The following is a 57,671-nucleotide window of genomic DNA, read 5'->3' as shown; positions in this document are numbered from 1 at the left end:
GGCCAGGAAACCCAGCACCACGCTGGGAAGGCTGGCCATGGTTTCGACCACCGTCTTGAGCCGCGGCCGCAGCGCGGGCGAGATGAACTCGCTGGTATAGATGGCCGCCAGCAGCGCCAGCGGCACGCCGAACAGCATCGAGTAGAAAGTCGCCTTGAGCGTGCCGAATACCAGCGGCCACATCCCGAACTTGGGTTCGAAGTCGTCGGTGCCCGCCGAGGACTGCCACACGTGCGCCGCGCCGGGATAGCCTTCGTACCACACCGGCCGGAACATCGCGCGCAGCGTTGCCGCCGGGTGGCCCAGGTCGACGTCGAAGTGATGCAACGCACCGCCCGCGAGCACCAGCAGCCCGTCGTTCTTGGGCGAGAACGCCACCGCATCCACCGGCCCGTCACCGATGTCGATGCCGATGACGCGCTTGCCGCTGGTGGCCTGCAACACGTTCACGCTCCCATCGGCGAAACCCGCAATGAACACCCGCTCGCGCGCCGACGCGGCCAGCGCCGTCGCCGCGCTCCCCTCACCCGCGAAGTGGCGCGGACTGCCTAACGCGATGGTGGCGGGGGTGGTGTCGCTGGCCGCTTCCTCGTAGGTAAACCACGCGTCGATGGCCCCGCCGCCATCGCCGGTGAGAACCGTCTGCCGGCCCAGCAGCGCCGTCACCGCCGTCAGCCGCGCGCCCTGCGCGGCCAGTCCACCCGCCACGCGCAGTTCCGGCGAATTCACGTCGCGCGTGTTCCACACCGTGGCGCGTCCGGCCCCGTCGATCACCCACACCGCCGCACCCGCCGCGGTGACGAGCAGGTGCGCGGGGGTACCGCCTGGCGGGGGCGGCAGCACACCGCGCGTGAGTTCCAGGGTTTCTTCGCCGGTGAACGCGTTCTCGCGCCGGTCCACGCGCAACACGGCGGTCGTGTCCAAAGCACCCACTGCCGCCACGACGTACGCACTCCCGGACGCGACATGATCGATCACGCGCACCGCCCCCGGCACCGCGTCATCCAGGTCCGCGTCGGTTTCCACCACCAGGGTCTGCCGCCGCAGCGAACCGTCCGCCAGCACCTCCACCAGCGCGCCGCCGACGGCAAACACCGAATCCGGCCGCAAGGTGGATGCGCCGGCGCCGACGTCCTCCGCGGACGGAAAGTCGGTGCGGAAGCGCATGCGCCCCAGCCGCAGCGATCCGTCGATCAGCCCGATCGCAAACGAACCGCTCTCGGTGTCGAAGGAAACCGCGGAAAGTGAATCGGGCCCGGTGAGAACGCGCGTCGTCACCGTGTCGCCGTTGTCCAGGCGGAACACGCGCAACGCGCCATCCGATGACAGCGCCCAGGCGGCAACCCGGTATTCGTCCGTACCCACGCGCAGCACGCGCGCGGCGGCGGGAACGGTCAGGCCGGATTCGCGCGTGGCGTGTCCCGACTTGAGGAGGGGAATGGCGACGCTGAGCAGAAACAGGAACACCCCGGACACCGCGAGGATCGTCCCCACGCCACCCACGGAAATGCAAGCGGCGGCGATGCGGTCCGCCGCCCTGACCGTCCACCGGGTGCCGTGGTTTCGCGTCCGAGGCCGTAGTGTCATTTAATAGAGATACCGGTGGGCGGCGCTGCCCGCCGCCCACCGGACGATAATACCAGAACGATGGTCAGGCCGCTTCAGCGGCTGCTGACGTTGAGACCCAGCCTGGCGAGCTCCTCGCCCGCGATCTTCGCGTTCACGGGGTAGTAGCCGTCCTTGATCACGCTGGACTGTCCCTCTTTGCTGAACACGAACTTCAGGAACTCACCGCGCAGCGGATCCAGTTCCGTCCCCGGCTTGAGGTTCACATAGATATAGAGGAACCGGGCCAGCGGGTAGGTGCCCGTGTAGGCAAACTCGGCCGCCGCGGGCACCGCCTCCGATGCGGCGTCTGCCTTGATGGGCACGGCGCGCACGTCGGCGGTCTTGTAGCCGATGCCGCTGTAGCCGATGCCGAAGCGGTCGCTGGCCACACCCTGCACCACCGATGAGCTGCCCGGCTGCTCCTTGACCGCGTCCTTGAAGTCGCCCTTGAACAGCGCGTGCTCCTTGAAGTAGCCGTAGGTGCCCGACGCCGAGTTGCGGCCATACAGGCTGATCGGCTTGTTGGCCCACTCGCCGGTAACGCCCAGCTGTCCCCATGTGGTGATGTCGGTCTCGTAACCACCCTTGCGCGTCTTGGAGAAGATGGCGTCGATCTGCTGCATGGACAGCGACTCGATGGGGTTGTCCTTGTGGACGTAGACCGCGAGCATGTCGATGGATGAGCGCAGGCCGGTCGGCTTGTAGCCGAACTTCGCCTCGAACTCGTCGATCTCCTGGTTCTTCATCGCGCGGCTCATGGGGCCGAAGGTGGCCGTGCCCGCGATGAGCGCCGGCGGAGCGGTCGATGAGCCCTTGCCCTCGATCTCCACCTGGACGTTGGGATAGCTCTTGCGGAAATCGCCCGCCCACAGCGCCATGAGGTTGTTCATGGTGTCGGAGCCCACACTCTTGATGGAGCCGGAAACCCCCGAGGTCAACTTGTACGCGGGTAGCTTGGGATCTACCGTGAGACTGCTGGCGATACTGATTCCCGCGAACACCAGCGCGCTCAGCGTGGCGATCGCCATGAACAGTGTGACAAACGGCTTGCGAATCATGTTGGGGAGTCCCTCCTCGTTTCGGAGCACCGAAGTTTACCTGTTTTGAGACCTTTGCACAGCCGCGTGAAGGATAAAGTCGGCAGGTAAAGAGAGTGTGAAGACCCGGTGAAGATTCCGGCCGGGCGGACATCCCGATAACTAGCTATATGACAGCTTGTTACCGGGATGAGCGCGGGCCTAACCGCCGAAGAGGACGTCGAGGATGGACCCGAGGTGCTTCTTGCCTTCCAGAACCGCGGGGTCATAGACCTCGGTGTAGCCGCAGTTGCGGCACGAGAGCAGAATGAACTGGTTGTGCTGGATATCGAGAATCTTGGACAGCCCGGTACCCGCCGCGGAGATGCGCCGGGTGTTTCCGCCCTGCCCCTTGCACTTGCCGCAGACGAAGCGTATGGCCAGTTGATCTTCGAGTGACATCGGTTCCTCCTCCTGGCAGCCGGCGCTCGCCGGCGCGCGTTTGGCAATAATGAGGCTGCTACACGACGCCCGGACCGGTATTCGAGCGGTCCGGCGCGCCCACGTGAAAATCGGTGGAAACAGCATTGAGCCAACGGATTACGAGGCCGGCTCCCACCCCCATCAGCACAAACAACGCCTCCAGCGCGAGCGGGTGCGCGGCCAGATGCCGCTGGGCGCGATGCGCGCGGCGGATCAGCGACCCCAGCTCGCGCTCGCAGCGGCGGTCGTACCCGGACAGCGATTCCCGCGAGGTGTCGTTGCGCGCCAGTGCTCCGTGGACAACATCGGCCGCGATGCTTCCCGAGACGACCGCGTTGTGAATGCCCTCGCCGGTGAGCGGGTCGACCAGCCGGGCCGCGTCGCCCGCCAGCAGCACACCGTCGAAGGAGCGCGGCGAACGCCGCGGTGTTGCGTAAGGCAGCTGCCAGGTGGCGCTGTCTCCGCGTGTCGCGCCACTTGCCACACGCTCCTTCAGGACGGGGGAGGCGAGAAGCTCGTCGAGCAACGTGTCGAGCGAAGTCCCCCTGCGCTTGAACACGTCGCTGCGCACCACCACGCCGACGTTTGCCAGCGACGGCCCCATGGGGAATACCCACGCGTAACCCGGCGCGTGGCGTGCGAGCCAGTGGAGTTCGATGGTGTGCGGGATGGTTTGGATTCCATCCACGTAGGCGCGAATGGCGACGCCGCGGTCCACGGCCGGCGCCTTGGCGCCGGGGAGCGAGCGCGCCACCTGCGAGGTGGCGCCGTCGGCGCCGATCGTCATGCGCGCCCGGACCGGCGTTTCGGTGCCGTCGATAAGCGCAACCACGCCGCGCACACGGCCGTCCTCGAACAGCAGCGATCGCACCGGCCAGCGCCGGAACTCCGCGCCGCAGGAGACGGCGTGGCGGCGGATGAGGTCGTCGAACACGAGGCGCGACGCGATGAAGAAATCGGCGTCCTCGCGCCGCGGGTGCAGACTCACGTTCCAGGAACGACCGCGCGGCGACGTCATGCGGATGCCACGAATGGATGGAAAGCTCGCGTCCCGCAGCGCCGCGGCCATGCCGAGATCGTTGAGAATAGCGACGGTTCCGGGCGGGACGCCGTCACCGCACGGTTTGTTGCGGGGGAATTCCTCGCGGTCGAGCAGGAGGACATCGTGGCCGCGGCGCGCGAGTGCGGCGGCAGCCACGCTGCCGGCGGGTCCTGCGCCCACGACCACGACGTCCCTGATCATCGGGGCCTCCGGATGCCTACTTGCGCTTCTTCTCCGCCACCCAGGCCTTCACGTTGTCGTCAAGAACCTGCAGCGGCACCGCGCCACTCCACAGGCACACGTCGTGAAACTCACGAACGTCGAACCCGGCCCCGAGTTCCTTCGAGGCGTAGTCGCGCAGTTCGCGGAACTTCAACTCACCCGTCTTGTAGGCCACCGCCTGTCCCGGCCAGGAGATGTAGCGGTCCACCTCGGTGGTCACGTTGTGAATGGAGAGGGCTCCGTTGGCGGCCATGTAGTCGATGGCCTGCTGCCGGGTCCACCCGAAGTAGTGCATGCCGGTGTCCACCACCAGGCGCATGGCGCGCCACATCTCGTAGGTGAGACGGCCGAAATCGCTGTAGGGATCCTGGTAGAAGCCCATTTCCATGCCGAGGCGTTCCGAGTACAGCCCCCAGCCCTCCACGAAGGCCGTGAACCAGTCGTAGCGGCGGAAATTGGGAACGCCGGGCAGCTCGTACTGGATGGCGATCTGCAGGTGGTGCCCCGGCACCGCTTCGTGCAGCGAAAGAGACTCGAGTTCGTACAATGGCCGGCTCTCCAGTCTGGACGTGTTGACATGGTAGAAGCCGGCCCGGGTGCCGTCGCCGGTAGGATCCTCGTAGTACGCGGTGGAGGTCTTGTCCGCGATGAAATCCGGAACGGGTTTGAGCCCGTACGGCATGCGCGGCAGCGTCTTGAACAGCGTGGGCAGCTGTCCGTCGGCCTTCTTGCAGATAAGCGCGGTCTCCTTCATGAGAGCTTCCGGCGTCGTCACGTAGAAGCGCGGATCCGTGCGCAGGAATTCCAGGAACTCGGCGAACGAACCCTCGAAACCGGTCTTGGCGATGACGCCGTCCATCTCCGCGCGAATGCGCTTCACCTCGGAGAGACCGGTCTCGTGCACCTGGCGGGGCGTGAGGTCGAGGGTGGTGTAGTTGCGCACACAGAACTCATAGTAGGCTTTGCCGTTGGGAAGGTCGGCGGCACCGATGGTCTCACGGCATGCCGGCACGTACTCCTTCTTCATGAACTCGCCAAACGCGCGGTATCCCGGCACCACCGAGTCCATGATCGCCTTCGTGCCGCGCGCGGTGAGGCGATCGCGGTCCTTCTGCGCAATCGCATCCGGGAACTTCTCGAAAGCGTCATAGAGGAGGCTGCGGGTGGGATCGTCCACCACGTGGTCTTCCACCGCCGGTTCCCAGCCGTCCAGCACGATCTTCGGGAGCACGTAGCCCTGCTTGATTCCCTCGCGCATCACGTCGACGTACTGCCCGGCGTAGGCCTTGAACGCTTCGAGGCGCGCGCAGTAGTTCTCGTAGTCCCGCACCGTCCGCAGCGGCACGCGATCCGCCAGCTGTGCGAAGGACGTGTGGAACCCTTCACGGTTGGTGATGGGCATGAGGTAAGTCTTGAACTGGTAGTCCTCGATGCGGTCGGCGAGGTTGCGGCGGAACAGGTCGTAGTTCACGCGATCCGCCCCCTGCAGCTGCGCGCGATCGATCTTGTCGAGGCGGGCGAGAAATTCCCGGTTTTGCGCGTCGCGCCGTGTGGCATCCGCGATGCTCACCGATCCGAGCTTGTCGTTGAAACGGTGGTCACCAGTCTGGGTGGCAAACAACGGGAACTCGCGCATGCGCGCGTCCCACTCGTCGTCGAGGAGCTTGTTGAATGTCTCGGCGGGGGTGGCGGCGATCGCCAGCCCCGGCAGGCTCACCAGCAGGATGGCGGCCAGAATCCACTGCGTGGGTCTCAAGAGGGTCTCCTTTCGGCACTCGGTTGGGACGGGAATCCGGCGAGGGTACACGATAGGAGACAATGCGGCAACCGCCCGTGCGCGCGGCTTTGCCGGGGTTGCCGGGGCGCAATCGACGCCGCTCCTCCGCTCATGGTCCTCGCGCGAAACATTTGAAATCGCGCTGCGGAAATCGCGTCGGAGCGGCGTCGCTTGCGCCAAAGGTGATCTAGTACTTGTACATGAACGTCACGCGGGCCACGACGTCGTTCTTGGGCGTCGGGCTGCCGTCCTCCGGGGCGTCGTAGAGCGCCACCTCGACGTTGGGCGTGAAGGTGATGTTTTCCCGCGCGACGAGTTCCACACCCGCCAGGATGAAGGTGCTGGGCACCTCCGACGTCATCGGGAAGTAGGGCGCACCTGGCTTGGAGGCTCCGGGATCCATGGCGCGGTCCACCCGCCCCAGCAGCCAGACCTTCTCGGCCACCTGGCCGGCCGCGAAGCCCGAAATCACGCCCAGGTCATAGGAGTCCGCGTTTTCCTGGTCGCGCGTCTGCTGGACGTACTCCGCGCCCGCACGGAACTTCTCCTTCTTGTACCCCAGGAAGCCGCGGAGGGTGACACGGTCGGTGTTGCCGGCACGATCCTCGTAGTCGGCATACACCTCCGCCACCAGCGCACTGGTGAAGGAGTAGCGGGCTTCACCCGAGATCTTCTTGCGTCCATCGAGTTCGTTGCGGGTTCCGGTCCCGTTGCCCACCATGACGTGATAGCCGAGCTTCTTCGACGCGCCCAGCGAACCCTGCGCGGCCAGCCCCATGTCCCGCGAGCCGTAGAAGCCCTGCAACTCGCCGGGGATCTTCTCGAGGTGGCGGTAGCCCCAGAACTCCTCGATGAAGCTGTGCGACGGGTTCTGGGTGAGCCCCAGGTAGAGCGACTGGTTGTTGTGCTTCCAGCGAATCCAGGCATCCTTCATGTACGTGATCATCACGTCCTGGTTGTCGGGCAGGAAGTCCCCCGGGCTGGCGGTTTCGATTCGCAGGCGGGCCGAGAAGGCGTCATCGAACTTCTCGTCCCAGGTGAGGTTGACGCGCCGGATCCAGAACCCGTTCTGCTCCGCGGTCGCGGAGTCGTGCTCCTCGACGAAGTAGTAGTAGTCACCGAACACCAGGGCCCCGAATTTTCCTTCCGCGGAGGCCGCCGCCGGCGCCAGCGCCGCCGCCATGACCGCGACCGTCAGAACCAGTTTCCTCAATCCCATGAGTCACTCCTCGTGTGAAGCGTTGGACCAATCGAAGTACATCAATGTGTGCGCCGAAGACTACGGCTCCCATGTGAAGACAGAGTAAACCCACGGTAAATCTTAACGGAGGCAGGCCTTGTGCATGTAGACGGATCGAGGGAAGGTGCGGGCGGGCGCCCCTGTGGGGGGGGCGCCCGGCGGCTTTCGGCGCTAATACGTGAACTCGAACGTCACCCGGTACACGACGTCGTCCTCCGGGGCCGGACCCCCGCCGTCCGGCTCGTCGTACAGGATCGCCTCGACGTTGGGGGTGAAGGCCACGTTGTCACGGGCCTTCAACTCGATTCCGGCCAGCAGGAACGTGTTCTTGACCGAAGAATCGTACGGCAGGTAGGGCCGGCCCGGGGCCGAACCCGGCGCGTAGCCGGGATCCTCGTCCATGTGGCGGTCCACGCGGCCCAAGAGCCACACCTTCTCCGCCACCCTGCCGGCAACAAAGCCCGACACCACCCGCAGGTCGTAGGAGCCGCCGTCGCTGAGATTGCGCGTCTGCTGGTCGTACTCGAGCGCCGCGCGCAAGCTCTCCCGCTGGTAGCCCGCAAAACCACGGAAGGTGGCGCGGTCGGTGTCATAGGAGCGGGGTTCGAAATCGGCGTACCCTTCCACGGAAAACGCCTTGGTGAAGCGGTAGCGCAACGAGCCCGAGATCCGCTTCTCGGCGTCCTGCTCGTTGAGCAGCCCGTTGCCATTGGCCACCATGACGTGGTAGCCAAGCTGGCTCCCGCCGAGCAGCCAGCCCGTGGCACCCAGGCCGATGTCGCGCGACCCGCCGAACCCCGCCAGCTCGAACGGGAATTTTTCGATGTAGCGATAGCCCCAGATCGCCTCCGTGTAGCTATGCGACGGCGGCGTGGTGAGCCCCAGGATGACCGCCTGGCGCCCCTGGCTCCACTTGATCCAGGCGTCCTTCATGTACACGATCATGGCCGCCGGCGTGGCGGAAAAACTCCCGGGGCTGGCGGTTTCGATTCGCAGGCGCGTGGAGAACGCTTCGTCGAGTTTCTCGTCCCAGGTGAGGTCGACGAGGCGGAACCAGAATCCGCTCTGGTCGACAGCGGTGGTGTCGTGCTCCTGGGCAAAGTAGTAGTAGTCTCCAAAAACCCATGCACTGAACTTCCCTTCCGCGGACGCCGACGCGGGCGCAAGCGCCAGCGCGGACAGACAGACGGCGAGAACGGCCCCTTTCAATCCCATCTTGGGTGCACTCCTTACTAGTGTTGCTGCGGCTTGTTTGCGTGCGGCGCCGAAACTACGCGGCCGTCAGAGAGAGGTCTTGTCCTTCGCGGCCAGCTGGTCGATGGTGACCGATGCAAAGGCGCTTCGCGCCTGCCCGTCGACCGTCCCGATGAATTCCTCCAGGCGGTCGTCGCGGCCAACGTCCTCGGGGAGACGCGCATCCGATTGCGCGGGAGAAAACACGTCCATGACGTCGAGTACCGTTATCTCGCTGGCGGGGCGCGCCAGCCGGTATCCGCCGTGGGGTCCGCGCATCCCCACCACGAGGCCGGAACGCACCAGCCGTTGAAACACCTTGGCCAGTGCGGTCTCCGGTATGCCCCGTCGTTGCGCGATGCTCGCCACGCTGATCGGATTGGACTCGTCCGATCGCGCCAGGTCGATCACCGCGTAGAGGGCGTGACGGATGCTGGTTCCCGTTGTCATGCGTCGGCACGCTCCGGGCGCGGCCCGGTGAGGTCGAGGTCCAGACACAGGCGGGCGCCGGGCCGGAATCCCTCGTGCTGGAAGAAACCGATCAATGTCAGATCGTCCCAGCCCACTTCGGTTCGCAGCGAGGTCACCCCGAGTCCGGAAAGATTCAAACGCAACTGGTCGAGCAGCGCGCTGCCCACGCCGCGGCCGCGAAAGTCCGGGTGCACGTCGATGGTGTCGAGCACGGCAACCGGCTCGGTCTGTCCGAACTCCCCGTAGTACACCCGCGCCAGCAGAAAGCCCGCGAAGGCGCCGTCGGTTTCCGCGGCCAGGGAAACCTTGATGCCCGTTTCGACCAGGTTCTGCTGCAACTTGACCCGGAAGTAGTCGTCGCGCCGGTGCCCGGTGTTCTTTGCATCCAGCGCGATAACCGCGTCCAGATCCGCGGGCCTGAGGTTTCGCACCACCACGGTTCCACTCGTTGTCTCATTCATACCTTTCTCCACTTCTGTCATGCGATCAACTGGCCCCCGTCCACGCGCAGCACCTGCCCGGTGACGTGCCGCGACAGGCCCGAGGCGAGAAACAGCGCCACGCGCGCCACGTCGTCCGGTTCGCCCAGCCGCCGCAACACGCTTTCATCCTGCGCGCGCTCCCGCACCTCATCCGTGAGCGCCTCGGTCATCGCGGTGCGGATCATTCCCGGCGCAATCATGTTCACGCGAATACCGAACGCGCCCAGCTCGCGGGCGGCGGTGCGCCCCAGCCCGATCAAACCCGCCTTGCTGGCCGCATAGTTGGCCTGCCCGAACTTGCCGCGTTCCCCGTTGATGGACGTCACCAGGATCACGCTGGCCGACTCCGCGCGCCGCAGCATGGGAACCGCGCCGTGCAACAGGTGAAAGGCCGAATCCAGGTTGACGCGCAGCACGTTCTGCCACGCGTCCGGGGTCATCTTCCACAGCACGGCGTCCTGCGTGACACCCGCGGCGTGTACCAGGATGTCGAGATTCGAGCGCGTCTTCTGCAACGTTTCGAACAGCGACGCCACCGACGCCGCATCGGCCACGTCGCAGGGCAGGAACTCCGCGTCTTCCGGTGCGGTCGTACCCGGCCGGTCCGCCACCACCACCGCCGCACCCGCCGCCTGGAACATGCGCACGATGGCCGAGCCAATGCCCCCCGCGCCGCCGGCCACCAGCGCCAGGCGCCCCTCGAGCGCGATGAAGCGCGCGGGATCCTCGCGGGCGGCGGTCATGCCGGGGCCGCCGTTCCCAGTGAGATGCCGCGCGCCGCGAGCTTGCGCGCGCGAAAAGCGCCCCACAACGCCGCACCCAGCGCGCCCGCGTACACCGAGTCTTCGTGGGCGCGGATCTCGAGTGTGCTCTTCTTCTGCTCGGCGGCGGCTTCGCGCAGCGCCTGCACCAGGCCCACGTCGTTGGCCAGGCCGCCGGTGATCAGCGTCACGCCGCTCGCCCCGGCCGACGTCAGCAGGCGCAGATAGCGCCCCGCCATGGACTGGTGGATCCCCTTGATGATGTTGGAGGTGGTGATGCCGCGCGACACCATGTTGATCACGTCGGTCTCGGCGAGCACGGCGCAGATCGACGAGCAGGCCTCCGGGTTGTCCGCCTCCAGCGACAACGGCCCGATTTCGTCCAGGGTGATCCCCAGGTAGCGGCTGATGTTTTCCAGGAACTGGCCGGAGCCGGAGGCGCACTGGCTGGTCATGCGGTAGCTCAGCACCTTGGCGCGTTCGTCGAGCAGCACGCCGCGCGTGTGCAGCGCGCCGATGTCCAGCACCGCGCGGGCCTCCGGGTCGAGAAACAGCCCGCCGCGCGCGTGCGTGGTCATGCCGTAGAAGTGCCCGGTGCGAAACGGCACCGTCTCGCCCTCGCCGGTGGTGGCGGTGTAGGTAAGATCCGTCGGCGTCAGATTTGCCTCGTCCACGCACTGCTGGAACAGGTCCGCGGTGACGATTTGCTGGTCGCGACGGCGAATGCGCTCCGTCCCCTTGGACAGAACCCGGGCACCACCGTCGCCCGAGTCCTCCATCACCACGATCTTGATGGCGGACGATCCCACGTCGATGCCGGAAACCAGCATCACATCCCGTTGCTTGCTCATGCCACTGCCCTCGCTTCTGCGGGCGAACCGCCGGCGTGCGCCGGCGGCGGGCCCTGCCGTGCGAACAGCGCCGCACCCAGCGCCCCGGTGTAGATGGAGTCGGGTGAGATGTTCATGGTGACCTTGCCGTAGTTGTCTTCGATGAGCGAGCCCAGCGCGTTCACCGCGGCCGGGTTGCGCGCGACACCGCCGGTGAAGGTGAATTCGTCGCTCACACCGCCGGAGCGCGCCAGCAGCGACATGGCGCGCAGAATGATGGCGCGGTGCAGGCCGGCCAGGATGTCCTCGCGCTTCTCGCCCAGCGAGAGGCGCTCGCGCAGCTCCGCGCCTGCGAACACGGTGCACGTCGAATTGATGCGCACCGGCCGCGTGGACTGGCACGCCATGGGTCCCAGCTCCTGCAGGCCGAGGTTCATCTCGTCGGCGATGTAACCCAGGTATCGCCCGCACCCGGCCGCGCAACGGTCGTTCATCTGGAACGAGGTGACGATGCCACGATCGTCCACCTGGATGGCCTTGGTGTCCTGGCCGCCGATGTCCAGCACCGTGCGCGTTGCCGGGAACATGGCGTGCGCGCCCAGGCCGTGGCACAGGATTTCGGAACGGATCTGTTCCTTCGGAAACGGAAGCGTGGCGCGGCCGTAGCCGGTGCCAACGCTGGTGACCACGTCCAGCGTAACCGCCGTGGCTTCGGCCACCGCGGTCTCCAGTTCCGGCGGCGCGTCGGGCAGAATGGCCAGTGCGGCACGCGCGTGCACATCGAAGTTGTCGGCCGCCGCGGGCCGGTTCTCCACGTCGAGGATGGCCTTGTCGAACAGCCCCACCAGCCGGTCGAAGGGAACGTTCTCCGAACGCGCCAGCTCCTCGGCCTGGCGCAGGTAGATGCTGCCCGCGAGGTCACGGAAGAAGTCGCTCTTGCGGGTGGCACCGGGCTGGAACATCTCGTCGGATTCCTTCTCCATGCGCCGGAAGATCTCATCCACCACCACGCCGAAGGGCTCGGTGCGTTCGCGTTTGGGGATGTACGCGTGGATCACGTCCATCAGCGTGCCCAGCTGGGCCAGGAACTGCCGCCGGCGGAACAACAGCTCGAGGTGCGGCAGGACGTCGAGCTTGGACTCCGCGCCCGCGCGCTTCATGGCACCCTCGAGCAGGGTGAAGCGCGCGTTGATGAGTGCCTCGCCCAGGGCCACGTCGCACGCCACCTTGTAGTTGCTGCGGCTGTTGGTGATGCCGCGGCCGAGGATTTCGTTGTCCTCGTTCAGGATCACAGCCTTGGTGGTGGTGGAACCAAGATCGATGCCCACGCAGATCTTCATGCCGTCCTCCCCGCGCGCTTCTGTTCGATCATCTGCAGGTACGACTCGAGTCGGTTCTTGATGTTGGCGGCGGAGAAGTAGCGCGGATCCACCAGATCGCTCTCGATGAAGCCCCCCGGCCGCCCGCTCTTCTTTTCGACTTCGCGCAGCATCATCAGCTGCCCGGCGCTGAACGAATTGCAGCTCTTGATGGAGTTGATCAGCAGGCCGTCGGCGTCGAACTCCTGCAGGTAGCGTGTGAGCATGTCCACACGCCGCGGCAGCGACAGGTTGGTGTAGCAACCCATGCAGTAGTCGGCCAGGCTCTCCAGCGGGTGCTCGGGGTCATGACGGAACCCCATGTCGTACACGCCACCCACCTTGGTATAGGTCGACGCCACCACCACCGCGCCCTCGTCGGCGAACATCTTCCAGAACTCGCGGAAGTTGGTCCAGTTGGGCGGTCCCTCCACCACCAGCCGGAAGCGCTCGCTTTGCATGGGGCCGTCCGGTGTCACCGGGCCCAGTTTCTGGCGCGCGCGCTCCTCCACCTCCTCGCGCAGCATGCGGTAGTACTCCACCGCATCCTCGGTGCCGCGGAAGGCGGTGAATATGGGGCCGATGTAGTACACGCCCCCGAAGTACGCGTCGATGGGCGAGGGGCGGTGCTTGGCCGCGTTGAGTACAGCCACCAGGTCGTCCTCGGCGCGGGCGGAACGCGCCAGCATCTGCGAGAGGCGCGCCTCGTCGTAGCGCTTCCCCGACACCTCCTCGAGCATCGGGATCACCTTGTCCTTGAGCTGGTCCACCACGTATTTGCGCATGGAGTCCGTGATCACGCCGTCGGCCTGGTAAGGCACGTGCAGCATGGCCACGGGGCAGTCGTACTCCTCGCGCAGAATCTCGAACCACTTCATGAAGGTGAAGCAGCCCGTGTAGGAGAGCAGCAGCAGGTCGGGCTTGGGAAGCCGTTCGCCGGTGGGACCGACGTTGCCCGACTTCATCATTCCCAGGTCGCACTTGACGTAGGTGCACACGTCTTCGGAGTGCCCCAGCTTTTCGGCAATCGATATGTACTCGCGCGATCTGCCACGCATGGCGGACTGCAGGGCGTTGATCTCCGGCAGCACCGGCAGCAGATCGAAGCTGCGGATCAGCTCGGTCAGGTTGCCCGGCACGAAGGTGTACACGTTCTTCTCGCCGGTATCGGGGGCGTTGGCCAGACGCGTGTAGTGTTCTGCGATCATGTTCTTCTGGCGCAGCTGACTGTCTTCCTTGTGGACCGCGGTTGCGGCTTTTTGCGGCATGGCTATACCTCGCTCCAAAGTTTGATTGAGTCGGCGAAGGTGCCCGACTGCTCGCGGATCACCTGGAACTGCCCGTTGTTCTCGGCGAACTTGAACGCCGTGTAGGGGATGCCCGCTTTGTCCAGCGCGCGCACGGTCATAGGCTGGTCGAGCAGGGCGGGGTCGCAGAAGCTGGCCGAGCAGTAGATGACGCCCTCGGCGGCGCTCTCCTTGACGCGCGCCACCAGCTCCGCACCCTTCTCGTGCTCGGCGATGTAGCGCACCGGGCTGGCCACGCCATCCTCGATGAACGCGCGCACCAGGCTGTCCATGGGATCGCCTTTCTCGCGGATCTCGCCGCGGATGAAGCGGTGCACCTGCACGAAGTCGTCCTCCACGATGTAGCAGCCCGAGCGCTCCAGCGTCTTGATGAGCCCCAGCGGCGGCTGTTCGCAGAACGACCCGGTCAGCAGCACCCGCGCCTGGTCCATGGGCTGGCGCGCGGTCTCTTCCTGGACCGCCGCGGTGTACTCGTCGAGCATGGCGGTGAAGTCCTCCACCGGAATCACCTGTCCCGCGCGCAGCAGCAGGTAGAGCTCGTGGGTGGGGATCTTCCAGGGTGTGTCGCGGCGGATCTTGACCAGCGCCTCCACGCGGCGGCGGTTTTCGTTGTAGGTCGCGATAGACGCGCGCAGCGCCTCCGGCTCCAGCGGGCGGGCGCCGCGTTCGGTGAGTTCGCGCGAGATGTCCTCCAGCTCGCGGCGGTAGAAGCTCCCGCCCACCTCGGCATCGAAGTTCTGCGGCACGTCGAAGTAGCGCGACATCTTCTCAGGGAACTGGAGCTGCCACATGCCGGACAGGTTGCGGATCACGTCGCAGGTGGCCGGAAAGATCATGCCGTCGAGGCAGTCGAGGGTGCCGTTGAGGCCCATCTCGATGGTGCTGCGCGGGATGTGGCAGATGTACGACTGGTAGTAGGCGTCGCCGCGGATGATCTCCAGGTCGTCGCCCCCACCCATGATGCCCACCGGCAGGACGCCCTGCGCGTGCAACAGTTCGCGCGGCACGTAGATGGGCATGAAACCAATGGCAAGGCCGCTGGTGCGCGACTTCCACGCGCGAACCTCGGCCAGGCCGCGATCGCGATAGATAAACTCCGCGCGCTCCACGACGGCCGCGAGGCCCGGGGACATGCGTTCGCCGGTGCTGGTGCTCACTGGTTCCTCCATGCCGGCTGGCGTTTTCCCAGAAACGCCTGCAGGCCTTCGTTGGCGTCCGCGGTGCGCATGAGTCCATGCAGGTACATGGCCTCGAGACGCGCGAGCTCCGCGGTCATTCGCTCTCCGTAGTCGCGCCTGGCCGCGCGCACCGCCCAGCGCAGGCTGGACGCCGACCGCGGAAGGAGGTGGGTGCGCGCGTACGACACGGCCGCTTCCGCGGGGTCGTCCGCGATCTCGTCCACCAGCCCGAGGGGCAGCGCCTCGCGGGCGGTCAGTGTTCTTCCCGAGAGCAGGAGATCCTCGGCCCCGCCGCGGCCCATGCGCTCGCACAGGACCACCGAGGCAACCGGGGCAAACACGCCCAGCACGATCTCCGGCTGGCCCAGGCGCGCGTCCTCGGACGCGAACACCCGGTTGCAGAACGCGGCCAGTTCGAGCCCGCCGCCCAGACACTGACCGCGCACCGCCGCCAGTGTGACCACCGACGCGTTGAGCATGGAACGAAACAGCCCGTGAAACGTGGTGAGCATGGCGCCGCATGCATCCGGCAGGTGCTCCTGTACGCTGGCGCCGAACGAAAAATGCGGCCCCTCACCCAGCAGGACGATCGCCTTCACCGCCGTGTCACCGTGCGCATCGTCGAACACACGCGTCAGCGCCTCGGTCTTGGTCTGGTCGATGATGTTGGCTTTGGGCGTGTTGAGCACGACGCGCCAGATCGCCCCTTCGTCGAGGGGCTCAACGCGTATCGCGTCGGTGTGCACCGCTTCCTTGCTCATGCGGCCTCCATTCTTCAGGCCTTGCGGCCGCTGACGGTGTCGGGTTTGGGCTGGATCTCCTCGGTCAGCGCGTCATCCCACGTGCGCCCCTCGGCGATGCGGCGGCGCAGGAGAAGGAAATCCACCTCGCGGTGATCCTTGGGTCCGTAGTGAAACGCGCGGAATCCTGCGCGCCCCTCGGTCATCATGTTGAGTCCGAGCCACGCGCGGTTGGTCTCGCGGTTCTTGTCCCAGTGAATCAGCTTGTGCTTGCGCACGCTCTCGATGGTCTTGCTCAGGCAGCCGGGCATGGTCATGGCGAGCGAATACACGAAGGCGTCCACTTCCGCGTCGAGTTGCGAAAGATCCATGGCCCCGCGCTTGAGCATTTCCTTGCCCCGCGCCAGGCCGTCCCCTTCCTTCTTCTCGCCATACACCAGGCGTCCCATGTCATCCACGTAGCGGTCGGTGACCACCAGCGGATTGGGCACGTAACTCCCGTCCACCTTCAGCGCCGGCACCAGGCGCGTGAGCAGCCCCAGCCGCATGGCCTTGTGCGCGCTCCACGGCTGGCAGACGGTGCAGCTCTCCATGGCGGCTTCCACGCCGACAAACAGCGGCAGGAAGTCCGTGCTGCCCCCGTCGGGCGCGGAACCGTGCCGCGGTCCCGCCTGTCCGAACAGCGCCATGTCCTGGGCCAGCGAGAAGTCACACGCCATGCCGATCTCCTGCCCGCCGCCAATGCGCATGCCGTTGACGCGGCACACCACCGGCTTGTCGCAGGTGAGGATGGACGTGACCATGTCGTTGAACAAACGCATGTACTGCCGGTACTCCTCGGGCCGGCCGGCGTAGTACTCGGCGTACTCGGCGGTGTTGCCGCCGGTGCAGAACGCGCGGTCGCCGGCGCCGGTGAAGATCACCGCCACGCATGCACGGTCATTGGCGGCGCGGCGCATGCCGAGGATGACGCCCTTGACCATGTCGGTGGTGTAGGAGTTGAGCTGTTTGGGGTTGTCCAGCGTGATGCGGATCGCGTGCAGACCTTCAACGGCCTTGCCACCGGGTCCGCGCACCGGGACTTCTTCATACAGGATGCCGGGGGCATCGCCGCGCGCGAGATCGTGGTTCTTGAGTTCCATGGCTATTCCTCGGGAATGAGAATGATCCGGCGACGGGTGCGCCGGTGGTGGACATCGTCAAAGGTTTCGTTGATCGACGATAGCGGGCGCCGTTCGATGAACGGTTCCAGCACGACGCGGCCGGAAAGAATCATGTCGACGACCGCCGGGTAGTGTTCCGGAAGGCACGCCCAGTTGCCCTGCGCGACGGCATCGAAGGCCATCAGGTTGGAGAGCCGGACCTCCACCTTGGCCGGTGTGAAGCCGACCACGCTCAGGTAACCGCCGTGGCCCAGCAGGCTGAAGGCGGTGGACTGTCCCGCGGGCGTCCCCGACGTCTCGAAGATCTTCTGCCGCCACGTGGGTATCCTTATATCCTTCGCAAAATCCCGGAGCGCACCGCGCAGCGACTTGAAGTCCATATCGGCGCGCAGCGTGAGCGCGGCGCCGTGTTTGCTCATCGTGGTGAGGCGCTCTTCGTCGACGTCGATCGCCACCACCGCGGCACCCATCGCGGCCGCCACCTGCACGCCGAACCCGCCCACGCCCCCCACACCCACGAACACGGCGAGGTCGCCCTTGCCGAGCCCGCTGCGAACGATGGCCTGGTAGGGCGTGGAAACGGCGTCGGCCACCACGGACAGCGCGGCGAGGTCGAGACCGGTGGGATTGATGGCACGGTCGTTGAGATCCGGAACCGGGCACAGGCCGTTGGCGGGCACGCGGACGTGCGTAGCGAATCCGCCGTGCACGTCGCAGCCCAGGAACACCTGCTTCGGGCAGATGGACCCGTGCCCGTCGCGGCACGCATCGCACTTGCCGCACGGAATCACGGCGGGGATGACGACACGCCGGTCGACCCATTCGGTCGCTCCGGGGCCGGCTTCAACCACCACGCCGCTTACTTCGTGGCCGAGTGTCAGGGGAAAGGGATGGCGCGTCGGTACGCCGTCGTAGAAGTAGCCGAGGTCGGTGTGGCACACGCCGCACCCGGCGATCTCAACGAGCACCTCGCCGTCGGCGAGAACCTCGTCGCGCGTCTCCCAGGTCATCCGTTCGCCCACGGCGTGGGCGACCCAGCTGCCGATTGTCACGCGTCACCTCCTGGCGGAGGGCATCGGTCCGGAAGGCGTCCGAACCGATCAAATAGGAAAATAGGGTCTTAATTGCCTGAATACCCCGAAAACACTTTTTTGTCAAGGGGTCACGTGAATTCAGGGGGCCGGGAAGGCTTCGCGGTAGTCGTCCAGGGCCGCCTGGATCACCGCCTCGGCGTGGGCCTTTCCGTAGGGCTCCCCCACCGAGGCCGTCAAGGGCTTGCCAGGGATCATCTTATAGGTGGCGAAGTAGTGGGTCAGCCGCTCGACGTAGGGGCCGGGGATGTGGGCGAGGTCGTCGAAGCCGTCCCAGAGGGGGTCGTTTTCCAGCACGGCGATGATTTTATCGTCGGCGTGTCCGTCGTCGAGCATGGGGATTCCGCCCACCACCCGCGTGGCCACCAGCACCTCGGATTTGGCCACCAGCCGCTCGCTCAGCACGCAGATGTCGAGCGGATCCCCGTCTCCACCCGACGCGCCGGGCATCAGACCACCCACACGCGCCCCGGCGTACGTGCGCGGAATGAACCCGTAGAGCGCGGGTGGCAGCGACGACGTGCGCTGCGGACGGTCGATGCGCAGGTAGCCCGAGTCCTTGTCGATCTCATACTTCACGAAGTCGAAGGGCGTGATCTCGATGAACGCGGTGACGCGGTGCGGTGGCTCCACCCCGGGCGACAGCCCGTGCCACGGGTGCGGCCGCCACTGTGAGAATCGATCCATGCGGGCATTGTACCACGGAACCGACGGGCGCCTGCGCGATGCCGGCCCGACGCGATTACCGCAGCGCGATTCCAAATGTTTCGCGCGAGGACCCTGAGCGGAGGAGCTGCATCGCCGGGGCGCCGCTGGGGTGGGCCGGTCAGGCCGCTTCGGCCCAGCGGGCGGGTGTGTCGGTTTCCACCGGCGCCGGGGCGTCGGCCGGGTGGGCGCGGTGGGCGGCCTGCTCTTCGAGCCAGGCTTCGCGCAGCTTGTCTTCGCGGTAGCGCTTGAGGAAGTAGCTGATCGTTTCCACGCGGATCTTGATGGAACCGGCGGGGCGGTTCTCGTCGAGGTCCTTGAACGAAAAGTACGGCGTGCCCGAGCACTCGATGATCTCCTCGACCACCGAGTAGATGGGCGCGTCGTGCCCGCACTTGAAGTTGGACATCTCCAGCGCCACCAGGTTGGGGTGACGCGCGACGAACTTGGCCGCCCACACCTTGCGGCTGGTGTTTTCGCTGTAGGCATTCTTCCACACGTCGCTGATGTCCATGGGGCTCTCGATGTCACCCGCGCGCACCTCGTCGCCAAACATGCGATCCAGCAGGTCGGCGTCGAGGGGCAGGCTGTCCTGCGTGAACACCGGGTAGCCGAGCTTCTGGAACTCCACCAGGATCTCGTGGTTGATGCCGGGGTCGTTGTGATACGGCCGGCCCAGCACCACGATGCCAAGCTTGCGGTCCGCCTCGAGCTGGTCGAGTACCTCGCGCGCCTCGCGGCGGGTTTCCGCCACCCACGCGTCCAGTGCCGCGAAACCGGCGTCCACCGCACGGTCGCTCTCCTTCTCCGTGAGACCCAGCACGTCCTTGAACGCGTGGTACATCTGGCGCGCGAACAAGCGCGGCTGCGCCACGTTCACCACCGGGCAGATGTACCGGATGCCCTTCTTCGCAAACAGGTCGCCCTCCTTGGTGAAGGCGGCCTTCACCGCTTCCGGCGTGGCCGTCACCGTGGGGCACGCGCGGCAATCCTGGGTCTTGATGAGCTCGCTCTTGAGGTCGTCGATCATCGGGAAGAAGATCACGTCGAGCGGCTTCTTCTCGTGGTGCTTGAAGATGAGGTTGTGCACGTGCGGGATGCCGAGCTTGCTGGGGAAGCACGGGTCGATGGCACCGCGCTTGGCACCCTCCTTATAGATCTCCTCGGTGGTGTAGTCCGAGTACACCAGGTTCTGGGGCCGCACGCCGAGCGCCTCGAAGTACGCCGAGAACAGCGGGTTGGTGGAGTACTGGTTCAACAGCCGCGGAATGCCGATGCGCAGGCTCTCGCGCTTGCCCATGCGCTCCACACGCGCCTTCTGCGCCGCGGTGATGGTGACCTTCGGCGGCGCATCCGCCACTGACTCGGGCCGGGTGGGCTTGAACACCTCGCGCGCGCCCTTCTCCACGAAGTTGGGCGCGGCCTTGAGGCGCGCGTCGAGGTCCTTCTTGATCTCGCGCATCGACTCCACGTCTTCCACGAGTCCCTTTTCGCACGAGTTGTTGACGATGAGACGCCGCGCGCCCGGGGTCAGCGCCACCTTGGACTTGCGCGAACCGGCCGCGGAAACGGCCGTCTCCACGTCGCCCTGCTCGTGCTTGACCTTGCCCACGGCCTCCACGTCGATGAAGGTGCGCAGGCACTCGTTCTTGCAGAAGTGGCAGCGCGTCTCCTCGGACGTGGTGGCGGTGTAGGAGATGGTCTCGACCGCATCGAGACCGATGAAGGTGGTCTTGTGCCCGTGTTTCCACAGGCGCTGCGCCTCCAGTGCCGCGCCGATGGCGCCGCTCTCGCCGCAGTGCTTGTGCACGATGATGTCGGGGTCGTCGCCGTTGCAGCGGAAGCGCGACTCGATGAAATCCACCTGCGACTTGACCGCCGCCAGGTTGCGCTGCGTGCCTCCCTGCAGCACGAAACGCTTGCCCAGCTTGGCCAGGTTGGGGATCTGCGCCACGTAGAGCCAGATGTTCTTGGGCAGCACCGCCGCGAGTCCCGCCATGATCTCCGCCGCCGTCCATCCCTGGCGCTGGAAATCGACGATGTCGGACTGCATGAACACCGCGCAGCCGTATCCGAAGGTGGGCATCTGCTCCGCGGAAAACGCCGTGTCGGCGAATTGTTCCACCGGCACGTTGAATTCCCCCGCCGTGCTCTGCAGGAAATAGCCATTGCCGGCCGAGCACTGCGTGTTGAGCTTGAAGTCCTTCACGCTGCCGCCGTTGAGCACCATGATCTTGATGTCCTGGCCGCCCACGTCGCAGATGACGTCCACGTCGTCATAGAAGTGCAGTGCGCTCTCAGCGTGCGCCACCGTTTCCACGATGGCGGCATCGGCACCGAGCACGTCGCGCAGCACGTCCTTGGCGTAGCCGGTGGTGCCCACCCCCAGAACTTCGAGCCGCGCACCGAACGACTCTACGTGGCGGCGCAGATCGCCGACCACTTCGATCGTGTCCTTGATGGGGTTGCCCTTGGAGAGCTGGTAGGACTTGGCCAGCACCTCGCGCTCGGGGTTCAAGAGAATCGCCTTGGTGGAGGTCGAACCGCCGTCGAGCCCGATGAAGGCACGCACCGTCTCCCCCGCGGAAAATGCCGCCGGCTCGAAGTGGGGCGTCTTGTAGCGCTCCTTGAACGAAGCGAGGTCTGCCTCGTCCTTGCTCAGGCCGGCGCTTGCCCTGGCGCGCGACTGCTTGCGGCCGTTGTGCAGGTAGTCTTCGAGCGCGCTCCATCCCTTGTACACGCCGACGTCGTCGTCCTCGTCCTTGCCGTACTCCACCGCGCCCACCGCGGCGTAGTACTGCGCGTTCTCCGGCACCACGATGAGTGATTTCGGATCGACACCTTCGGGCAGTGCGACCTCGCGCTCCTTCCACGTAATCGGGATGTTGTGCTGCCACGCCTCGCGCATGCCGCGGATGTACGTATTGGGTCCGCCGAGCAGGATCACCTCGGGTCGCAGGGTATGGCCGCGCGTGAGCACGGAGAGGTTCTGGCCGATGATGGCCTCGAACAGGCTGGCCATCAGTTCGTCGGTGGGAATACCCTGCTTCTGCAGGCCGTTGATGTCGGTCTCGGCAAACACGCCGCACTTGCCGGCCACGTGGTGCAGCTTCACACCGTTATAGCCCTGCTCGCACAGCTCCTCGGGCGGAATGCGCAGCTTGGCGTTGATCTTGTCGATCACGGCACCCGTGCCCCCGGCGCACTTGTCGTTCATCGAGGGGATCTTCTTCTTGCGGCTGGTCTCGGGATCTTCCTTGAAGACGATGATCTTGGCATCCTGGCCGCCCAGCTCGATTACCGAACCGGCGGCGGGATGCACCTTTTCCACCGCCAGGCACACCGCGTTGACTTCCTGCACAAACTTGGCGCCCACGCGCGGCGCGATGCCCATGCCGCCGCTGCCGGTAATGAACGCGCGGATGTCGCTCGTGGCGGCGGCCGCGGCGAAGCCGTCGACTTCGTCGTCGATGCGCTTGAGGAACTCGAGGACCTTCTCGGGCTGCTTGGTCTCGTGGCGCTGGTAGTCCTGCCAGAGGACGCGATCGGATTCGACGTCGACGACAACCGCCTTCACGGTGGTCGAGCCCACGTCGATACCGAGCACAAATCTGTTCGGGCGGGCGATCATCCTCTTGTTCAGGCAACCCTGCGGCCGTCTTCCGCCGCCATCCGCTCGGCCACGTGCAGCACGAAGTTGGCCGCCTTGCCCACCACGTCGTCGCGCTTGGGCACCACGTACAGCGCCTTCTTCATCTCGGGGTGCGCGTCCACATAGGCCTTCAGTTCATCAATTGTACGGCCAGTCCGCGCCAATGCCTCGGCGAACTCCTGCTTGGCCTTGATGCGAGCGTTGCCCAGCGCCATCTGCGTACGCGAGTGCGCGTTGATCTCACCCTCGCCGCTGGTCTCGATGGGCAGGTAGATCATGTCCTTGTACTGCTCCACCACGGCGGCCTGGGCGCCGTCGGACTGCGTACTGGGCATGCAGCCGAACGGTTTCAACGACACCACCATGTGCGCCACGCCCTTGCTCGAGTAGTAGATGTTCTTCGCCACCTCCAGGTGGCCCTCGCCACCGGCGGCTCGCGAATTGTAGTACGGGTGGCCCATGCGCTGAAGCTCATACTGACACACCAGCTCGTGGAGGATTCCGCCTCCCAGCGCCTCCTGCAGGCGGGTGTACTCGCGCATGAAGATCTTCTCGGCCACGGTCATGCGCGTATAGCGCTTGCGGTAGCGGGCCTCCACCGCCAGGCGCCGGTGGGGCCGGCGCGTCCACGCGGGCATTTCCGCCTTGTCCTCGATGCCCTTGCGGTCGCGCAGCTTCTGCTTGAACTGGTGGATCATGTACATGATCCAGGTGCCGATGGGCTCCACGATGACCTCCGCGCCCTCGCGCTCGAGGAAGCGGAACATGTTGTAGTTGCCGTCTCCCTCGGTGGTCTGCGCCCAGAACTCGCCGGTGATCTTGACCACGGGTTTGACGCGGAACCGGTCCACCTCGATATCGGCGAGCTGCTCGCGCACGGTATGCAGGGCATCGGTGTAGTACGAACTGGCGAGTTGGCGCGAAAACTTCATGGCGTAGTCGGCCTTGTTGTAGAGGCCGGTCTGGCGAAGAATCTTTTCCACGCCGTCGCCAAGCTTCGGGCGCGGCTGATTCTTCAAGACCTCCGCCAGCCGCTCGCGCGCAGCTTCGAGCACGGCATCGGTGCGTCCTTCCTCGGTCTCGTAGGGCCGCACGAGGTAGCCGATCTCGTTGAGCATGTCACCCATGTTCATGGCATTGAGCAGGCCCAGGAAGAAGTCGAGGTTCATCTCGATACCCGCCTCGAGATCCTCCTGCGACAACCCCTTGGACTGCTGGAAGAGCATGACACGGAAGTCTTCGAAGCCCGAGTTGCGCAGCGCCAGCCGGTATTCCGCCTCGTACATGCCGAAGCGGCACGGCCCGCACGCCCCCGCCGTGATGAAGACGTAGTCGTTGCAGATCTGCTCGCGCGTCATTCCCTTCGCTTCGAGCCCGTGCAGAAACTGCACCAGGTTGCCCACCGTGAAGTAGGTGGGATTGCACTGGCCGTTGTTTCCGTACTCCTTGCCCAGCTGAAACGCCTTCACGTCCGGCGTCGGGACGACGTCACACTTGTAGCCGAGTCCTTCCCATGCACCCTGGATCAACCGTTCGTGGCTCCAGGTGAGCCCGCCGAAGAGCACGGTGGTGTACGGGCGCTGATCGCGCGTGAACACCCGTTCGACCGGGCGCTTGAAATGCTTGACGGGTTTGGCGGCGTGCGGGGCACGCGCGGACGAACTGCCGGCGGTTTTGGCCGGGGCGCTTTCGAGGTTGAGGGTCATTGCGGCCTCCTCACTGCGGAATGACTCGACGACCGGCCGAGTATCCGGGAACGCAAACGCGATACGCAACTGAATAGTTGAAAAATTATCCTCTATTGTCGCCACACCAGCCAAGTTCCTGTTATTCACGAAGTTTGGCGAACAGGACCTGGTCGATGACCTGCCGGTTCTTCACCGCGCTCCGGCGCATGGTCCCCTCCCGCGTGAAGCCCGCCTTCTCCAGCACACGCATCGAGGCCACGTTCCATTCGAACACTTCTGCGTACAGCCGAATCATCCCCATTTCCTCGAAGGCATAGCGGGTTACGGCGACCACCGCCTCGGTGGTGATGCCCCGGTTCCAGAATTCCTCGCCCAGCCAGTAGCCGATCTCGCCGCTCAGCGCGTTGACATCCTCACGCGGCCGCACACCGATGGCCCCGATCACGAACCCGTCCACGTCGATGGCGAACACCTGGTTCAACCCCTCCCGGCCCGCCAGCCGCACCCACGCCCGGGCATCGGACTGCCGGTAGGGATATGGAAACGAGTCGCGGACATTGATCCATATGTTGCGGTTGTTGGCGTGGCGCACCAGCGAGGGCTCATCGCCCTTGCGGAACTCCCGCAGGAGGCAGCTGGTGAGTTGGATCCGGACCGGCTCGATCTTCATGAGCCCGGAACCTCAAGGCGCGCGCGGTGTTCAGACTGCCATACGGACATCCCGGCAGTATACTACCGTTGGCAGCACACGAGAAAGGAACCCGGTAGCCCCTATGAGAATACCGACCCACATCGCCATCGCGGCGGCCGTGCTCACCGCCGCAACCCCGTCGCTGGGCGCGGACTGGTCCGGCACCGAGACAACGAAGGACGGCGTCGTCCACGTCACCAGTCCCGCCGCGCCTTCCGGCGGCAGCACCACGCTGTCCCCGCAGGAAGCGTGGCGCGCGGGCGGCGACGACGATGAGGACGTGATCTTCGGCGTCGTGCGAGAAATTGCGGTCGACGACGCCGGCAACGTCTACCTGCTGGACGTGCAGCTCAACCAGGTGCACGTGTTCGATCGCGACGGAAACTTCCTGCGCGACATCGGCCGCGAAGGCGAGGGGCCGGGTGAGTTCCGGCGGCCCTCGTCCATGTTCATCCTGCCCGACGGACGCATCGCCATCGTGCAGACGATGCCCGGCCGGATCATCCTGTTGAATCCGGACGGAACCCCGGGCGGCGACTTCCACGCACCCGAAGCGCCGGACGGCGGCATGCAGATGTTCTTCGAAGCCGGCCGCGCGGCCGACAACGTGATTCTGGGCGTGAACGAGTTCAAGCGCGGCGAGGGCACCTTTACCAGCACGCGCACGCTGCACCTGCTGGATGGCAAGGGCAGCTCGCGCGCGGTGCTGGCCACCAGCACCACCCGCCGTGAAATGTCCAACATGACCTTCGACGAAAAGCAGGCGCGCGGACCCGAGTGGGCCGCGGGCAGTGACGGGCGCATCTACCTGAGCGACGACTTCGACGGTTACAAGATCAAGCGCTTCGATGCGTCGGGCAAGCTGGAGCGTGTGTACGAGCGCGCGTACGAGCACCGCGCGCGCAGCAAGAAGGAGATCGAGGAGAACAAGCCGCAGGTTCGCTTCCGCACCAGCAGCGGCACGCACCGCCCGGAGTCCACCGCCAGCCCCACCGATCGCGACATCGTCAAGATGTTCGCGCGCCCCGACGGCTCGCTGTGGGTGCTGTCGAGCCGCGGCGCCTTCGCCGCGCCCAAAGGCACGCTGGTGACCCTGGACGTGTTCGACCCCGCCGGACGCTTCGTGCAGCAGACCGCGATCAACACCGAGGGGAGCTACCGGGACGACGGCGTTGAGGTGGTAGGCGACTACCTGTTCGTGGTGCGGCAACTGCGCTCGGCGGAGCGCGCCATGAACGCCGACGAAACCGACGAACCGGTGGAGGACGAGAACGCGGAGCCGATGTCGATCGTGTGCTATCGGATCACCACGCAATCCACCGCGCGCAAGTGAACGCAATCACAAACCCCGCCGGTTTTCCAAGATAAAATTGCGGCGGACCCGGGCAGGTAGGTGTTGACCACCCCCCCCCGGGTCCGTACCCTTGCATACGTCCGTGTGGGGAGAACGGTCTCCCCCGCAATTCCTCACCACTAAGCGTCACGGAGGTTTCTGATGAAACATTCGCGCTGGCGTAGTATCAGCATCCTTGCTCTGGTCGTGATCATCTCCGCGATGTTCTGGGCCTGCAGCGACAACGATTCCAGCACCGTAACGTCACCCGCGCAGGAGAGCAGTTTACTCGCGGCGGTCAATGCACACAGAGCCGACTTCGATCGCGCGGTCGCGGCTCACAACCGTCACATCCCGGAGATTCTCCAGACCGAAGGGGTGGCAGGCACCGCAATCGGCGCAGACGAGAGCGGCATGCCTGTCGTCGTGATCTACACCCGCGAACAGACTCCTCCGGGACGCCTGAAGCAGGAGTACGAGGGCTTCCGCGTCGTCGAGCAGGTCTCCGGGGATATCAAGCCCTTCAAGGGACCTCCGGGCGGCGGCGGTGGCGGTGGAACGTCTGGCCAGGCGCCCCAGTCGGCTCCCGTGAAGATGGGGACCTCCGGCGGCTGGCGCTATGACCTCGCCAACGGATACTGCTGCGGCGGCACCCTGGGCTCGCTGGTGCAGAAGGGCGGCACGAAGTACGTGCTGTCGAACTACCACGTGCTGTATGCCGACATCACCAATGGCGGCAACGGCCGAACTGCCTCGGCCGGTGACCCGGTCATCCAGCCGGGCCTCATTGACGTGTCGTGCAACGCCAACAACTCACTCGACATTGCAACGCTGGTGAGCAACGGCGGCACGCTACCGGACAACAGCGGCAACGCGGTGGACGCGGGTATCGCCGCGGTGATCCCGGGTCAGGTGGACGAGAGCGGGGCCATTCTCAACGTCGGCACGATCTCGGCCAGCACGCTCAACGCATCGGTGGGCCTCGCGGTCAAGAAGATGGGTCGCACCACCGGGCTCACGCGCAGCAGCGTTTCCGCAATCAACGGCGCGTTCTCGATCACGTACGAGAACGAGTGCGCCGGCGGAACGTCGTTTACGCAGAGCTACACCAACCAGATCGTCGTCTCGAACCAGCGCTGCGGGTTCCAGAACGGTGGCGACTCGGGATCCCTGCTCCTCGAGGATGTGAGCAACAATCCGCGGGCGGTGGGTCTTTGCTTTGCGGGCAGCGTGACGTGCAACAAGCAGGCAATTGCCATCGCCAACCCGATCAACACCGTGCTGAGCAAGATCGGCGCGTCGATGGTCGGTCAGTAGATACGGAGAGTTCGAAAGTCGGGTTCTTGACTCGGACACCCGCTCCGGTTCGCCGGGGCGGGTGTTTTTTCTGGAGGGTGATGGTGAAGCCGATTGACAGCGTGATTCGCGACCGCGCCGCAGAGTTGTTGTCCATCGAAGGCGTCGTAGGTGTCTTTGAGGGGAAGCTCGAAGACGGGCGGGTGTGTATCCGCGTGGCTGTTGCCACCCGATCAAGCGAACTGGACGCCAGACTCCCCCTTGAAATAGAGGGCTACCCGGTGACGGTCGTCGAGACCGGCCCCGTCGGTCCGCTCCACTAGCGCGTCCGCCTTATCTTGCCCCGCCTAGTACGTCAGTCGGTGCCAGGCAAAGGCGCTGTGGATACCGTTCCGTGCTTCCCAGTTGATTCCCTCGGACCACAGGCTCACCGGGTTGCGGTCGTCGGTGAGCACCGGCGCGCCGCGTGTGTCGGGAACGAAGCGATTGGCCCAGGCGTGATTGCGCTCCACCACCACCCAGTGCCGGTAGGGATACGGAAGATACTCGTAGGGGCTGCCGAGCGCGTCTTCATCAATATCGAGCGGCCGGTCAGACGCCAGCAGCACCACGTTTCCCAACGTGTTGGGGGGTTCCGCGGTGGGCAATGCGACCACGTTGTCAAACTGCGTCGCGACGGTCGCCGACAATGAACGCATGAGGATGTCGGTCCACTCGCGTGTCTCCGTGTTCACCGCCAGCACGCCTCCCGGGCTGAGACGCGACTTCACAAGATTGAACATCTCCTGTGTGACCATGTGAAACGGAATCGCGCCGCTCCCGAAGGCATCAATGATAATGAGATCGTACATCCGATCCGTGTTCATGAGAAACCGGCGGCCGTCCATCACCGTGACGCGCGCGCTGTCCGGGGAAAGGGCGAAAAACTGTTCCGCGATCTCGGCTACGGCCGGATCGATTTCCACCGACTCCACCCGCCACCCCTGGCGGTAGTAGTTCTGCGCCACCGAACCACCGCCGAGCCCGATCAGGAGCATGACTCCCGGCGCGTCGAACATGTGCCGGGGAATGTCGAGTACCATGGCATAGGGAAAGACGGTGTTCCCGGTCAGCCGGTCTACAATCGTGTGCGTTCCGCCATCAATCAGCAGGTAGCGCGAATCCTCCCAGTCGAAGACGCGCAGGTCTGCATAGGGGCTCTGCTGCATCCACATGAGTTCCATGGGCTGACCCACGCGTTGCACCGGTGCCTTGGTTCCCAGCCAGCCCATGCCGACGGGAAGCAGGACAGCCCACACCATCGCCCCACGTCCACCCCGCTCGCCGCGAAACGCAATGAAGGCGGCTGCGAGCAGTGCGGCCGCGCAGCATGCAATGAGCCGGTTGATGCCGAGCACGGGGATGAGATAGAAGCCCGTGGCCAGCGCCCCCACCACGCTCGCCACCGTCCCCACCGCGTAGATGTTTCCTGCCGTCCTGCCTACCTCGCCGATGTGCTCGGCGCGCAGACGGATGGCATACGGGCTTACCATTCCCAGCAGCGCGAGCGGCGGAAAGAACAGCAGCGTGGCGGCGGCCAGAACGGCGGCGCGCAGCCCGAGAGGCTCCACCGCCGCGATGACGGGGCGCTTGATCCAGATGGTGGCCAGGATCCACAGTCCGGCCAGCCCCAGCACCATACCCAACCGGCCATACCGAGGACCCCGATCGGCCCAGCGGCCACCCACGGCATATCCAATGCTCAACGCCGCAAGCGTCACCGTGATGAGCGCCGACCACAGGAACAGGCTCACCCCGTAGAAGGGGCCAAGCACCCGCGTGCCGGCAATCTCGATGACCAACACCACGGCACCGCTTATGGAGACGATGGCATAGAGGGGAAAGTGACTGCGCATCCGAAAACGTCCTTCCCGATTGAGTGGACGATCAGTGTAGCGGCGGCATCCCCGCTGGTCAACGCCCGGCACCCGGGCATTCGGGCGCAAGAGAAAAGGGAGCCCGGAAATCCGGGCTCCCTTTTTGAGAAAAACGCCTCTGGTATCGAGACTAGTTCTTCTTGATCTTGCCGGCGGAATCATCGTTGCCGCCGTTGCCGGTGGTGTTGCCACCGGAAAGCGTGCAACCCGCCTCGTTGGCGTCCGCAATCGAATCCTTGTCACCCGTGCACGCGGCGGAAATGACCTCGCCCACGCTCCACTCGTAGTCGACATCGGGGTGGGATGCGTTGAGGATCCCCGCGATGGCGTGGAACACGAGTACGCCGTACGTCTGGGGCGCGTCAATCGCTTCGCCCAGCGTCACGCCGTCGGCAACCAGGTCGCATCCGAACACGTCGTTGACTTCCTGACCCGGGTTGTACGGCGTCGCCGCCCAGTGGGTCAGGTGGTTGCGCCAGAAGCCCGGCGTGCAGCCTTCGCCGCCACCGCCGCCCTTCTTCTCGCACAGGCCCGCGTCCATGTTCAGGTTGGGCTTGTCGCACTCGAACGTAAAGCAGCCGGTGCAGCCATCGGAGCCGACATCGCTGTCGAGCCCGTTGTTGGTGCCCTGATCCTCGAGCGTCCACTCGTACCCGTCAGGGGTTTCGAAGCAGATCTTGTACTGTCCGTCGAGAACTCCGGCAAACAGGTAGAAGCCGTTCGCATCGGTGGTCGTGGTTGCCACCACGGCACCCGTCGCGCAGTTGGTGAGGGTCACTTCCAGGCCCTGCGGGCCGCCGGTCTCGTCCTTGTCCTGGAGTCCATTGCAGTTCACGTCGAACCAGACACGGTCACCGAGTTCACCGGTGCACTCGTCGAAGGTCTGCATCTGCAGGGCGGCGGACGGGTTGGCGGGGTCGGCGGGGCGGTCGGTGCCGGTACACCCTGCCGCAAAAACGGCAATACAGCATAGAAGCAAAAGTCGTGCGTGCCAGCGCATTATTGATTCTCCTTGGAATTTCGAAAGACAGGGGCCGCGGGGCGTAAACGACGTCTGTCGGGAAACCCCACCCCTTGGGAAAGGCCGATTCAGCGGTGATAATCGTACCACGGCGCCGGTGGATAACTCCACCGCCAATTTGGCGGGCGCGGCGTCGGCACGCCCCAAACGCCATATCCGGATTTCCGTATCTTCTTCTGGCGGTGACGCAGGCCGCCGTCGGGTCAGCAGTTGCGGAATATCGCCTTCACCCTGCCCCACGTGGCCGGTTCGGTGCGCAAGGTCGTCGGCGAATCGCACGCGCACGAGGTCGGTGGATTCACAGTGACGCCGAGCCCGGTGCCGACGGCGTGCGTCTGGTAGTCACACGACACCTCGACAATTTCCTGCGGAGACTGCGTGAGGGGAGGCGCCACCAAAACGCGACAGCACGGTGGCGCCTTGCCGGTGACGGAAAAATTGATGCGCGCGATGAAGACCGGCAGATCGACGCACCCCGCGTACGCAATCGAAAGGTCGGTTTGCGAAGTCCCGACGGTCAGGAAACCCGGCACGACGTTGTCACCGACCCATGACGCTCCCGTCCAGCACGCCGGCAGCGGCACGCTGAACTCGGAGGCCGTGGCGCTGGCATTGCCGGTGTGAAATACATACACGGAACGAATCCCCGGACCGTCATCCACGATGGCGCACTCGCTCATGTCCGCGTCGGCGAATATCTCGATGCGCGACGGGAGCGGCACCGGTGGAGGGGGAGGGGGCGGCGGGGGGGGGCGGAGCCACGTTGCAAGGACACGTTTCATCGGGATTGATGGTGATACCCGGGCCGGCCACGATGGCGTGCGTCTCGAACGCGCAGTCCACCACCAGCAAGCCCGAGGGCGATGGCTGCGCCCGGAACACGCAGCAAGCGGATGCGATCCCCGAGGCAAAGAAATCCACCCGCCCGATATAGACCGGTGGAACCCGGCACCCGCCGTACGCCACCGAGAGATCCGTCTGCGGGTTGCCGATCGCAAGCAGCGACGGGTCGATCGCCTCACCCACGTACGCCGCACCCGTCCAGCACGACGGCAGCCGCACCGAGAATTCGCTGGCCGCGGCAACGAACGTCCCCGTCTGGTAGATGAAAACGCTGCGCGGCCCCGGCCGGGTGTCGATCAGACTGCACGGGGAGGAGAGGTCGTCGGAGTAGAGTTCGATGCGGGCGTCACTTTGCGCGCGGGCAGCGGACGCCAGGAGCGCGAGAGCGAGCGAGAGAGGCAGAAGCCGTCGCATGGTCATTCCTCCAGGGACACGGAGGGGGGCGTCACGGGCGTGAGCCCCGAGTGTAACCCACCAGGCGGGGCCGTCAACCCGGCCCCCTTCCTAGCGGAAACGGTTCTTGAGCGATCCCCAGCTGCTGCGCCGGACCGGTGTCGCCACCGTGGTCAGCGGGCTCCACGCGGAGCCATCCCAGCACGCGATGTGGTTCACCTCGTTGCCGCCCGCAGTTACGAAGTCGCCACCCGCATAGATCCATCCGTCGCGCGCCACGAGACAGCGGACCGTGCCCGACACCCCGGCACCCAGACCCGACCACGCGCCACCGTCCCAGCGCGCGATGAACGCCGCCGGGGCCCCGCGCATGGTCACAAAGGTTCCCGCCGCGAACAGCGCGCCGTTTTCGGCAAGCAGCGCCAGCACCACGCCTCCCTGCGCGACCGACGGCGTCATGGCTCCCTCGCCGAGACCCAGCGGCGTCACCCCGCCGGCGAGCCGCACAACCCCGTACGGACTCCCGACCACCGTCACCTGTCCCAGGGTGGTGAAGGCGCCGCCGGCGTAGAGGTCGCTGGCGGTTGCCGCGAGCGCGTCAACCGACGCGCAGCCGCTGCACTCGCCGTTTGCATTGGCGCTGCCGGCGTGGTCGGAGAGAACGAACGGTGTGGCGCGCGCGAGGGTGGCTTCGCTGGGCCGCGTCGAACCGGGAAAGCGCAGCACCCCACCCACGTAGATGGTGCCGCCCAGCGGCGCGATGGCGCGGATGTCGTGCTCGATGCCGGGCACGTTTCCGCCCAGCAGGTTCCATTCGAAACCGGTCCAGCGCGCCAGTCCGTTGGCGGTGGTTGACGCACCCACCTGCGCGAACACGCCGCCGATCAACAGTCCGCCGGCGTCGCGCGAGAAGCACTTCACCACCGCGGCGGGACCCGTCACCCCGCCTCCCACCGCGGACCAGGCGCTGCCGTCCCAGCGCGCGACGTTGACCGCCGCTACGCCCCCTGCATTGGCAAACGAGCCCCCCGCGTACACGTCGCCGCCGTCAATAAACAGCGCGTACACCGGTCCGTCGGTGCCCGCGCCCAGCGGATGCCACGCGCTGCCGTCCCAGCGCGCAATGTTCGCGGCGGGCGCACCGGATGCACGGGCAAAGCTGCCCGCGGCGTACACCCCGCCCGCATCGGTGGCGAGCGCATGCACGGGACCATCGACGCCGGCCACCGGTGTGGCGGCGAACACGAGCGAGAGGGCCTGCGGAATCAGCAGGGACGCCAACATGCATCAATTGTAACAGATGATGCCGCGGAACGCGGCCTGTCGAACCGGCGGGAAACTACATGTTGCGGCGATACTCGCCGCCCACTTCGAAGAGCGCTTGCGTCATGGTGCCCAGCGAGCACACCTTGGCGCCTTCCATCAGTTCGTCGAAGACGTTGCGGTTCTCCACCGCCGCTTTCTGGATGGCGCGAACCGCCGCGGCGGCGCGCTCGCCCGCGCGCTCCTTGAGCGCCTGCACGGTGGCAATCTGGCGCTGCTTCTCGTCCTCGGTGGCGCGGATGACCTCGCGCGGCAGCACCGTGGGCGACCCTTCCGAGGAGAGAAACGTGTTCACGCCGATCACCGGCAGCTTGCCGGAGTGCTTGAGCGTCTCGTAGTACAGCGACTCTTCCTGGATCTTGCCGCGCTGGTACATGGTTTCCATGGCGCCCAGCACACCGCCGCGCTCGGTGATACTGTCGAACTCCGCAAGAACGGCTTCCTCCACCAGGTCGGTCAGCTCCTCGATGATGAACGAGCCCTGCAACGGGTTCTCGTTCTTCGCGAGCCCCAGCTCGTTGTTGATGATGAGCTGAATGGCCATCGCGCGCCGCACCGATTCTTCGGTGGGGGTGGTGATGGCCTCGTCGTACGCATTGGTGTGCAGCGAATTGCAGTTGTCGTAGATAGCGTACAGCGCCTGCAGCGTGGTGCGGATGTCGTTGAAGGCGATCTCCTGCGCGTGCAGGGAGCGCCCCGAGGTCTGGATGTGGTACTTGAGCATCTGCGAGCGCTCGTCGGCCCCGTACTTGAGCTTCATCGCCTTGGCCCAGATGCGCCGCGCCACGCGCCCGATTACGCTGTACTCCGGATCCACGCCGTTGGAAAAAAAGAACGACAGGTTGGGGCCGAAGCGGTTGATGTCCATTCCGCGCGACAGGTAGTACTCCACGTAGGTGAAGCCGTTGGCCAGCGTGAACGCGAGCTGCGAGATGGGGTTGGCGCCGGCTTCGGCGATGTGGTAGCCGGAGATCGACACCGAGTAGAAGTTGCGCACGCCGTGGCGGATGAAGTTGTCCTGCACGTCGCCCATGAGCCGCAGCGCGAACTCGGTGGAGAAGATGCAGGTGTTCTGCGCCTGGTCCTCCTTGAGGATGTCCGCCTGCACAGTGCCGCGCACCACCTTGAGCGTGTCGGCTTTGATCTTGTCGTACACCTCGCGCGGCAGCACCTCGTCGCCGGTCACGCCGAGCAGCATCAGCCCGAGGCCGTCGTTGCCTCTGGGCAGGTCGCCGTGGTAGCGCGGGCGCAGCGTCTCGCGGCCCCGGTAGATCTTGTCGATCTTCTTTTTGACGTCGTCCTCGAGGCCGTTTTGCTTTATGTAGACCTCGCATTGCTGGTCCACGGCCGCGTTGAGGAAGTAAGCCAGCATCATGGGCGCCGGGCCGTTGATGGTCATGGACACCGACGTCTTGGGATCGATGAGGTTGAATCCCGAATAGAGCTTCTTGGCGTCATCCAGGCAGCACACCGACACGCCCGAGTTACCGATCTTGCCGTAGATGTCCGGACGCGTGTCGGGATCGCGGCCATACAGCGTGACCGAATCGAACGCGGTGGACAGGCGCCGCGCGGGCATGTCGAGACTCACGTAATGGAAGCGGCGGTTGGTGCGCTCCGGCGCGCCCTCGCCCGCGAACATGCGGGTGGGATCTTCCCCCATGCGCTTGAACGGATAGATCCCCGCCGCAAAGGGAAACTCGCCGGGCACGTTCTCGGACAAATTCCAGCGCAGCACGTCTCCCCACGCCTGGTAGCGCGGCAGCGCGATCTTGGGAATCTGCGTGTGCGAGAGGCTCTCGCTGTGCGTCTCCACGGCAACGTCGCGGCCGCGCACCTTGTAGGTGTACACCGGCGCGTGGTAGCGTGCCCGCTTCTCCTCCCAGCCCTTGAGAATGTCGTCGCACTCCGGCGCCAGCGCGCGCGCGGTTTCCGCACAGGCCTGTTCGAGATCCTTGACGATGCGGTCGCGATCGGCCGCGTTGCTCGCCTTCACCGTGTCGATGGATGTGCGCAGCGCGAACAGCTTCTGAGCCACCGCGCTCTGCTCCGCGGTCCAGGTGTCGTAGCGACGGCATGTTTCCGAGATCTCACTGAGGTAGCGCGTGCGCCCCGGTGGAATGATGTACACCTTCTCCGACTCGGCGCCGGTGCGTGCGAACGAAGACTTCCACTTTGCGGCCGGCAGCTTGCACTTCTCCACCAGCTTGTCGACCACGGCCCGGTAGAGATGATTGGTGCCGGGGTCGTTGAACTGCGACGCGATGGTGCCAAACACCGGCGCATCATCGTCGTCCAGTTCGAAGAGCCGGTGGGCGCGCTTGTACTGCTTGCGCACGTCGCGCAGCGCGTCCTGCGCGCCGCGCTTGTCGAACTTGTTGAGCGCGATAAGGTCGGCGAAGTCGATCATGTCGATCTTCTCCAGCTGCGAGGCCGCGCCGTACTCCGGCGTCATCACGTACATGCTCACATTGGAGTGATCCACGATCTCGGTGTCCGACTGTCCGATGCCGGACGTCTCCAGGATGACCAGGTCGAAACCCGCCGCCTTGAGGATGTCGAGGGTGTCCTTGATGTGCGCGGAGAGCGCCAGGTTGGCCTGGCGCGTGGCCAGCGAGCGCACGTACACTCGCTTGTTGCGGATGGAATTCATGCGAATGCGGTCGCCGAGCAGCGCGCCGCCCGTCTTGCGCTTCGACGGGTCCACGCACACCACGCCCACCGTCTTCTCGGGGAAATCCAGCAGGAAGCGCCGCACCAGTTCGTCCACCAGCGAGGACTTGCCCGACCCGCCGGTGCCGGTGATCCCCAGCACGGGTGTCGCGGATCCCTTCGCCTTTGCGCGCAGCGCGTCGAGGTTGCTGGCAGAACCCTTCGGGTCGTTCTCCGCCGCGGAGATAACCCTCGCCACCGCCACGAAATCGCGCTTGAGCACGCCGTCCACGACCCCGTTGAGGCTCACTCCGGTTGCGTAGTCGCTCTGGGAGACGAGATCGTTGATCATCCCCTGGAGGCCCATGGAACGGCCGTCGTCGGGGGAATAGATGCGCGTGATCCCGTAGGCGTGGAGTTCCTTGATCTCATCCGGCAGGATGACACCGCCACCGCCCGCGAAAATCTTGATGTGACCCGCCCCGCGCTGCTCCAGCAGATCCTTCATGTAGCGCAGGTACTCCACGTGACCGCCCTGGTAGGACGTCATGGCGATGGCCTGGGCGTCCTCCTGGATGGCGGTCTCCACCACTTCCTCCACGCTGCGGTCGTGGCCGAGGTGAATCACCTCGCAACCGGTGGACTGGATGATGCGCCGCATGATGTTGATGGCCGCGTCGTGGCCGTCAAAGAGCGACGCCGCGGTGACGATGCGCACCTTGTGCTTCGGCCTGTAGGGTTCGATGGTTTTCATTATGAACGGCATTCTGCGGGGATGACGCCACCCGCAGTTTACCCAATTAATCCCCGTCTTCGCAAGCCGGACGGCGCCCCGACCCTTCCATGCCCGTTGACCCAGCTCCCCGCGGCGTGCAGACTGTCCCCATGGGTGATCTTTCCCCCAGACTGGCCTCGCTCCGTGACGAGCTGAGAGCCACCACCGCCACCCTGCACCGCATCGCCGACCCGCTGGACGACGGCAACTGGCGGCGGCGGCCGGCGGAGGGCCGCTGGTCGGTGGCGGAGTGCGTGGAGCACCTGAACATGTCGTCACGGGCACTGATTCCACGCATCCGCGACGCCGCGCGCGAGGGGCGCGCGCGCGGATTAACCACGCCGACGCTGCGACTGGACCCGATGGGGTGGTTCCTGGTTCGATCGTTGGAGCCGCCGCCGAAGTCGCGTTTCAAGACCAATGAGTCCTTCACGCCACCTTCCATCGAGCCGAAAGCCACCGTCGTCACGAACTACGAGGCCCTGCAGGGGGAACTGGTCGGATTGCTCCCGGAACTCGACGGCCTCTCGCTCACGAAGATCAAGATCACGTCTCCCTTCAGTTCGCGGGTGAAGTACAACCTCTGGTCCGCGCTGCGTGTTACCGCAGCACACCAGCGCCGTCACCTGTGGCAGGCGGAACAGGTTCTCAACGTGATCGCGCAATCGCCGCGCTGATCACTCCGGAGGAACACAATGGGTTTTCTGTCGTCCGTCAAACGAGTCCTCGACCAGCAGCTCTTCTCCATCGGAGACGCATCCATCACCGTGTCCACGCTCGCCACGGTGGTTCTCGTGATGATCATCACGGTCTCGGTGTCCCGGCTGGTCCGCGCCATCATCGCCCGCGCCATGATGCGACGCGGAAGCCGTCCCGAGGTGGCCGCCGGGGTAACGCGGCTGGTCCACTACGTCATGATCCTGGCCGGGGTCGGCGTGGCCTTTGCCGCCGCGGGGATCGACATTGGATCTCTGTTCACCGCGGGCGCGATCTTCGCCGTGGGTCTTGGTTTTGCCATGCAGAACATTGCCCAGAACTTCGTTGCCGGGGTCATTCTGCAAACCGAACGCACCATCCGCCCCGGAGACGTGCTCGGCGTGGAGGGAAACATCGTGCGCGTCACCGACATCGGAATCCGGGCCAGCATCGTGCAGACACGCGACGGCGAAGACCTGGTCATTCCCAACTCCACGCTCATCCAGGAGACGGTCAAGAACTATACGCTCAAGAACGCCACTGTGCGCATCCGCGTGCCGGTGGGTGTCGTCTACGGCTCGGACATGGCGCTGGTCAAGCAGACGCTGACCGAGACGGCAAAGGAGATCAGTCAGAAGTGGGCTGTGCCCGACCGTGAACCACTCATTGCGATCCGCGAGTTCGGCGACAACTCGGTCAACTGGGAGATCGGCATCTGGATGGACAATCCGTGGGAGTGGCGCCCCGCCATATCGGAGTTGCACGAGGCGGTCTGGTGGGCCTTCAAGGCCAAGGGAATCGTGATCGCGTTCCCGCAACTCGACGTGCACCTGGACCCGCCGATCGCGGCGTCTCTGGAACGCATCTCAACGCGCGGAGCGAACTGACATGAACAAGGCTGCCATCTTTCGCAAGCGCCACCCGCCGGCTGGGTCACGCCCCGGAACGCTGGTCGCTCCGGAGGGCAGCCCGCCGCCGAAGATCCGAGTGATGCGCTACGACCCCGCCGGCGTGGAGGAGTTCGACATCACCGATCCCGAGCAATTGCGTGACGTCGCGTCCCCCGGGCACGTGGCGTGGATCGACGTACAGGGGCTTGGTGACGTGGCCCGGCTGCGCCAGGTCGGGGCGATATTCGATGTCCATTTGCTCGCGCTGGAGGACGTGGTCAACGCCCCGCAGCGGCCCAAGGCAGAGGAATTCGAGAAGCAACTGCTGCTCATCGCGCGCATGGCCACGATCAAGTCCGAGACACTCATCGAGGTCGAGCAGGTTGCGGTGTTGCTGGGTGATAACTACGTGATCTCCGTGCAGGAAACCTACGGCGACTGCCTCGACCCGGTGCGCGTTCGCATCCGCGAGGGGCTCGGGCGGATGCGCAAGTCCGGGCCCGACTATCTGGCCTACGCAATCATAGACACCATCATCGACGGTTACTACCCCGTCATCGACCGCCTCAGCACGCGCATCATGCGCATCGAAGACCTGGTACTGACCCGCCCTACACCGGCCACGCTGAACCGGCTCAACCGGGTGAAGACGGACCTGGTGGTGATGCGCCGCGGGGTGTGGCCGCAACAGGAGACCGTCGGAAGGCTGCTGCGCGATCCCAGCCGGTTCATTTCGGAATCGGTCAAGCCCTACCTGCGCGACACCTACGACCACTGCTCGCAGCTCGTCGACGTGGTGGATTCGCACCGTGAACTGGTGAACGGTCTCATGAATACCTACCTCTCCGTCACCAGCAATCGCACCAACGAGGTCATGAAGGTGTTGACCATCATGGCCAGTATCTTCATTCCGCTCACCTTCATCGCGGGTATCTACGGCATGAACTTCCAGGACATGCCCGAGCTCACCAAGAAGTGGGCCTACCCGGCGGTACTGGGCGTGATGACGGCCACCGGCATCGGCATGCTGCTCTTCTTCCGCCACCGGGGCTGGCTGGGCGGCGACGGCGCCGACGACGAAATGGACGAGGAGTAATGCCGCGCGACGAGCTTCGCTTCTACTGGGCGACAGCGTCACGCTGGAACGACGTGGAAGTCCTCTTCGGAGAGCGCGGTGCGTGCGGCGGGTGCTGGTGCATGACCTGGCGGCTCACGCGTACAGCGTTCATGGCCGGCAAGAAGACCGCCAACCGGCGCGCACTCAAGAAACTCGTGGAGGGAGGAAACCGTCCCGGCATCATTGCCTGCCACGGCCGCGAGCCGGTGGCGTGGTGCGCGGTGGCACCACGCGCCGAGTACTCGTACCTGTCCCGCTCCCGGGTGCTCGCCCCCGTGGACGACGCAGCGGTGTGGTCTATCAGCTGTTTCTTCGTTGCGAAGCCGTGGCGCCGGCGCGGCGTTTCGGTGCGATTGCTGCGCGCGGCGGCGGAAATGGCGTTCAAGCGGGGGGCGCGCGTGGTGGAGGGATATCCGCAGCAATCGACCATGACCAGCCCCCCCGATGCATTCGTGTGGACGGGGCTTCCGTCCACCTTTGTAAAGGCCGGGTTCAGCGAAGTGGCCCGCCGCTCGCCCACCCGCCCCATTTTTCGCCGTACCCCGTGACGGTGCGGCTGGACGCACCGCGCCCGCGTGGGTATCTTAGCCACCCATGACGCCGCACGCCATTCGCAGCCGCATCCCCGCCGTCGCGCCGCTCATCGCCTTCTGCGCCGCGACGGTTCTGCTCATTCCCGTCGAGAACTTCCCCGCCGGCCTCGCGGTATGGGTGCTCGCGGCCGTGCTGACGGCGCTGCAGCCCGACCCGCGCGTGCGCCGCAACCTCGGGGTGCTGCTGGCGTGCGTCCTCGTGCTGGCGTTCGCACCCATTCACACCGACCTAAGCACATCCCACTTCCTCACCCTGGGCTCCGTGTTCCTGGCGGTGGTGCTGGGCCCCGCGTTGTTCATGCGCTGGAAGGCGCCGGGGGAGATTCGCTGGCGCCTGTGGCCGGTGCAGTTCTCGTGGCGGGATCTGATCTACACGCTGATCTCGATTCCCCTCGCGTGGGGCATCATCGAGCTCTACTTCTTCTATCTGAATCCCGAGCTGCCCACCCACTGGCCGCTCCCGGAGGTCTTCCAGGTGGAAGCCGTCAAGCGCCTGGCGGTCGGAATCAACTGCGTGGGCATCTGGGACGAACTGTTCTTCGTGAACACCGTGTACGCGATTCTGCGCGGCGTCTTCCCGGCACGTATCGCCAACCCCGCGCAGGCCGTGGTGTACACCTCGGTGCTCTACGACATGGCCTTCACCGGGCACGGCATGTGGATCGTGTACGGCTTCGCGCTCACCCAGGGCGTGATGTATGAAAAGTCACGCGTACTGCTGTACGTGCTGATCGTGCACCTGATCGTCGACCTGTTCCTGGTGATGGCGATCCTGCAGCACCACTACCCCACCCACTCGCTGCCCCTGTTCTTCTGACGGAGACTAGAAGGAGCTGGAACGGATGCGCGCGCCCATCCGGTTCATCCCCAAGCGCACCCGCCGCGCCGCGGCGATCAGAGGTGCGGTATGCGCGTAGACCGCGTAGGCAAAGGGCTGCGCACCGAAGGACTGCTTGAAGCGCACGCTGCCCAGGCGATCGTTGGGACTCGCACCAAGATTGAGTTCGCGCGAGCCGCGGGTGGCCTCGTCGCGAATGGCATGATCGAGCATGAGGTTGGTGGCACGCAGGGACGCGAAACGGTCGTCGTACGCCCACATCCAGTCGTAGGAGCGGTCGCGGTAGCGCAATACGAGGTTTCCCGCCACCACCCGGTCCTCGTGAAACGCGAGATAGAAGGTGGCGGCACCCGCGGGAACGAGGCGCGCAAACACGGATTCGAAAAAGGCCACCGGCAGTGCGCGCGCTCCGTAGCGCCCAACGGTGCGACGGTGCAGGCGGTAGAACTCGCGCGTGACCTCGTGCTGCGAGATCGCCGCGACGCGCACGCCGTTTTCGCGGGCCTGCCGGATGTTGCGCCGGTTGGCATCGCTGTAGCGCCGCGAGGCGGCTTCGTAGCCGTCCGCCATGTCGACGATGTGCGACACCATGGGCCGCAACGCGCCGTTGGATGAGGCCACCGCGGCGCCAAAGTCCGCCAACCGCACCGACGGACTCGCCACCCGTTCGATGATCCCTTCGAAGGACAGCGGCCCGTTGGACCGCGCGGTCACCGGCCCGCCGTAGGTGTCGAACGGCAGCGAATACGCGCGCCGCAACGCCCCCGCGCCCTTGCACACGAAGGGCACCACGGTCTCGTCATCGACGAAGACGTGCTCGACGTCCGCACCCAGGTCCTCCCACACCCGCAACCAGGCCGGCGTGTGATACACGGAGGCCCCGGCGAAGTGATCGAGGATCTCTTCGTAGCGCGCACGAGCGCGGTTGCTGTCGGTCAGTGGACGCACCGGACCACCCGGGGGTTGAAGTCTTGCAAATGTGCCCGGCGACGCGGCCGGAAGCGTTAGCAGAAGGGGTCGGAATGGCTCCTCGGGATCGTTGTCCCTGCGGGGTGCTGCCGCGTATAGTAGGGGCGGCGCTACATGAGGAAGCATGCGCCACACGGGGCCGATTGTCAACCCCGGGGTCCGGTCCCGCACCGCCATACGCCCACGCACAATGTCGATCATTCGTCGCAACGTCGAGAGTTTCCGCACCCACGGACCCGGGGCCCTGCTGCGCGCGGTGGTCAGCGGGTTCACCCGGAACCTGAGCCGTTTGCGGGACCACGCGTTCGATAGGCGTTTCGGAACCGAAACCGCACGGGTCGTGGAGAACGACGCGCTCACCGACGTGTCTCTCCCCGCCCGTGCACACGGGATCCGCTACGAGCCCACCCGCGCCCACCCGCTGCGGCGGGCGCTGAAGGCCGCGGGTATTCCCACGGCTGGCACATTCGTGGACCTGGGCTGCGGCAAGGGCCGCGTGCTGATGCTGGCGGTGGAGTATGGCTTTGCGCGGGTGACGGGCGTGGATTACTCGGCGTCGCTGTGCGAGATTGCACGGCGCAACCTCGATGTCCTGCGCGCGCGGACGGGGCGGCGCTTCCAGGCCACCGTTGCGCCGATTGACGCCGCAGACTACGCCTTTCAGCGGGATGACACGGTGGTGTTTCTCTTCAACCCGTTCGACGGCGCCGTCCTGCGGCGCGTGCTCGATAACCTGAATGCATCGCTCCGCGAACACCCGCGCGAGCTACATCTCATCTACCACCGTCCGGTATGGCGCGCGGCGGTGGAGGAGTCGCAACTCTTCGCCTCCGCACAGGACTATCGCTTCGGAGGGTGTGACTTTGCCGTCTATCGAACGACGGCTTAGCGGGCGTTAGTCGCTGCGCCGGCCACCCAGCAGTCCCAGGCGCATGGCCCAGTACAGCAGCGTCAGCGCCGATGTCACGAACGCGGCCACGTAGGTCATGGCGGCGGCGTCCAGCACGCTCTTCGCACCCGACAGCTCCTCCCGGGTCAGGTAGCCGCCGCGGCCCAGGGTGGCCAGCGCGCGCTTCGACGCGTCGAACTCCACCGGAAGTGTCACCAGCGTGAACACCGTGGTGGTGGCAAAGAGGAGTACGCCCAGCAGCGCCACCTTGGCACCCAGCACCGACTGTGCGCCGCCGAGGAACGCGGCCGCAATCAACACGAAAATGGAAATGCCGCCACCCAGATTGGCCACCGGCACCCACGCCGAACGGAACTTGAGCGGCCCGTAATTCTGCGCGTGTTGAATGGCGTGACCCACCTCGTGTGCCGCCACACCGGCCGCCGACATGCTGGTGCTGCCGTACACGCCCTCGCTCAGCCGCAACGTCTTGGTACGCGGGTCGTAGTGGTCGGTGAGATTCCCGTGGATGGGCTCTATCTTCACGTCATTGATATTGGCGTCGCGCAGAATGGCCTGCGCCACCTGCGCACCCGTCATGCGCGACTGGGTGGTGTACTGGCTGTACTTCTGGAACGTGCCCTTGGTCTTCATGGCGGCCCAGATACTCAGGATCATGCCCGCGCCAATCACCAGCCAGTAGAGGGGGTCAAAAAACATGGTTCAGCTTCCTCTCCGTGAATTAGGACGTGAATCAACCCTTGCCTGTGTCCGCCGGGGTTCGTACCATGCCCCCGACAATGACCGGTCGGGGGCGCCCGGCCCCCAACCAGACATCAATATACCGCCGCGGGCGGGAAGGTTCCAGCGGAGGAGCAAGATGATTCGTAAACTCATATTTTCTGCACTTTGTGTGACCGCCCTGGCGGCGGCGGGAACCCCGGCGTTTGCCAAGGACAAGAGCTTTGGTCTGGGGTTCATCCTGGGCGAACCCACCGGAATCGACGTCAAGTTCTGGCTAGCCAACGAACACGCCCTGGAGTTCGGGGCCGCCTGGTCGCTCTCGGGCAACAACGAGTTCCACCTGCAGGGCGACTACCTGTTCCACAAGTTCGACGTGTTCCAGCTCAAGAACAGCGACGCGTTCCCGCTGTTCTTCGGGGTCGGCGCCCGTATGATCCTCGTCGATAATTACGACGATACCTTCGGCATCCGCTTTCCCGTGGGGCTGGCATACATCTTCGCCAACTATCCATTCGATATCTTCGGCGAGATCGTGCCCATCCTGGACGTCGCGCCGGACACGGACTTCGACCTGGAGGGCGCCATCGGCGCCCGCTTCTGGTTCTAGGAAAGACCGGTTCTTGGCGGATCCGTACGGCGTCGCGCAACCGCGCGGCGCCGTCACTTTTTGCGGCGCAGCATGACCAGGGTGACGTCATCGGACGCCGGCCCCCCGGCCAGGAAGGATTCAACCAGCTTCACCACGCTGGAGCGAACCTCGGAGAGGGGCTCGTTGTGCTTCTCGGTCAGGGCCTGCTTGACGGTGTCGAGCCCCAGGAAGCGGTCGCCGTTGGTGGTGGCCTCGGGAATGCCGTCGCTGAAGACCACCATGAGGTCGCCGGGCGCCAGCTGCGCCTCCGACGCGATCAGCGGGATCTCCTCGATCATGGCCATGGGAAGCGTGGTGGAATCCAGCACGTCGATGGCCCCGCCCGCGCGCACCATGAGCACCGGTTCGTGGCCGGCGTTGACGTAGCGGATGACGCCGCTGGCCGGGTCCAGCTCACCCACGAACAGGGTGACGAACTGTTCCTCCGCGAGACTCTTGAACAGCTGCCGGTGCAGGCGCCCGGCGAGCGTTTCCATGTCGCTGTCGATGTCCGCCAGCAGCCCCAGCGAAACCGTGGTGGCGCTCATGGCCAGCGCGGCCGGCATTCCCTTGCCGGTCACGTCCCCCAGCGCCACCAGCACGCGCCCGTTGGAACGCGCGCCAACGAAATAGAGGTCTCCACCCACCGCGCGGCACATCACCTGATGCGCGTCCACCTCGTAGCCCGCGGGAACCTCCACGTTGGACTGGATCATCGTGCGCTGGATCTTGGCGGCGGCGTGGATTTCTTCTTCCAGCGTAATGTTGCGCAGCTTCACCGCGACCGCGTTGGCGGTGGCGGTGAGAACCTCGAGGTCGGCCTGCGAGTAGCGCACGCGCGAGTCGGTGGTATCCACGTACAGGATGCCGCGCACACGCTGGTTGTCGAACAACGGCGCCGCCATGGCGGAGCGCAGGCTCAGCGCCATGATGCTCTGCTGGCCGCCGAAGCGAGGGTCTTCCAGGGGGTTGGCGACCAGCACCGAGTCGCGCTCCGTGAGCACGCTGCCCACGATGGTGGAGCTGAGTTGCAGCGGCGCATCCGGGTCGCCGCTCTTGGTCCAGCGCGCGCGTGCTTCCACGCTGGTGGCCTCGCCGGAGTCGGCCAGCATCACCACGCGTTCGGCCGGCACGCTCTCGGCCACAAGGCGGCAGGCCGCCGTTTCGATGGCCATCACATCGTCACTCGAGGCCAGCAGTTCGAACAGCTGCTGGCTTCGGTCCATGAGGCGGTGCTGGGCCGCTTCCGAGTATCCCTGGCTGATGTTGTAGCGCAGGCTGGTGGCCACCTGGTGGTCACCGAGCAGGCGGTGGGACGCCGTTGTCGCGGGGGTGGCGCGCCGCATGAGCGCGCCCGCAAAACTCACCAGCGCCCCGGGTTGGACCTCCACCCACGCGTCTCCGATGGGCTTGCCGTTGATCTCGGTTCCGTTGCGGCTGCCGAGATCGCGCACGGAAATGTCCTGGCCCTGGATGCGAATTTCCGCGTGCTTCTTGCTCACGCGCGCCATGGGCAGCTGCACGGCGTTCTCGCTGGAACGCCCCACGCTGTGGTCGCCGTCCTCCAGCGAAAAGCGGTGGTTCTCGCCTTCCCAAACGATTTCTACGTTTACCATGTGCCTCCGGAATTCAAGAAAGTCGTAGCAACCATATCAGATACTGATATACTCCCGCGACTCCCTTTGTATCCACGATGATTGGACGTTCCATCAGCCATTACAAGGTCACCGGCCGCATCGGTGCGGGCGGCATGGGCGAGGTGTACCGGGCGCGTGACTCGCGCCTGGAGCGCGACGTCGCGCTCAAGGTGCTGCCCGACGTGTTCGCCGGGGATCCGGACCGCCTCATGCGCTTCGAGCGGGAGGCGCGCCTGCTCGCCTCGCTCAACCATGCCAACATCGCCACCATTCATGGCATCGAACAGGACGGCAACCATCGCGTGCTGGTGATGGAACTGGTGGAGGGCGAGGATCTGTCCGTGCGCCTGGCGAATGGGCCGATGCCGCTGGAAGAAGCACTGCAGGTTGCACGCCAGATCGCCGACGCGCTGGATGCCGCCCATGAGCAGGGCGTCGTCCACCGCGACCTCAAGCCCGCCAACATCGTCCTCACGCCCGACGGCAACGTGAAGGTGCTGGACTTCGGCCTCGCCAAGGCGGTGGAGGGCGACGCATCCAACTCCGGGCTTTCCCAATCCCCCACCGTGCTCGGCAACTCACCCACCGTGGCCGGGGTGATCCTGGGGACCGCGGCCTACATGAGTCCGGAACAGGCGCGCGGCAAGCGGGTGGACCGGCGCACGGACATCTTTGCCTTCGGCTGCGTGCTCTTCGAGATGCTCACCGGCCGTCAGACCTTCAGCGGCGAAACGGTGAGCGACACGCTGGCCGCGGTTCTGCGGGCGGAGCCGGAATGGGGCGCGCTCCCCACCGACACACCGTCCGCCATCGTCAAGCTCCTGCGCCGCTGTCTGAACAAGGACCCGAAACAGCGTCTGCGCGACATCGGCGAGGCACGCATCCTCATCGACGCGGTCATCCGCGGCGAAACAACCGAAGACGCTTCGGTTGCGACCGCCACACCAGCCGGACGACGCACGCGTCTCACGTGGATGCTCGCGGTCCTGCTCGTGTTGTGCGCCGCCGGCTGGTTGCTGACGGCGCTGCGCTCGGAGGGCGGAGGCGCGTCGCGTGCGATCACCGCGGCCATCAATGTGCCGCAGGACGCGCCGCTGAGTGTGTACGGCTCGCACCCGGGACCGCCCGCCATCTCTCCGGACGGTCGCATGGTGGCCTTCGCGGTTTCCGCGCCGTCGGGAGTCCTGCTCGGGGTGCGTGACCTGGCCCGCGACGAGATCCGAACCTTCACCGGCACCGACGACGCCGGGTATCCATTCTGGTCGCCCGACAGCCGGCAGATCGGCTTCTTTGCGGGCGGCAAGCTCAAGCGCGTGGACGTCACCGGCGGCGTGCCCGTGGTTCTCTGCACCGCCGAGGTGGGCAAGGGAGGAACCTGGCGCAGCGACGGCACCATCCTGTTTGCGCCCAGCTACACCTCGCCCATCCATCGCGTGTCCGCCGCCGGCGGGGAGTCGGTGGCGATTACCCAGTTGGATTCGACCCGCAGCGAATCGTCCCACCGCTTCCCGCGCTTTCTGCCCGACGAAGAGCACTTTCTCTACGTGGTGCGCCACTTCTCCGCCAACGACCAGGGGGGCCACGAACTGCGCGTGGCTTCCATCGACGGCAAGGAGTCGAAAGACCTGTTCGCCACCGAAACCGACGCCATGTACGCGAACGGATACATCTTCTTCGTGCGTGAAGGCGCGCTCATCGCCCAGTCGTTCGACGTCAAGAGCCTCACGATCACGGGCGATCCGGTGAAGCTCGCGGACGACGTGCAACTGCTCTCCGGCGCGGCGCACGGCGTCTTCGACGTGTCCCCCAGCGGCGTCATGGTGTACGGACACGGCAGCAACGCCAGCACGCGGCACCTGCTGCTGCTGGATGGCGCGGGACGGGCCCAGGGCGAGATCGGCGAGGGCGCGGAGTTCGACATTCCGGTGCAACTGTCCCCCGACGGCGCCACGGTTCTCACGGGGATCTTCAACTCGGTCGGCGGAACCGGCGACCTGTGGTTGATCGATCTGGCGCGCGGGGCCAGGACGCGCATGACCTTCGACCCGGGCCACGACAACGGCGGGCTGTGGTCGCCGGATGGCAGACGGATCGCATTCACCGCACAGCGCGGGGCGACCTTCGGGCCCTACCTGAAACCCATCGACGGCAGCGCCAACGAGACACGCCTGCTCGACAGCGGAACCGACCTGTTCAACGCGGGCTGGACGCCGGACGGGCGCTATCTCATGTGCCATGAACTCGGAAGCCGGACAGCCCAGGGGAAGCTGCGCGCGATACCGCTGATGGATGGCGCGCCGGATCCGTTGCAGGGCGTCACGATGCCGCCGTCGCTGGGCGGCGGGGCGGGGCTCTACCGCATCGCCTTCTCGCCCGACGCGCGCTGGATGGCGTACGAGTCGACGGAAGGCGGGCGCGAGAACATCTTCGCCATTCCCTTCGGGCGCGCCGGTCGGCGCTGGCAGATCACCCTCAACGGCGCCAACACACCGCGCTGGGCGGGCGAACACCTCTACTTCGTGCGTGAGCGGCGCCTGTGGAAGATCCCCGTCAAGCTGAACGAGAGCTCCCTCGAGATCGGAACCGAGTCCCGCGTGTACTCGGACCGCTGGGTGGACAGCTTCGACGTGTCCCGGGACGAAAGCCGCATCGTCATCCTCACCGGTGAGAATCAATCCATCGGCACCGGGCTGACCGTGGTGTTGAACTGGCCCGCGCTGCTCACATCCGGGAAGTAGCAGCGCGAGCGCGTCTCTCTTCATACCGGGCTTTTGATCCAACGATTTCTTACCTGGCGGATGCCTCCCCATCGCTGGCGACGGCCACGCCGCCGCGCTCGTTCACGAGCAACGTCATCGTTCTTTCCAGTTCCACGATGCGGCGCTCCAGTGCCGCGATGCGCGCATCCTTTTCGTCGGCGAGACGCTTGAGCCCCTGGATGGCGGCCAGCGCGACACCGTCCGCGTCCACCGTGCTGATGCGCTTTTCGTCTTCGCCCACAGCGAACGCCGCGCGGAAGTCCTGCGCCATGGGGCCGATGTGCCGGATGCCCTCGTCCTGCGCCTTGTAGTTCCACGTCGAGATCTCCATCGCGTCCAGGCGCTCGAGCACCGCGACACCGTCGACGAGCACGAAGTTCTCCTTGGCGTTGCGGTCGCTCAGTGGACTCCACGCGCCACCGCCCGCAGGCAGCACGACACCCGCGGTGGGATTCCCCCCGCCATCAATGGCGGAAACGAAGCGAACGCCGCCGGTGGCGCGCACCGCGAACTCATCGTGGGTGGCCGAGTTGAAGTCAAAGAGGTTGGCATCGGCGAACAGGAAGGTGCCGCCGTGGTTGTCCGCAATCATGGCGCGGCGCCCCGCGGCCACGCTGTAGGCGCCACCCGCATGGTTCTGCCCCCCACCGAGAACGGTCGACACGATGCCCGAGGCCGTGTTCTGTGCTCCCCCGATCACCGTCGAGTAGGAGTGTGAGGCCCGATTCTCCTGACCACCCACGACGACGGACCAGAGGCCGCTTGCCGTGTCGGCTACCCCACCCCCCACGAACGAGGCTCCTCCGCTGGCAAGGTTGTTCTCCCCACCAACGACTGCATCGGCATCCTGGCTCGCTCTGTTCCCACCCCCGCCCGCGATGGTGGCGTATACGCCACTCGCGGTGTTGCCACTCCCACCGCCGATGGTCGCCATGTTCGCGTTCGCGCTGTTTGCCCAGCCGCCGCCAACCGTTGCTCGTGAACCGGCGCTATTGTCATAACCGCCACCAATCGTGGCCAGGGTCTGCATGGCTTGATTCAGGTTCCCGCCACCGATGAAGCTGTAGTCCCCGGGGGACTGGTTGGACAGCCCGCCCACGACGATTGAGTACGCCCCCGACGCCTTGTTCTGGAAACCGCCTCCCACAACGGCGTAGTGCTTGTCGTCGGCGGTTCCGGCGTTGTCCCCCGCCGCGTTGTTCGAGCCACCACCGATGAAGCACCAGTCGTCGGTGATCTGGTTGAAGCTGACACCGTCCCCCCCACCTCCCGCGATAGTCGCGCCCACCGCACCACCGATGACGCGATTCACGCGATAACCGCCAATGAGGTTCGGAGTGAGGCCGCGGGGCTCAATCAGATAAGCCCGCTCGCCGTTTACCCTGGTCTCGAGATTGGTGGCGTCCGTGGTGCCCATGAAGTGCGTACCAGGCGTCGTCCCCGCATTGCCCGTCAGGTTCCAGCCCGGCGTCACCGGGCCCCCCGCCGCAGAAACGACGATGCTGTCATTGGCAGTAGTGATCGTTACGTTCGCGCCCGCCGCCAGCGTCACGTCGTCGGTGAGCGCGTTAAGACTGCGCACCACCGTGCCGGCGGAAATCTTGTTCGCCGTGATGACGCTGTCCTCCACACCGCGCGCGTTCAAGCTGTACGCCGAGGCCGTGAGTTCCCGGCGAGGCGTAAATTCCGCGCCGCCGTCCACGGCAACACCCAACCAGCAAGCGGTGTCGAACGGTATGGTGAGCGGGTTCACCGCGCCGAGAATGGCCGAGAAGATGCCGCCGGCCACGCCGACCGACTGCGTCTCCGTCCAAACCGCGGTCCCGCCGCTCGCAACTGTATAGATGTTGAAGGTGATGTCGTAGCTGCCGTCGAGTACGGGCGTGCCCGCGCCATCCGTGAGCACACCCTGGTAGCTGATCGTCTCCGGCACCTGCCCATGAGCGGCCGCCGCCGTCAGGACCATCAGCGCGATCGTGATAATTGTGAACCTTTTCATGGTCTTCCTCCAATCGGAAGGGGGGCTTCCGCTACTTCATTACGACCATTTTCCTGGTGATTACCTTCTTCCCCGCTTGCAGGCGGTAGAAGTACACGCCGCTGCTCACGGCCTCACCCCGCGCATCCCGGCCATTCCACGTCACGGTGTGCGGGCCGTAACGCGCCGGCTCGTCGACGAGCGTGACAATGCGGTCACCGCGAACGCCATACACGGAGAGAACGACGTGTTCATCTGCGGGGAGGTAGTAGTCGATGCGGGTGGTCGGATTGAACGGATTGGGGTGGTTCTGTTCGAGCGTCACCTCGCGGCGCGGCATCAACACGGCCTGCGCCGGTGAGAAGAATTCTCCATCCCGGTCGACCGCGCCCAGCCGATACCAGTACTTCCTCCCGGGACGAGCCCCTTCGTCGAGGAAGGACGTGGTCCCGGGTGGGAGAAGTGCCTGGTCGTTCAGCGGCTTGTAACCGGTCTCTGATTCCGGAGACCGGTAGACATTGAAACCCCGGAGGCCGTCGGCACTGGTGATCTGCCAGTTGATTTCAACGCCCCGGGCCGTCAGGGTGGCCGCGAACGACGCAATCAGAACCGCCGAGGTGGGCCCGATCCGCAGCAGATCAGGGGCATACCAGAAGCCGGCCCGGTGGACGCCGCCCGGTGCGGTCATCGCTCCCACGGCCGACTGGCCCACCGTATCCTGCAGGTAGTGCGATCCACCGAGGGCGTTGCCGCCCCCGGAACCGAAGACGGCCGGGGGTGGCTCCGGAACCTGAGCAATGACATTCGGCGGCAGAACCACTGGCAATAACGCGGCAATGAAGAGACTGGTGAGGAGCTTCATACGTTCCTCCAATCACCTGTCGGATGCAGGCGCATCGATAAGAGTAAATCGAAGAATCTACGCGTGAGGCCGGGGACCCCGGGTCAGGCTCCCCGGTTCACCTGTTGGACAAACCATACTCCGGAGAATCACAGCCAAAAGTCTCTATTTTGGCAAGAGGCCGTGGGCACAACGCAAAACAAGACGGGCGCGAAGCAATTGCTCCGCGCCCGTCCTGTTTGTCTGCGCACCCGGAATGCGTCAGTCGTGCTTGTGGTGGTCCACGGTGAGGATCTTGTAATAGCACCAGCCCGCCAGACCCCACACGAAGACCAACGATCCTATCATTGCACTCCATCCAAGCGTCGTCATGATTCCCCTCTCAGTCCTTCGGCGGCTCGCGGCCGTCGATGTCCAGACCCGCCGCACGCCAGCGCTTCTCGCCGATGCGCGTTACGATCACCAGCGCCACCGTCACCCCCGCGATGAGCGCCATCGCCCCCTGGCGCAGCGGCTCTTCGGCAACCGAGCCCATCCACGCGGGCAGGTTCTGCCAGCAGAACGCGCCGAACACGACCAGCAGGTAGGTGGGTGTCACGTACTTCATGATGAAGCGGTAGAAGCGCGGAATCTTGAAGTGCGCGCCGTGGTGCGCCTCGGCGAGTCCCTTGTCCACACCGAACACCCAACTGAAGACGATGATCTGCACCATGGCTAGGATGAAGATGAGGAACGTGCCCACCCAGTCGTCGATGGTGGACCAGAAGATCCCGCCCGCGCTGAAGTACATCACCAGGAACGAACCCACCAGGCAGAAGCACACCAGCAGCATGGTGGCCTTCTTGCGCGTCCAGCCCAGCGCTTCCATGAGAAATGCCAGCGTCGGCTGGTACATGGAAATGGAGCTGGTGATGGCGGCCAGGAACAGCATGAAAAACCAGATAGCACCGATGGTGTTGCCGGCGCCGCCCATGTGCGAGAACACCACCGGCAGCGTGGTGAACCCCAGCCCGAACGTACCGCCCTGCACGGCGCCGATCATGTTGGACGTGCCCAGAAAGATGAACGCGGCGGTAATGGTAATGAGACCGCCGAAGCCCACCTCGAACAGCTCGTTGGTGGCCGAGGCGGTGAGTCCGGAGAGCACCACGTCGCTCTTTTTCTTCATGTACGACGCGTAGTTGATGATGACGCCGAAACCCACCGAGAGGCTGAAGAAAATCTGACCCGCCGCCGCCAGCCACGTCTGCGGGTTGGTGAGGGCGGATAGATTGGGGTTCCACAGGTAGCCGAGTCCGTTCACCACGCTCTGCTCCGGGTTGGCCGCGTCGGGCGTGCCCAGGGTGAGCACGCGTATCAGCACGATGATGGCCAGCACCGCCATGGTGGGCATGGCGAGGTTCACGAACTTCTCGATGCCGCGGGTGATGCCGCGGAACACCAGCCAGATGTTGATGGCAAACGTCACTGCCCAGAACACGAAGGTCCCGATGGACCCGCCGGCGATGACACCGTTATGTTCACGCCCCGTGAAGACGGTGTAGAACTCGACCGCGCGTGCGGTCTGCTCGGTCACCGGTGCCGCAGCGTCGATGCCGATGCCGCCCTTGAGATAGTGGAAGAAGTACCCGAGGCACCACGCCTCGATATACGTGTAGTAGAACGACACCGCCAGCGGGATGAGAATGCCGATAACGCCCAGGTAGCGCGCCACCGACCCCTTCCCGAACGCACCCAGAATGGACGGCGACGAGTGCAACCCCTTGCGGCCGCCGTAGCGGCCCATGGTCCACTCCGCCCAGCCGATGGGGATACCCAGCAGGAGCAGCGCGCAGAAGTACGGAATCATGAAGGCGCCGCCGCCGTTGGAAACCGCCTGCCCCGGGAAGCGCAGGAAGTTCCCCAGACCTACCGCGGACCCGGAGACGGCCAGGATGACGCCCAGCTTGGACGCCCACTCCTCCTTCGCCACCGGCATCTTCTTCTTTGCATTTTCTTTCGCCATAGTCCCCACCACGGTTCGAGAACACGAACGCACGCGCACGGGCGTGCAGGAAAAGAACTTGAGCGTGGATGGTATCGGGGTGCCGGGGGCCGGTCAACCGCGACTTTCAGCCGCCACGCCGCCGCCGGCGCGCGCGGGGCCGATGGAAGACGGTTCCCGTCTCGCCACCGGAGAGCGGCCACGACGCCGGATCCACCCGGTAGAACGCACTGAGTTCGTCGTACAGCGCCGTATACTCGCGGCGCAGCGCGAGCGGGCGCTCAAAGAAGCTCTCGGTCACCACGGCGAAGAACTCGGCAGCGTCACCCGCGCCGTACGCGTCCACCAGCGTGCGCCGGTTCGACATGGTGGCACGCTCGAAACGCGCGTATGCCTCGGAGAACACGCTTCGCCACGTATCGCGGCGCGCGCGGTCGGGCAGGCGCGGCATGCCGTCCATGGCGCCGTTCTCCAGATCCAGCTGGTGGGCGAACTCGTGCAGCACCAGGTTGTAGCCCGCTCTGCCGGTGGACGTGTAGTCCACGATGTCCTCCCACGAGAGGATGACCACGCCCACGTCCCACGACTCCCCCGAGCGGTCCTCGGTGTACTCGCTCACGATCTGCTGGTGCTCGTCCGGCTCCACCATGTCTGCGTAGAACATCGAAGGGTACACCAGGATGGTGATGAGATCCGGGAAGCAGTCGGTCTCCCGGTTGAGGATAAGCAGGCACGCCTGCCCGGCGATGGTCACGCGGATCTCATCGGTGATCTCGAGGCCGTTGCACCCTTCGAAAGTCTTCTCGGCCAGAAAGATGTGCACGTGGCCGTGCAACTGGTTGCGCAAATCTCCGGGCAGCCGGCGGTAGGCGGGCGCGTTGGCGGCGAGGATGCGTGCCCAATCCTCCGGGAACGGGAGTGCGGCGAGCCTCGCGCGCCGTCGTCGTTTCAGGAAGCCCAGCATGTTTTTACTATAGCACGGAGCGGCTTGCGCCCGGCGGGGGCGGCACCTATACTCCGCGCCAATTCCCGTCGCTCGTCTCGACACCCGGAGGAACCCCGCATGCGCTTTGCTCTTGTCAGCCTGCTCGTCCTGTTCGCCGCCGGCGCCGCGCAGGCCCGCACCCTGGTGCACGCCGGCACGCTGATCGACGGCGTCTCCAACACGCCGCGCTCCCATGTCACCATTGTCATCGAGGAGGGGCGCATCACCGACGTCGCATCCGGCTTCATTCCCGCCGGGTCCGGAGACGAGTTGATCGACCTCTCCGCACAGACCGTGCTGCCGGGTCTCATGGACATGCACGTGCACCTCACCGGCGAGTTGTCGCGCACGTCATATCTTGACGAAGTGGTCCTCAATCCTACTGACAACGTGCTCAAGGCGGCGTACTACGGGCGCATCACGCTTCTCGCGGGATTCACGACGGTACGCAACGTGGGCGACGACGGCATGTCGACGGTGTCGCTGCGCAACGCCATCCGCGCCGGCAAGGCGGTGGGTCCGCGCATCTACACCGCGGGCAAGGCCATCGCCACCACCGGCGGCCACGCCGACCCCACCGCCGGCTGGTGCGAGGCGCTGCAGGGCGACCCCGGTCCGCGCGAGGGTGTCATCGACTCGCCCGACCAGGCACGCAAGGCGGTGCGCGAGCGCTACAAGGACGGCGCCGACATGATCAAGATCACCGCCACCGGCGGCGTGCTGAGCATGGCCAGAAGCGGCGACAACCCCCAGTTCACCGACGCGGAACTCGACGCCCTCATCGCGTCCGCGAACGACTACGGGTTCCCGGTGGCGGCGCACGCGCACGGCGACGCGGGCATGCTGCGCGCGGTGCGCGCCGGCGTTTCGTCCGTCGAACACGGAACCTACATGACCGACGAGATCATGGCGCTCATGAAGAAGAAGGGTACCTGGTACGTTCCCACACTGCTCGCGGGTGTGACCGTGGCCGAGATGGCCGAGCTGGAGGACTTCCTCCCCCCCATCGTGCGCCCCAAGGCGCGCCGCATCGGGCCGCAGGTGCAGGACACCTTTGCGCGCGCCTATCAGGCCGGCGTGCCCATTGCGTTCGGAACTGACAGCGGTGTTTCACCGCACGGGCAGAACGCGCACGAGTTCGAGCTGATGGTGGCGGGCGGCATGCCCGCCATGAAGGCCATCCAGTCCGCCACCATGTCCGGCGCGAAACTCCTGCGCGCGGAGAAGGACCTGGGCAGCGTGGAAAAGGGGAAGGTTGCGGACCTGGTGGCGGTGGACGGCGACCCGCTGGCCAACATCTCCCTGTTGCGCGACATTCGCTTCGTCATGAAGGACGGCGTGGTCTACAAGCAGAACGGCGCGGCGCTGGCGCGATAGGCCGGCGGGCGCGGGACTAGTCGGTCGTCTCGACCGGTGTGGCGGCGAGTGGCAAGTGGCGGTCAATGACTTCGGCCACGAGTTCCTTGCGGATCGGCTTGGCCACGAAGTCATCCATGCCGGCTTCGAAGCACTTCTCACGGTCGCCGGCCAGCGCGTGGGCGGTCATGGCAACCACAGTGGTATGCCCGCCGGAACCCGATTCGCGCCGGCGGATCTCGCGCGTGGCCTCGTAGCCGTCCATCTCCGGCATCTGGCAGTCCATGAGCACGAGGTCATAGTCGACCGCCTTGAGCTTATCCAGCGCTTCCCGCCCGTTGTTGACCACGTCCACCGTGCAACCCAGCACCTCCAGCATGCGCGCAGCCGCGCGCTGGTTCACCATGTTGTCCTCGGCGACCAGCACGTGTCCGCGCGTGGGTGCCTGCACCGACGCCGCTTCGTGCGCGATGGATTCTGAAATCGTGTGGCGCGTGACGAACACTTCGCGCACGCCCCGCTGTTTGACACTCCACACCGCGGAGAGCACGTCGGCGAGCTGCGACGGGCGCGACGGACGCGTGAGGTAGGCGTCGAAGCCCACCGCGCGCAGCCGCTCCGCCTCGCCCTGCTCGCCCAGCGTGGTCAACATCACCAGCACGATCCCGCGCAGCGACGCGTCACTCTTCACAATGGTGGCGAGCGCCTCCACGGTCATGTCGGGGACGTCGTAGGCCACCACCGCGATGCCGTAGGGATCGCCGTCCTGCACCGCTGCGTGGAGTTCGGAGACCGCCGCGGCACCCGTGTCCAGCCCCACCGCGCGCGCGCCGCACACGTTGATCTGTTCGGTGAGCACCGCGCGCACCTTGTCGTGGCGGTGCAGCAGGAGCACGCGCACACCCTCCAGGCCTCCGCTGAGCGGAGCATCCACCGGCGACTCGAGGTCGAGGGGAAGGCTGAGCGTAAACGAGAAAGTGGATCCCACGCCCACCACGCTTTCCACCGCAATCTCGCCACCCATCAGTTCCACCAGCTGCCGCGATATCGCCAGACCCAGGCCGGTTCCGCCGTAGCGCCGGGTGATGGAACCGTCCGCCTGGGTGAACTTCTCGAATACCGATCCTATCTTTTCCTCTTCGATACCGATGCCGGTGTCCTCCACCGAAATGCACAGCCGCACGCCCTTGTCGTCGCCGCCCAGCCGGTCCACATTGATGAACACGTGTCCCTCGTGGGTGAACTTGATGGCGTTGCCCACCAGATTCATGAGTACCTGGCGGATGCGTCCCGCGTCTCCGATGAGCCGTCGTGGCACGTCGGGCGCGTAGCGCACGATCATCTCGATTCCCATCGCGTCGGTCTTCTCCCGGACGAGCGCGACGACTTCGTCAATAGCGGCGCTCAGGTCGAAGGCCAGCGGATCGATGGTGAGCCGCCCGGCTTCGATGCGCGAGAAGTCCAGAATGTCGTTGATGATGGCGAGCAGCGCCTCCCCCGAAGACTGGATGATTCGCACGTACTCGCGCTGTTCCTCGGAGAGGTCCATGTCGAGCAACAACCCGGTCATGCCCAGCACGCCGGTCATCGGGGTGCGCACCTCGTGGCTCATGTTGGCAAGAAACTCGCTCTTGGCGCGGTTGGCCGACTCCGCGCTCTCCTTGGCGCGCACCAGCGCCTCCTGCGAACGGCGCAGCACTTCGAGATCTGTGATGTCCTGCAGCATGAGGATGGTCTCGTCCACGCGGTTGTCGGGAGACTTGATGGGCAGCGCGGTGGCGTAGATGTGGCGCGCCACCCCGTCCACGTCGAGGCGGATTTCGCGGTGCGAAACGGTGGCGGTGGCGAGTGAGCGCGCAGTGGGACACTCCGCGCATACGGTGCGCGACCCACACAGCAGTTCGTTGCACGAGGCGCGGTGCCCCGGTTGCACGCTCTGCAGTCCTCCGAACCATGTCCGGCACACGTTGTTGAGCCAGCTCACGCACAGTCCGGCGTCGAACACGATGAAGCCGGCGTCGGTGTGGTTGACCAGCGCGGAGAGCTTCTGCCGTTCCCGTTCGAGGAAGCGGATCTGCCGGTCCTGGGTCTGGAACCAGCGCTCGAGTTCCTCGACGCGACGCTTGAGCGCAGCGGCTGCGCTGGGCTTGCGGGGGCGGGCGGTTGCGGTCTTCTTGGTCAAGGGGGCTCCCGAAGCGGTCAGGAACCGCGCTGCGCCTGGTAGTGATCGGCCAGCCAGTCCGCGACCGCGCGGACTTCCGATTCGGTGGAAACGTCGAACGCGTCGAGATCGTGGCTGTCGATGTCGATCTGCGCGAAGATCCTGTCGCCCTTGCGGATCAGCACCACCAGTTCGGAGCGCGTGGCGCTGGAGCAGGCCAGGTAGTTGGGCTCCTTGCTGACGTCGGGCACGTTCTTGTCGCGTCCCTCCGCCACCGCGCTGCCGCACACGCCCTGTCCCACCGAGATGAACACAT

48 protein-coding genes (2 of these 48 only partly in view) are annotated in these 57,671 nt (G+C 65.6%); 12 read left to right on the top strand and 36 right to left on the bottom strand.

Translation table 11 applies throughout. The features are described from left to right. The 21 genes from OEX18_00905 to OEX18_00805 all read right to left on the bottom strand — a co-directional run. Nucleotides 1-1,587: the 5' portion of an ABC transporter permease subunit gene (locus tag OEX18_00905; GenBank protein MDH4335823.1), read on the bottom strand. 978 nt of this gene lie to the left of the window's left edge; the window shows 1,587 of its 2,565 coding nt (coding positions 1-1,587); it begins with the start codon at nt 1,585-1,587; its stop codon lies beyond the left edge, outside the window. A 74-nt stretch (nt 1,588-1,661) separates the two neighbouring features. Further along, the gene (locus OEX18_00900; GenBank protein MDH4335822.1) at nt 1,662-2,636 is read right to left on the bottom strand and encodes a PstS family phosphate ABC transporter substrate-binding protein; all 975 of its coding nucleotides are present in this window, start codon (nt 2,634-2,636) and stop codon (nt 1,662-1,664) included. Nucleotides 2,637-2,846: 210 nt separating this feature from the next. After that, the gene (locus OEX18_00895; protein MDH4335821.1) at nt 2,847-3,086 is read right to left on the bottom strand and encodes a zinc ribbon domain-containing protein; all 240 of its coding nucleotides are present in this window, start codon (nt 3,084-3,086) and stop codon (nt 2,847-2,849) included. 58 nt (nt 3,087-3,144) lie between these two features. After that, a complete protein-coding gene (locus OEX18_00890; GenBank protein ID MDH4335820.1) occupies nt 3,145-4,350 on the bottom strand; it encodes an NAD(P)/FAD-dependent oxidoreductase in 1,206 nt (401 codons plus the stop codon). Between the two features lie 16 nt (nt 4,351-4,366). After that, on the bottom strand, nt 4,367-6,127 hold the full coding sequence (locus tag OEX18_00885; GenBank protein MDH4335819.1) for a DUF885 domain-containing protein: 1,761 nt from the start codon (nt 6,125-6,127) through the stop codon (nt 4,367-4,369). A 208-nt stretch (nt 6,128-6,335) separates the two neighbouring features. Then, entirely contained in the window at nt 6,336-7,367 is a 1,032-nt protein-coding gene (locus OEX18_00880; protein ID MDH4335818.1) for a hypothetical protein, read from the bottom strand. Nucleotides 7,368-7,559: 192 nt separating this feature from the next. After that, a complete protein-coding gene (locus tag OEX18_00875; protein MDH4335817.1) occupies nt 7,560-8,603 on the bottom strand; it encodes a hypothetical protein in 1,044 nt (347 codons plus the stop codon). Nucleotides 8,604-8,669: 66 nt separating this feature from the next. Then, on the bottom strand, nt 8,670-9,071 hold the full coding sequence (locus tag OEX18_00870) for an Rrf2 family transcriptional regulator (GenBank protein MDH4335816.1): 402 nt from the start codon (nt 9,069-9,071) through the stop codon (nt 8,670-8,672). Further along, nucleotides 9,068-9,553, bottom strand: a complete 486-nt coding sequence (locus OEX18_00865; protein MDH4335815.1) for a GNAT family N-acetyltransferase — start codon at nt 9,551-9,553, stop codon at nt 9,068-9,070. The genes OEX18_00870 and OEX18_00865 overlap by 4 nt, the downstream gene beginning before the upstream one ends. Nucleotides 9,554-9,570: 17 nt before the next feature. After that, on the bottom strand, nt 9,571-10,317 hold the full coding sequence (locus OEX18_00860) for an SDR family oxidoreductase (protein ID MDH4335814.1): 747 nt from the start codon (nt 10,315-10,317) through the stop codon (nt 9,571-9,573). Continuing rightward, nucleotides 10,314-11,186: a benzoyl-CoA reductase subunit D gene (bcrD, locus tag OEX18_00855; protein MDH4335813.1), complete on the bottom strand. Its 873-nt coding sequence runs from the start codon at nt 11,184-11,186 to the stop codon at nt 10,314-10,316. The genes OEX18_00860 and bcrD overlap by 4 nt, the downstream gene beginning before the upstream one ends. Further along, entirely contained in the window at nt 11,183-12,505 is a 1,323-nt protein-coding gene (bcrA, locus tag OEX18_00850; protein MDH4335812.1) for a benzoyl-CoA reductase subunit A, read from the bottom strand. Before bcrA ends, bcrD begins: the two co-directional genes overlap by 4 nt. Continuing rightward, the gene (gene bcrB / locus OEX18_00845) at nt 12,502-13,791 is read right to left on the bottom strand and encodes a benzoyl-CoA reductase subunit B (protein ID MDH4335811.1); all 1,290 of its coding nucleotides are present in this window, start codon (nt 13,789-13,791) and stop codon (nt 12,502-12,504) included. Before bcrB ends, bcrA begins: the two co-directional genes overlap by 4 nt. A gap of 2 nt (nt 13,792-13,793) precedes the next feature. Next, entirely contained in the window at nt 13,794-14,987 is a 1,194-nt protein-coding gene (bcrC, locus tag OEX18_00840; protein ID MDH4335810.1) for a benzoyl-CoA reductase subunit C, read from the bottom strand. Further along, nucleotides 14,984-15,769, bottom strand: a complete 786-nt coding sequence (locus OEX18_00835) for a cyclohexa-1,5-dienecarbonyl-CoA hydratase (protein MDH4335809.1) — start codon at nt 15,767-15,769, stop codon at nt 14,984-14,986. Before OEX18_00835 ends, bcrC begins: the two co-directional genes overlap by 4 nt. Nucleotides 15,770-15,783: 14 nt before the next feature. After that, a complete protein-coding gene (oah, locus tag OEX18_00830; protein MDH4335808.1) occupies nt 15,784-16,890 on the bottom strand; it encodes a 6-oxocyclohex-1-ene-1-carbonyl-CoA hydratase in 1,107 nt (368 codons plus the stop codon). A 2-nt stretch (nt 16,891-16,892) separates the two neighbouring features. Beyond that, nucleotides 16,893-17,963 carry a 6-hydroxycyclohex-1-ene-1-carbonyl-CoA dehydrogenase gene (had, locus tag OEX18_00825; protein ID MDH4335807.1) on the bottom strand — a complete coding sequence of 357 codons (1,071 nt, stop codon included), beginning with the start codon at nt 17,961-17,963 and terminating at the stop codon, nt 16,893-16,895. 120 nt (nt 17,964-18,083) lie between these two features. Beyond that, on the bottom strand, nt 18,084-18,689 hold the full coding sequence (locus OEX18_00820) for an inorganic pyrophosphatase (protein MDH4335806.1): 606 nt from the start codon (nt 18,687-18,689) through the stop codon (nt 18,084-18,086). Nucleotides 18,690-18,828: 139 nt separating this feature from the next. Next, nucleotides 18,829-22,338 carry an acyl-CoA dehydratase activase-related protein gene (locus OEX18_00815; GenBank protein ID MDH4335805.1) on the bottom strand — a complete coding sequence of 1,170 codons (3,510 nt, stop codon included), beginning with the start codon at nt 22,336-22,338 and terminating at the stop codon, nt 18,829-18,831. A gap of 8 nt (nt 22,339-22,346) precedes the next feature. Continuing rightward, nucleotides 22,347-24,065 (bottom strand): activator of (R)-2-hydroxyglutaryl-CoA dehydratase, encoded by a 1,719-nt coding sequence (locus OEX18_00810; protein MDH4335804.1) that lies wholly within the window; start codon nt 24,063-24,065, stop codon nt 22,347-22,349. A 121-nt stretch (nt 24,066-24,186) separates the two neighbouring features. After that, entirely contained in the window at nt 24,187-24,717 is a 531-nt protein-coding gene (locus tag OEX18_00805; protein MDH4335803.1) for a GNAT family N-acetyltransferase, read from the bottom strand. Nucleotides 24,718-24,820: 103 nt separating this feature from the next. Between OEX18_00805 and OEX18_00800 the strand changes: the two genes are divergently transcribed. From OEX18_00800 to OEX18_00790, 3 genes are all read left to right on the top strand, one after another. Beyond that, nucleotides 24,821-26,071 (top strand): 6-bladed beta-propeller, encoded by a 1,251-nt coding sequence (locus tag OEX18_00800; GenBank protein ID MDH4335802.1) that lies wholly within the window; start codon nt 24,821-24,823, stop codon nt 26,069-26,071. A 162-nt stretch (nt 26,072-26,233) separates the two neighbouring features. Continuing rightward, nucleotides 26,234-27,388, top strand: a complete 1,155-nt coding sequence (locus tag OEX18_00795) for a S1 family peptidase (GenBank protein ID MDH4335801.1) — start codon at nt 26,234-26,236, stop codon at nt 27,386-27,388. Nucleotides 27,389-27,468: 80 nt separating this feature from the next. Next, complete coding sequence (locus tag OEX18_00790) at nt 27,469-27,690, top strand: hypothetical protein (protein MDH4335800.1); 222 nt, start codon at nt 27,469-27,471, stop codon at nt 27,688-27,690. Between the two features lie 24 nt (nt 27,691-27,714). Here the strand turns inward: OEX18_00790 and OEX18_00785 are convergent, their stop codons facing one another. From OEX18_00785 to OEX18_00760, 6 genes are all read right to left on the bottom strand, one after another. Then, nucleotides 27,715-29,262, bottom strand: coding sequence for a fused MFS/spermidine synthase (locus OEX18_00785; GenBank protein MDH4335799.1), 1,548 nt, complete (start codon nt 29,260-29,262; stop codon nt 27,715-27,717). 151 nt (nt 29,263-29,413) lie between these two features. Next, nucleotides 29,414-30,283: a hypothetical protein gene (locus tag OEX18_00780; protein MDH4335798.1), complete on the bottom strand. Its 870-nt coding sequence runs from the start codon at nt 30,281-30,283 to the stop codon at nt 29,414-29,416. A gap of 224 nt (nt 30,284-30,507) precedes the next feature. Beyond that, nucleotides 30,508-30,984, bottom strand: a complete 477-nt coding sequence (locus tag OEX18_00775; protein MDH4335797.1) for a hypothetical protein — start codon at nt 30,982-30,984, stop codon at nt 30,508-30,510. Then, nucleotides 30,959-31,561, bottom strand: a complete 603-nt coding sequence (locus OEX18_00770; protein ID MDH4335796.1) for a hypothetical protein — start codon at nt 31,559-31,561, stop codon at nt 30,959-30,961. The genes OEX18_00775 and OEX18_00770 overlap by 26 nt, the downstream gene beginning before the upstream one ends. Nucleotides 31,562-31,651: 90 nt before the next feature. Continuing rightward, nucleotides 31,652-32,824 (bottom strand): hypothetical protein, encoded by a 1,173-nt coding sequence (locus OEX18_00765; GenBank protein ID MDH4335795.1) that lies wholly within the window; start codon nt 32,822-32,824, stop codon nt 31,652-31,654. A 55-nt stretch (nt 32,825-32,879) separates the two neighbouring features. Then, nucleotides 32,880-36,269: a methylmalonyl-CoA mutase family protein gene (locus OEX18_00760; protein ID MDH4335794.1), complete on the bottom strand. Its 3,390-nt coding sequence runs from the start codon at nt 36,267-36,269 to the stop codon at nt 32,880-32,882. A gap of 131 nt (nt 36,270-36,400) precedes the next feature. Between OEX18_00760 and OEX18_00755 the strand changes: the two genes are divergently transcribed. The 5 genes from OEX18_00755 to OEX18_00735 are packed head-to-tail and all read left to right on the top strand — an operon-like array spanning nt 36,401 to nt 40,403. Beyond that, nucleotides 36,401-36,967 carry a DinB family protein gene (locus OEX18_00755; protein MDH4335793.1) on the top strand — a complete coding sequence of 189 codons (567 nt, stop codon included), beginning with the start codon at nt 36,401-36,403 and terminating at the stop codon, nt 36,965-36,967. A gap of 18 nt (nt 36,968-36,985) precedes the next feature. Continuing rightward, nucleotides 36,986-37,873 (top strand): mechanosensitive ion channel, encoded by an 888-nt coding sequence (locus OEX18_00750; GenBank protein MDH4335792.1) that lies wholly within the window; start codon nt 36,986-36,988, stop codon nt 37,871-37,873. 1 nt (nt 37,874) lies between these two features. Continuing rightward, a complete protein-coding gene (corA, locus tag OEX18_00745; GenBank protein ID MDH4335791.1) occupies nt 37,875-38,972 on the top strand; it encodes a magnesium/cobalt transporter CorA in 1,098 nt (365 codons plus the stop codon). After that, complete coding sequence (locus OEX18_00740; GenBank protein ID MDH4335790.1) at nt 38,972-39,541, top strand: GNAT family N-acetyltransferase; 570 nt, start codon at nt 38,972-38,974, stop codon at nt 39,539-39,541. The genes corA and OEX18_00740 overlap by 1 nt, the downstream gene beginning before the upstream one ends. Before the next feature lie 46 nt (nt 39,542-39,587). Then, nucleotides 39,588-40,403, top strand: coding sequence for a hypothetical protein (locus OEX18_00735; GenBank protein ID MDH4335789.1), 816 nt, complete (start codon nt 39,588-39,590; stop codon nt 40,401-40,403). A gap of 6 nt (nt 40,404-40,409) precedes the next feature. On the opposite strand, the gene OEX18_00730 is transcribed toward OEX18_00735, so the two are convergent. Next, nucleotides 40,410-41,372, bottom strand: a complete 963-nt coding sequence (locus OEX18_00730) for a GNAT family N-acetyltransferase (GenBank protein MDH4335788.1) — start codon at nt 41,370-41,372, stop codon at nt 40,410-40,412. Nucleotides 41,373-41,583: 211 nt separating this feature from the next. On the opposite strand from OEX18_00730, the gene OEX18_00725 reads away from it, so the two are divergent. Further along, nucleotides 41,584-42,282 carry a class I SAM-dependent methyltransferase gene (locus OEX18_00725; protein ID MDH4335787.1) on the top strand — a complete coding sequence of 233 codons (699 nt, stop codon included), beginning with the start codon at nt 41,584-41,586 and terminating at the stop codon, nt 42,280-42,282. 6 nt (nt 42,283-42,288) lie between these two features. Here the strand turns inward: OEX18_00725 and OEX18_00720 are convergent, their stop codons facing one another. After that, nucleotides 42,289-43,002, bottom strand: a complete 714-nt coding sequence (locus OEX18_00720; protein ID MDH4335786.1) for a zinc metallopeptidase — start codon at nt 43,000-43,002, stop codon at nt 42,289-42,291. A 160-nt stretch (nt 43,003-43,162) separates the two neighbouring features. Between OEX18_00720 and OEX18_00715 the strand changes: the two genes are divergently transcribed. Beyond that, nucleotides 43,163-43,633, top strand: coding sequence for a hypothetical protein (locus OEX18_00715; GenBank protein MDH4335785.1), 471 nt, complete (start codon nt 43,163-43,165; stop codon nt 43,631-43,633). 53 nt (nt 43,634-43,686) lie between these two features. Here the strand turns inward: OEX18_00715 and OEX18_00710 are convergent, their stop codons facing one another. After that, on the bottom strand, nt 43,687-45,270 hold the full coding sequence (locus OEX18_00710) for a SpoIIE family protein phosphatase (protein ID MDH4335784.1): 1,584 nt from the start codon (nt 45,268-45,270) through the stop codon (nt 43,687-43,689). Nucleotides 45,271-45,347: 77 nt separating this feature from the next. On the opposite strand from OEX18_00710, the gene OEX18_00705 reads away from it, so the two are divergent. Continuing rightward, on the top strand, nt 45,348-48,029 hold the full coding sequence (locus OEX18_00705; protein MDH4335783.1) for a serine/threonine-protein kinase: 2,682 nt from the start codon (nt 45,348-45,350) through the stop codon (nt 48,027-48,029). Between the two features lie 49 nt (nt 48,030-48,078). Here OEX18_00705 and OEX18_00700 read toward each other — a convergent pair whose 3' ends face one another. From OEX18_00700 to OEX18_00685, 4 genes are all read right to left on the bottom strand, one after another. Continuing rightward, nucleotides 48,079-50,049, bottom strand: coding sequence for a tail fiber domain-containing protein (locus OEX18_00700; protein ID MDH4335782.1), 1,971 nt, complete (start codon nt 50,047-50,049; stop codon nt 48,079-48,081). A gap of 31 nt (nt 50,050-50,080) precedes the next feature. Continuing rightward, complete coding sequence (locus tag OEX18_00695; protein ID MDH4335781.1) at nt 50,081-50,890, bottom strand: T9SS type A sorting domain-containing protein; 810 nt, start codon at nt 50,888-50,890, stop codon at nt 50,081-50,083. A gap of 361 nt (nt 50,891-51,251) precedes the next feature. Continuing rightward, nucleotides 51,252-52,874 (bottom strand): sodium-dependent transporter, encoded by a 1,623-nt coding sequence (locus OEX18_00690; GenBank protein MDH4335780.1) that lies wholly within the window; start codon nt 52,872-52,874, stop codon nt 51,252-51,254. A gap of 106 nt (nt 52,875-52,980) precedes the next feature. Further along, nucleotides 52,981-53,817 (bottom strand): zinc-dependent peptidase, encoded by an 837-nt coding sequence (locus tag OEX18_00685; protein ID MDH4335779.1) that lies wholly within the window; start codon nt 53,815-53,817, stop codon nt 52,981-52,983. Between the two features lie 99 nt (nt 53,818-53,916). Here OEX18_00685 and OEX18_00680 point away from each other — a divergent pair, with 99 nt between their 5' ends. After that, on the top strand, nt 53,917-55,215 hold the full coding sequence (locus OEX18_00680; GenBank protein MDH4335778.1) for an amidohydrolase family protein: 1,299 nt from the start codon (nt 53,917-53,919) through the stop codon (nt 55,213-55,215). Nucleotides 55,216-55,231: 16 nt separating this feature from the next. Here OEX18_00680 and OEX18_00675 read toward each other — a convergent pair whose 3' ends face one another. Beyond that, nucleotides 55,232-57,376, bottom strand: coding sequence for an ATP-binding protein (locus OEX18_00675; protein ID MDH4335777.1), 2,145 nt, complete (start codon nt 57,374-57,376; stop codon nt 55,232-55,234). 17 nt (nt 57,377-57,393) lie between these two features. Further along, nucleotides 57,394-57,671, bottom strand: the 3' portion of a protein-coding gene (locus tag OEX18_00670; protein ID MDH4335776.1) for a GAF domain-containing protein. The gene runs 205 nt beyond the window's last position; only the last 278 of its 483 coding nucleotides appear in the window; the start codon falls outside the window, past its right edge; its stop codon occupies nt 57,394-57,396.

It is taken from the genome of Candidatus Krumholzibacteriia bacterium (assembly GCA_029865265.1).
GTDB lineage: Bacteria > Krumholzibacteriota > Krumholzibacteriia > WVZY01 > JAKEHA01 > JAKEHA01.
Note: the sequence above shows the minus strand (reverse complement) of the source record. Positions and strands in the feature narration are given on the sequence as shown.

Bases quoted from the DNA above. Each gene is read 5' to 3' on its own strand.
- OEX18_00680 (MDH4335778.1), top strand. From the start codon at position 53,917: ATGCGCTTTGCTCTTGTCAGCCTGCTCGTCCTGTTCGCCGCCGGCGCC.
- OEX18_00770 (MDH4335796.1), bottom strand. From the start codon at position 31,561: ATGCGACGGCTTCTGCCTCTCTCGCTCGCTCTCGCGCTCCTGGCGTCC.
- OEX18_00710 (MDH4335784.1), bottom strand. From the start codon at position 45,270: ATGGTAAACGTAGAAATCGTTTGGGAAGGCGAGAACCACCGCTTTTCG.
- OEX18_00880 (MDH4335818.1), bottom strand. From the start codon at position 7,367: ATGGGATTGAGGAAACTGGTTCTGACGGTCGCGGTCATGGCGGCGGCG.
- OEX18_00810 (MDH4335804.1), bottom strand. From the start codon at position 24,065: ATGACCCTCAACCTCGAAAGCGCCCCGGCCAAAACCGCCGGCAGTTCG.
- OEX18_00865 (MDH4335815.1), bottom strand. From the start codon at position 9,553: ATGAATGAGACAACGAGTGGAACCGTGGTGGTGCGAAACCTCAGGCCC.
- bcrA (MDH4335812.1), bottom strand. From the start codon at position 12,505: ATGAAGATCTGCGTGGGCATCGATCTTGGTTCCACCACCACCAAGGCT.
- OEX18_00815 (MDH4335805.1), bottom strand. From the start codon at position 22,338: ATGATCGCCCGCCCGAACAGATTTGTGCTCGGTATCGACGTGGGCTCG.
- OEX18_00800 (MDH4335802.1), top strand. From the start codon at position 24,821: ATGAGAATACCGACCCACATCGCCATCGCGGCGGCCGTGCTCACCGCC.
- OEX18_00805 (MDH4335803.1), bottom strand. From the start codon at position 24,717: ATGAAGATCGAGCCGGTCCGGATCCAACTCACCAGCTGCCTCCTGCGG.
- OEX18_00895 (MDH4335821.1), bottom strand. From the start codon at position 3,086: ATGTCACTCGAAGATCAACTGGCCATACGCTTCGTCTGCGGCAAGTGC.
- OEX18_00690 (MDH4335780.1), bottom strand. From the start codon at position 52,874: ATGGCGAAAGAAAATGCAAAGAAGAAGATGCCGGTGGCGAAGGAGGAG.
- OEX18_00870 (MDH4335816.1), bottom strand. From the start codon at position 9,071: ATGACAACGGGAACCAGCATCCGTCACGCCCTCTACGCGGTGATCGAC.
- OEX18_00720 (MDH4335786.1), bottom strand. From the start codon at position 43,002: ATGTTTTTTGACCCCCTCTACTGGCTGGTGATTGGCGCGGGCATGATC.
- OEX18_00795 (MDH4335801.1), top strand. From the start codon at position 26,234: ATGAAACATTCGCGCTGGCGTAGTATCAGCATCCTTGCTCTGGTCGTG.
- OEX18_00785 (MDH4335799.1), bottom strand. From the start codon at position 29,262: ATGCGCAGTCACTTTCCCCTCTATGCCATCGTCTCCATAAGCGGTGCC.
- OEX18_00780 (MDH4335798.1), bottom strand. From the start codon at position 30,283: ATGCGCTGGCACGCACGACTTTTGCTTCTATGCTGTATTGCCGTTTTT.
- OEX18_00890 (MDH4335820.1), bottom strand. From the start codon at position 4,350: ATGATCAGGGACGTCGTGGTCGTGGGCGCAGGACCCGCCGGCAGCGTG.
- OEX18_00760 (MDH4335794.1), bottom strand. From the start codon at position 36,269: ATGAAAACCATCGAACCCTACAGGCCGAAGCACAAGGTGCGCATCGTC.
- OEX18_00900 (MDH4335822.1), bottom strand. From the start codon at position 2,636: ATGGCGATCGCCACGCTGAGCGCGCTGGTGTTCGCGGGAATCAGTATC.
- oah (MDH4335808.1), bottom strand. From the start codon at position 16,890: ATGGAACTCAAGAACCACGATCTCGCGCGCGGCGATGCCCCCGGCATC.
- OEX18_00765 (MDH4335795.1), bottom strand. From the start codon at position 32,824: ATGTTGGCGTCCCTGCTGATTCCGCAGGCCCTCTCGCTCGTGTTCGCC.
- OEX18_00755 (MDH4335793.1), top strand. From the start codon at position 36,401: ATGGGTGATCTTTCCCCCAGACTGGCCTCGCTCCGTGACGAGCTGAGA.
- OEX18_00835 (MDH4335809.1), bottom strand. From the start codon at position 15,769: ATGAGCAAGGAAGCGGTGCACACCGACGCGATACGCGTTGAGCCCCTC.
- OEX18_00750 (MDH4335792.1), top strand. From the start codon at position 36,986: ATGGGTTTTCTGTCGTCCGTCAAACGAGTCCTCGACCAGCAGCTCTTC.
- OEX18_00820 (MDH4335806.1), bottom strand. From the start codon at position 18,689: ATGGATCGATTCTCACAGTGGCGGCCGCACCCGTGGCACGGGCTGTCG.
- bcrD (MDH4335813.1), bottom strand. From the start codon at position 11,186: ATGAGCAAGCAACGGGATGTGATGCTGGTTTCCGGCATCGACGTGGGA.
- OEX18_00695 (MDH4335781.1), bottom strand. From the start codon at position 50,890: ATGAAGCTCCTCACCAGTCTCTTCATTGCCGCGTTATTGCCAGTGGTT.
- OEX18_00790 (MDH4335800.1), top strand. From the start codon at position 27,469: ATGGTGAAGCCGATTGACAGCGTGATTCGCGACCGCGCCGCAGAGTTG.
- OEX18_00700 (MDH4335782.1), bottom strand. From the start codon at position 50,049: ATGAAAAGGTTCACAATTATCACGATCGCGCTGATGGTCCTGACGGCG.
- OEX18_00860 (MDH4335814.1), bottom strand. From the start codon at position 10,317: ATGACCGCCGCCCGCGAGGATCCCGCGCGCTTCATCGCGCTCGAGGGG.
- corA (MDH4335791.1), top strand. From the start codon at position 37,875: ATGAACAAGGCTGCCATCTTTCGCAAGCGCCACCCGCCGGCTGGGTCA.
- OEX18_00725 (MDH4335787.1), top strand. From the start codon at position 41,584: ATGTCGATCATTCGTCGCAACGTCGAGAGTTTCCGCACCCACGGACCC.
- OEX18_00715 (MDH4335785.1), top strand. From the start codon at position 43,163: ATGATTCGTAAACTCATATTTTCTGCACTTTGTGTGACCGCCCTGGCG.
- OEX18_00775 (MDH4335797.1), bottom strand. From the start codon at position 30,984: ATGAGCGAGTGCGCCATCGTGGATGACGGTCCGGGGATTCGTTCCGTG.
- OEX18_00740 (MDH4335790.1), top strand. From the start codon at position 38,972: ATGCCGCGCGACGAGCTTCGCTTCTACTGGGCGACAGCGTCACGCTGG.
- OEX18_00705 (MDH4335783.1), top strand. From the start codon at position 45,348: ATGATTGGACGTTCCATCAGCCATTACAAGGTCACCGGCCGCATCGGT.
- OEX18_00735 (MDH4335789.1), top strand. From the start codon at position 39,588: ATGACGCCGCACGCCATTCGCAGCCGCATCCCCGCCGTCGCGCCGCTC.
- OEX18_00685 (MDH4335779.1), bottom strand. From the start codon at position 53,817: ATGCTGGGCTTCCTGAAACGACGACGGCGCGCGAGGCTCGCCGCACTC.
- bcrB (MDH4335811.1), bottom strand. From the start codon at position 13,791: ATGCCGCAAAAAGCCGCAACCGCGGTCCACAAGGAAGACAGTCAGCTG.
- OEX18_00875 (MDH4335817.1), bottom strand. From the start codon at position 8,603: ATGGGATTGAAAGGGGCCGTTCTCGCCGTCTGTCTGTCCGCGCTGGCG.